Genomic DNA, 56661 nt, shown 5'->3' with positions numbered 1-56661 from the left:
GAAGGTCGCCTTGTCGCTGCCCTGGTAGTCGTCGTAGCGGGTCAGCTTGATCTCCGCGCCGGGCTGCCGGGAGACGAACTTGAACGGCCCGTTGCCGATGGGCGCGGCCTCGAAGGCCGCCCGGTCCTTGAAGAACGCCTCCGGCAGCGGCGCGAACACCTCGTAGCCGACGGTCACCGGGAACACCGAGAACGCCTCGGACAGCGTGATGGTGAAGGTGTGGTCGTCGACGACCACCAGACCGGACATCGCGTCGGTGGTCGGGGTGGGCGCCTTCTCCGGGCCGTCGGGGCCGTCCGGGTCGGCCGGGTGGACGTCCTGGTAGCCCTGGATCTGCGAGAAGAAGGTGGCGCCCTGGGTGGCGTTGGGGCCGTAGGCGGTCCAGTTCCAGGCGTCCACGAAGCTCTTCGCGGTCACCGGGCTGCCGTCGTGGAACTTCCAGCCCTGCTTGAGCTTGACGGTGAACACCTTGGAGTCGGTGGTCTCGATGGACTCGGCCATCGCGTTGGCGGGCTGGGCGTCCTCGCCGCGGTACTCGACCAGGCCGGTGAACAGCGGGTCGAGCACCCGGCTGCCACCGGTCTCGGTGGTGTTGCCGGGCACCAGCGGGTTCTCCGGCTCGGTGTTGAAGATGGTGATGCCCGCGTCGGCGGAACCGGTGGTCTCGGCGGCCCCGCAGCCTGCCGCGACCAGAGCGACCCCCGTGGCGGCGGCGACCAGGCGTGCGCGCATACGTCCTCCCCACTGTCTCGACTCGACCGGCGGTAGCCGAGGAGAGCCGACTGCATCCGCAGCGTGGTGGGGACGCTAACCCCCGTGTGGTCGGTGCCACACGGGGTAGCGATTACAAGCTCGTCACGATCGATCCCAGTTGACATTCACCGTGACAGGGAAAACGCGATGCCGTCGAGGATGTCGTGCTCGCTGGCGACCAGCTCGGTGACGCCCGCGTGCTCGGCCAGGTGCTCGGCGATGGTGCGCACGACCAGCGCGCCGCCGGTGATCACGTCCACCCGGCCGGGGTGCATGGGGCCCAGCGCGGCCCGCTCGTCGTGGCTCATGGTCAGCAGCCGGGAGGTGGTCTCGCGGATCTGGTCGACGCTCAGCCGGGCGAGGTGGATCTCGTCCGGCTCGTACCGGGGCAGGTCCTTGGCCAGCGCCACCAGCGTGGTGACGGTGCCCGCCACGCCGATCCAGGTGCGGGCCTTGGCCACCGGCACGTGCTCGAAGGCGGCCTTGAGGGTGTCCGAGGCCACCGCCACCGCGTGCTCCACCTGCGCGGGCGTGGGCGGGTCGTCGGGCAGGCAGCGCTCGGTGAGCCGGACGCAGCCCACGTCCACCGACTTGGCGGCCTCCACGGCCCCCCGCACCCCGTCCCAGGCGCCCAGCACCAGCTCGGTCGAGCCGCCGCCCACGTCGGAGACCAGGAACGGCCCCTCCTCGGGGGCCAGGTCGGAGACCGCGCCGGTGAACGACAGCCGGGCCTCCTCGTCGCCGGTGATCACCTCGGCCTCGACGCCGAGCACCTCGCGGGTCATGGCGAAGAACTCGTCGCGGTTGGCGGCGTCCCTGGTCGCCGAGGTGGCGACCATGCGCACCCGCTCCGCGCCCCTGCGCCGCAGCACGGCGGTGTAGTCGACCAGGGCCTCCCTGGTGCGCCGCAGCGCCTCCTGGCCGAGCACGCCGGTGGCGTCCACGCCCTGGCCGAGCCGGACCACGCGCATCTCGCGGTGGACGTCGCGCAGCCAGCGCGACCCGTCGTCCGCCGCGGTCACATCGGCCACCAGCAGGCGGATCGAGTTCGTCCCGCAGTCGATCGCCGCCACCCTCGCCATCTCGTCTCCGTCCTCTTGGCGCTGGTGGGAACGGTAGACGACGGCGCGCGCCCGGCTGGACCGGCTAGACCGGCTTCAGCGAGGACACCGCGGCCGGGAACGCGACCTGGGACGTGGCCGCCGGGGTGTCCGCGGCCGTGGTCGTGGTCGTGGTGGTCGTCGTCTCACAACCCGACGGCGTCGTCGTCGTGGTGGTCGTGGTCGACGTGGTGGTCGTGGTGGTGGTCGTAGTCGTCGGCGTGGGCGGGCACGTGTCCGTGGTCGTCGTAGTCGTGGTCGTGGTGCCGTCGGACGACGTCGTGGTGGTGGTCGTGCTGCCGTCGGACGACGTCGTCGTGGTCGTGGTGCTGCCGTCGGGCGACGTCGTGGTGGTCGTGGTCGGCGAACCGGGGTTCGAGCTGCCGGGGTTGCCGGGGGTGCCCTGCTGCGGGTTCGTGCCGGGGTTATTCGTGCCAGGGTTGTTCGTGCCCGAGTTGCCCGGCCGCGACGAGCTGCCGCCGGGGTTGACGTTCAGCGGGGTGAAGTCGTCGTCCGAACCGGGCAGGCTCGGCAGCGGCGTCACGCCGTCCGCGTAGGCGTCCGCCCAGTACAGGACCGTGCGCACGTACTCGTCGGAGTGGTTGTAGCGGAACACCGACCGGGCGCGCTGGGCCGGGTCGCTCAGGTCCGAGTTGTAGGCGCACAGGTAGTTGCCCGCGCCGACGGTCGCGTCGTAGATGTTGTTCGGGTTGCTCTGGCCGTCGTTGTTGCCGTCCGCCGCGTAGCCCGCCCAGGTGGAGGGGATGAACTGCATCGGCCCGACCGCGCGGTCCCACGTCGTGTCGTAGTCGTACCGGCCGTCGTCGGTGTCGGAGATGGCCGCCATGCCGGGACCGCCGTTGAGCACCGGGCCCAGGATCGGGTTGATCGTGTTGCCCCTGGCGTCGACCCGACCGCCGCGCGCGTGGCCGGACTCGATCCGGCCGATGCCCGCCAGCAGCGACCAGTGCAGGTTGCAGTTCGGCGTGGTCCGCTCCAGCCGGTCCGCGGCGCGCATGTAGGCGTCCAGCATCACGCCGGGCAGGCCCAGCGGGCCGCTGGTGGCACCGCCGCGCAGCTGACCGGGCGACAGGTCGTCGCCGAACCCCGACGGGTCGTCCGCCTCGGCCAGCAGCGCGGCGCTGAGCTCGTCGGTCTCCGGCAGCCTGCCGGTCGCGCCCAGCGCGCCGTCCTCCTGCTGCGCCAGCGCGGCCAGCACGTCACCGGGGGTGGGCGGAACCACCTCGATGCCGCTGCGGCCCGCCACGTTGACCCAGTCCGGGCCCGCCGCGCCGTGCAGCAGCGCGGGCACCAGCATCGCGCACGTCGCGGTCGCCGCTATGCCCCACTGCCGTGGCGTCATGGTGCCCGGATTCACTCTCCGCTTGCGTCCCCGTCGCTTCGGCACAGCCGCGAACTCCCCATCGTGTCGCTCCCCGACCACGATCCAGCGTGCCCCATACGACTCACGCTGTCACGGCCGGGGGAGGCATTGTGTCCCGGACACTGCCCTCAGGGGTCAGTTTTTCACCGTTTCAGTTTTTCACCGTTGCCGCGCAGTCGCCGCTGGGCCACCACTCGGCCAGCGCGTCCAGCGCCTCGTCGCCGAAGGGGTTCACGCCCCGCCCCACCGCCAGCGCGTGCGCGACGTGCACGTGCAGGCACTTCACCCTGCCCGGCATCCCCCCGGCGGTGACCTTCGTGCCCAGCGGCTCGATCGCGTCCCGCTCGGCCAGGTACGACTCGTGCGCCCGCAGGTAGGCCGCGGCCAGCTCCTCGTCCACGGCCAGCCGCTCGGTCATCTCCTTCATCAGACCGGCGCTCTCCAGCCTGCTGACCAGGGAGTTCAGCCTGGGGCAGGTCAGGTAGTACAGGGTCGGGAAGGGAGTGCCGTCCTCCAGCCGGGGGCTGGTCTGCACCACCGCCGGGTGGCCGCTGGGGCAGCGCGCCGCCACGGCCCTCATGCCGCGCGGCGGACGCCCCAACTGCCGCGCGACCACCTCCCGGTCGTCCTCGCTCACTTCGCCGCCACCGAGTCCCACAGCTGCTGGTACCACGCCTTGTCCTCGGCCGGCTCGCTGGCCGGCCTCTCCTGTTCCAGTTCGCGCTCCGCGTCTCCGGGGAGCTGCACGACGTACGGGGTCTCGCCGGGCCGCACGTAGTGCAGCCGCCTGCGGGCCTCCGCCTCCACCTGCGCCGGGTCGGTCAGCTGCTGCTTGCGCTGCTCCAGCTCGGCGACCTCGGCCCGCAGCGTCTCCTGCGACGCGGTCACCTCGCGCAGCTCCTCGCGCTGCGCCAGGTAGGTCCGCAGCGGCACCGCGATGCTCAGCGCCAGCGCGCACACCACCATGGCCAGCAGCGCCGCCCGGCGGGTGCCGCTCATCCCGAACGCGCCGCCGGTGCCCGCGCCCGCCCTGGTCCGCGCCCTGCTCTGGGGCCTGGACTGGGGCCTGGACCGAGGTCTGCCCTGGGGCCCGGCCTGGGCACGCGCCCTGGCCTGGCCCTTGGCCTCCGGCTTCGGCGGCGGTTTGGGCTGCGACTTGGACTGCGACTTCGCCTGGGCCTTCGGCGGCGGTGCGGGCTGGGTGGCCTTCTGCGACTTCGGCTGGGCTTTCGGTTGAGCCTTCGGCTGGGCCTTGGCAGAACGGCGGTCCCGGCGCGCGTCGCTGGACGCGCGCCGGGACCGCCGTTCCCGTGGAGCCATCAGCTCTCCGGCGTGTACCGCGGGAAGGCCAGGTCGCCCGCGTAGCGCGCGGCGTCGCCCAGGGCCTCCTCGATGCGCAGGAGCTGGTTGTACTTCGCGGTGCGCTCACCGCGGGCGGGCGCGCCGGTCTTGATCTGGCCCGCGCCGGTGGCCACGGCCAGGTCGGCGATCGTGGTGTCCTCGGTCTCGCCGGAGCGGTGGGACATCATCGACTTGTAGCCGTAGGAGGTGGCCAGCGCGACCGCGTCCAGCGTCTCCGACAGCGTGCCGATCTGGTTGACCTTCACCAGCAGCGCGTTGGCCGCCCGGCGGGAGATGCCCTCCTCCAGCCGCTCCGGGTTGGTGACGAACAGGTCGTCGCCGACGATCTGGACCTTCTCGCCCAGCTCGGCGGTCAGCTGCACCCAGCCGTCCCAGTCGTCCTCCGACAGCGGGTCCTCGATGGAGACCAGCGGGTAGGAGTTGACCAGCTCGGTGTAGTAGCCGGTCATCTGCTCGGCGCTGCGCTTGGTCTTCTCGAAGGTGTAGGCGCCGTCGCCGAAGAACTCGGTCGCCGCCACGTCCAGCGCCAGCGCGATGTCGCGGCCCGGCGTGTACCCGGCCTTCTCGATCGCCTGCAGGATCAGGTCCAGCGCGTCCCGGTTGCTCGACAACGCGGGCGCGAAACCGCCCTCGTCGCCGAGGCCGGTGGCCAGGCCCTTGCTCTTGAGCACCGACTTCAGCGCGTGGTAGACCTCCGCGCCCCAGCGCAGCGCCTCGCGGAAGGACTCCGCGCCGATCGGCGCGATCATGAACTCCTGGATGTCCACGTCGGTGTCGGCGTGCGCGCCACCGTTGAGGATGTTCAGCATCGGCACCGGCAGCACGTGCGCGTTCGGGCCGCCCACGTAGCGGAACAGCTCAAGGCCGCTGGAGGCCGCGGCGGCCTTGGCCACCGCCAGCGACACGCCCAGGATGGCGTTGGCGCCCAGCCGCGACTTGTCCGGCGTGCCGTCCAGGTCGACCAGCTTCTGGTCCACCACGCGCTGCTCGACCGCCTCGATGCCGACCAGCTCGGGGCCGATCTCGTCGAGCACCGCGGTCACCGCGCGCTCCACACCCTTGCCCAGGTAGCGCTTGGCGTCGCCGTCGCGCAGCTCGACCGCCTCGTGCTCACCGGTCGAAGCCCCGGAGGGGACCGCGGCGCGCTCCAGCGTGCCGTCGTCCAGCGCCACCTCCACCTCGACGGTGGGGTTGCCTCGCGAGTCCAGGATCTCGCGGGCGCCAACCTGCTCGATGACCGCCACGTGCGCTCCCTCGTCAGACCATCTCTGTATCGGTGACGAGACTAGTTGGTGACTTCTGCGCTCCGCCGCCGCACTGGCAGACTTCCGGTGTGTCGGTCCACGTGCGAACGGGTGGCGAAGGTCCCGCGCTGGTGCTGCTGCACGGGCTGGGGGCGACCGGCGAGGTGTGGCGGGAGGTGGTGCCCCGCTGGCCCGGTTCCTGGATCGTTCCCGATCTCCCAGGTCACGGCCGGTCCGACCCGTTGACCAGGTACTCGTTCGGCGCGCTCGCGGCGGCCGTGGCCCCGGCGATCCCGGCCGGACCGGTGGCGGTGCTGGGGCACTCGCTGGGCGGGGTGGTCGCGCTGGCGCTGGCCAGCGGGTGGTTCGGGGTGGAGGTGCGCGCGGTCGCCGGGCTGGGCGTCAAGCTGCTGTGGACGCCCGAGGAGCTGGCCAAGGCCGCCGAGGTCGCGCGCAGGCCCCCGAAGGTGTTCGACTCCCGCGAGGACGCCGAGGCGTGGGCGTCCCGACTGGCCGGGGTGCCGCTGTCCGAAGGCGTCACCGGCGCTGACGGCGGGCTCGGCGGCGGGCCCGGCGGGTGGCGGGCCGCGCTGGACCCGGCGGCGTTCGCGGTCGGCGCGCCGGACGTGCCGGGGCTGCTGGCGGTCAGCAAGGCCGACCCGACGGTGCTGGCGGCGGGAGCCGACGACCACATGTGCCCACCCGCTGATCTGCTCGCCGCCGACCCGAACGGGCTGGTGCTGCCCGGTGTCGGGCACAACGCGCACGTGGAAGCGCCTTCGGCGCTCGACCCGGTGCTGGAGCTGCTGAGGTGAACATCCCGTCATCCGGTCGGCAGTCGAAGGTGGGCCGGTCGCGCGGGTAGCGTTGATCGGACCATGAGCGACAGCACCTTCGACGCCTTCCGCCGAGCGGAGGCCCTGCTGGCGGACCGCCGTCCGCTGGAGGCCCTGCGCGAGCTGAAGGCCGTGCTCGACGCGGCGCCGGACCAGCGCAGCGTGCAGCTGCTGGCCGGGCGGGCCTACCTGGGCTCCGCCCAGCTCAAGCGCGCCGAGGAGGCGTTCCGCAAGGTGCTGGAGCTGGACCCCAGCGACTACTACGCGCGGTTCGCGCTGGGCCGGACGCTGCAGCGGCAGAGCAGGCTGCCGGAGGCGCTGGCGCAACTGCGGATGGCCGCGGCGATGAACCCGACCCCGGAGTACCAGGAAGCCCTGGGCGAGGTCAGCGCCCGCCTCGCCGTGGAACGCGACCGCTGACCCCACGAGCCGCGCGGCAGGTCGCCGAGGATGGCGGGTCGCGCCGCTGCGCGCGCCCCTCTGGTGCGTGGGCAAGTACTACCCGACGGGGTTAAGTGGGCCGGTAACTACTACCCGAGGGGCGCGGAAGCGGGCGCGGGCTGGGGCGCGAGAAGCGCGTGTCAGGGCGCGAAAGCGCGGGTCGGGGTGCGCGAATGTTGAATTCGGGGGTTCTGAGCGTTCGACTCGCGGGGGGCGACACGCCCAACACGCCCATAGGTGGGTGACACCGGGAGCGGGCGTGTGCGGTCTGAAGGTTGAACTCGCGGGGTCAGGGGGTGCTGGCTCGGGCGTAGGCGTCGGCACCGCTGAAGACGTTCTGGCCGTACTCGACGGACTGGTTGTAGGTCAGCACGGCCGCCCACCAGCCTTCGCCGGTGGCCAGGTCGCGGTTGCCCGAGCACAGGTAGCGGGCGGCGGCCAGGGCGGCGTCGTCGATGTTCTGCGGGTCCGGGGAGTTGCCGTCGCCGTTGGCGCGCACCGCGTACCTGGCCCACGTGGTGGGGATGAACTGCATCGGCCCCACAGCGCGGTCCCACTGCGTGTCGCCGTCCAGGGTGCCGCCGTCGCTGTCGGGGATGGCCTTGACGCCCGGTCTGCCGTCCAGCGGGATGCCGATGATCGGATCGGACGGCCTGCCGTCCTCGCCCAGCCGGAGACCGCCGATGGTGCCGTGGTGCGACTCGACGCGGCCGATGCCCGCCAGGGTGGCCCACGAGATCCGGCACGCCGGGCTCTGCGCCCTCATCAGCAGGTCCGCCATGGCGTACGCGCGCAGCGCCCGCACCGGGATGTCCGTCTTCTCCGCCATCTGCCGCGCCCACGCCTCCAGGGGTTCGACGCCCGCGCTCTGCTGGGCGGGCGAGGCCTGGGGCTGCTGGGAGGTGGGCACCTGGCCGCCCTGCTCCGGCGCCTGGGAGCCGGGCTCGACCTGTTGGAACGGCACCGGGAACGGCGGGTCGGCGAACTGCGGGGACCTGCGGTCGAACCTGCTCAGGGCCCATGCCCCGCCCGCGACCACGGCGAGCAGGAGCAGCACGAGCAGCAGGCGGCCCAGGAGGTTGCCGACGCGACCCCTGGCCGGACGGCGGGTTTCGACCTCGGACGGCGGCGAGACGACCACCATCCCAGGCTACGTCGTAGTTGAAGCTTTTTCGGGTGGTGCGGTTACGGCGAAGGCCGGAAAACGGCGTGCTCCACCAGGTCGTCGTCCTGGTCGAACCGGGCGAACCCGGCGGTGCGGAACCGGCCGCGCAACCACTCCAGCAACGTCGTGACCAGGCCGTGCGGCAGCGGCGGACCCTGCTCGGCGTGCCGGGGCCAGACCACCAGCGGCCAGCTCTCCGGGTCGTCACCCCCGGTCAGGTACGCCAGCACGTCGCCGTCGATCGAGTGCGCGATCGGCAGGAACGCGCCCAGCGGGTAGAACTCCGGGTGCGCGTCGCGCAGTTCGCGGTAGGTGCGGCGGACGCCCGCCACGTGCGCGAGCAGGCCGTCCTCGGCCAGCGGGGCCGGGAACAGCCAGTGCCCCGCCCACGAACCCGCCCCGTAGCGCCGCATCAGCGCCACGAATTCGGCGGGCAGCGCGGTGCCCAGTTCGGCCGCCAGCCAGTCCCACGTGCCACCGCCCAGGTTCGGCCGCTCCGGCGGCACGACCAGGGCGCACAGCGCCGCCAGGCCGCTGCCCCGCACCAGCGCGGCCCGGCGGGCCTCGGGCACCTCGGGCTCGGGCGGGGGCGGAGTCCACGGCGAGGCGCCGACCAGGAACGCGGTGCGCCGGGCGGTCGCGGGCAGCGGGCCGAGGTCGCGTCCGCTGGGCAGCGGCAGCCCCTCGGCCACGGCCAGGGTCAGCGCGGCGGTCACCGGCAGACCGTAGTCGTACCAGGGGTCGACGCCGCGCTCGGCGGCATCCATCTCGAACACCACCACCGGCCACCGGTCCGGGTCCGCCGAGGCCGTGGTGTCCCAGAACAGGTAGCTCGACGCGCGGGTGACGCCCCACGCCAGCAGGCCGTCCGGCACGGCGAACCCCGCGTCGCGGGAGCTGACCCGGCACACCCGGTGCGCCTCGCCCAGCCACACCCCGTAGTCGAACCGGCCTGCGCGCGAGCACGGCACGTGCAGCCACAGGAAGTCGCCGACGTCCAGCGGGCCGAAGGTGCCCGCCAACTCCTTGTAGTCGCCGGGCAGGCGCAGGCCCAGCCACGCCTCCACGGCCGCCCAGTCCACCGGGACCGGCGCGGACGCGGGTCCGACCAGGGCGGAGAAGGAGTCCACGCCCGCATGGTGGCACGCGGATCAGGTCGTCGTGGGCGGGATCGGGGACTCGGTGCCCGAGGGCTCCACGGCCGCGCGCCCCAGGGGCACTTCGGCGGCCTCGGTGGTGGACGGCGGTGGCAGCACCGGGCTCAGCAGCCGCCGCGAGGGCGTGGTCGTCGGCGTCTCCGCCCGCACCAACTGCCGCTGCTCCAGGTGAGCGGGCGGCTCCGCCGGCGGTGTGTCCACCGCGGCGACGGGCGGCGGCGCGTCCCGCGTCGGCACCACTCCCCTGGCCGGAGTCCATCGGGGAGGCGGTGGTGGCGGCGGTGGCTCGACGTGAGCCACTTCGCGCAGCGCCACGGGCTGCTCGACGTGGGTGAGCGTGACGGCGGGCGGGCTGGGCCGCGTGCTGACCACTGCCGGCAGGTCGGCCACCTCGACCTCGCCGCGCGGCACGCGGGCTCGCTCGCCCCACCCGAACAGCACCAGCAGCGCCACACCACCGCCCAGCAGCACCAGCGGCAGCACCAGCACGGCCGAGAAGCAGCCGCGCCCGGTTCGCGGCGACTCCCGGTGACTCACACCCCCACCCCCGAACCGATCTTGACCACATCTTGGTGATCGGTTCGGGAGCGGCTCCGGGACACTGCCCGATGGGGTGGACTCGATCAGGTGAGCGGGGGCAGTTGCGGCGGCCTCGCGGCGGGCCTCGCCTCCAGCGCCTCCAGGGCCAGCCGGACCGCGGTGTCCAGCTGCGGGTCGCGCCCGGCCACCCGGTCCTGCGGGGTGATCACCACCTCGACGTCCGGGTCGACGCCGTGGTTCTCCACGCCCCAGCCGTGGCCTGCGAACCACGACGCGTACCGGGGCTGGGTGACCAGGGTGCCGTCCACGAGCGTGTACCGCATGTCGATGCCGATCACACCGCCCCACGTCCGGGTGCCCACGACCGGGCCTATGCCCATCTCCTTGATCGCCACGTTGACGATGTCGCCGTCGGACCCGGCGAACTCGTCGGCGATGGCCACCACCGGGCCGCGCGGCGCGTCGCCGGGGTAGCTCTCGGAAGTGGTGTAGCCGCGGGCCACCGACCAGCCGATGACCTTGCGCCCCAGCTTCTCCACCACCAGCTGGGAGGTGTGCCCGCCCGCGTTCTCCCGCACGTCCAGCACCACCGCGTCACGGGCGACCTCCACCCGCAGATCGCGGTGCAGCTGCGCCCAGCCCGCGCCCATCATGTCCGGCACGTGCAGGTAGCCCACCCGCCCGTCGGACAGCTCGTGCACGCGCGCGCGCCGGTCGGCCACCCAGGCGTGGTAGCGCAGCGCCCCCTCGTCGGCCAGCGGCACCACCACGACGCGGCGCGGCTCGCCCCCGCCGCCGGGCCGGATGGTCAGCTCCACCGGCTTGCCCGCCGTGCCGACCAGCAGCGGCGCGGGGCCGGTGAGCGGGTCGACCTGGCGGCCGTCCACGGCCACCACCGCGTCGCCGGGCCGCACCGCGACCCCCGGCGCGGCCAGCGGCGAGCGAGCGGCCGGGTCGGAGGTCTCGCCGGGGATCACCCGCACCACCCGCCACGCGCCGGACTCGTCGCGCTCCAGGTCCGCGCCGAGCAGGCCGACCCCGCGCCCCCGGGAGCGCCGCGCCGGGATGACGTAGGCGTGCGAGGTGCCCAGCTCGCCCTGCACCTCCCACAGCAGGTCCACCAGGTCGTCGTAGCTGCCCAGCCGGTCCACCAGCGGCCGGTACCTGGCCAGCACGCCCGCCCAGTCCACGCCGCCCATGTCGGTGCGCCAGAAGTGGTCGCGCATCAGCCGACCGGTCTCGGCGTAGGACTGCCGCCACTCCGCGGCGGGGTCGACCACCACCCGAACGCGGGACAGGTCCACCTCGACCGAGTCGGGTTCGTCGGTGTCGACCTTGCGGTCGGTGGGCACCACGCGCAGGTCGTCGCCGTCGAAGACCACCATGCGCTGCCCGTCGCCGGTCACCGCGAACCCGTCCACGCCGTCCACCAGCACGTCGGTGCGCGTCTTGGCCAGGTCGAACCGCTCCAGCACGGCGCGCGGCGGGCGGGCGTCCGGACTGGCCAGGTTGTCGCCGAGCACGCCGCGCAGCGGGCTGCGCAGCCACAGCAGGCCGCCCTTGGCGGCGGTCAGCGCGGAGTACCGCGCGGCGGGCACCGGCACCGTCACCACCCGGTCGGCCAGGCCGTCCAGGTCCACGACGGTGATCGGGTTCTCCTCGTCCTTGTCCTTGTCCTTGTCGCCGGAGTCGTCGCCGACCGGGCGGCCCAGCCGCATCGGGTCGAACGGCGAGGGCGTGGTGGCGGCCAGCGGCAGCAGGTACGGGCGGCAGCCGGTGGGGAAGGACAGGTCGAACACGTGCGCGTCGTAGACCGGGTCGAAGCTGCGCACGGACAGGAAGGCCAGGTAGCGGCCGTCCTCGGTGAACGCGGGCGAGAAGTCGGAGAACCGCAGCGGCGTCACGTCCACCACGGACAGGTCGGTGGTGTTGGTCATCCGGATGTGCCGCAGCGGGTCGGGGCCGGGGTGCGACCAGGCCAGCCAGTTCGAGTCCGGCGAGAAGGCCAGGTCGCTGACGTGCGGGTTGGCCCCGCGCAGCACCTCGCGGACCTCGCCGGACTCCACCTCCACCAGCAGCAGCCGCCCGTCGTGGGTGGCCACCGCGAGCCTGCGCCCGTCCGGGGACACCTCCAGCTCCAGCACCCGGCCCAGCCTGCCCACGGCCACCCGGCGCGGCGCGTTGCCCGGCTCGACCCCGCTCGCGGGCGCGAACTCCAGGCCCTCCTCGCCCTCGGCGTCGGTCACCCACACCACGCCGTCGCCGACCACCCTGGGCAGCCGGGCCCGCACGCCCGGCTGCTCGGCCAGCGCCCGCACCGGCCCGTCCCGGTGGGTCACCCAGTGCACCGTGCCGCGCACCTCGACCGCGCTGGCCCGGCCGGTCCGGTCCGGGTGCACGTCGTCGGGGCTGGGCGTGATCGGCCGGGGCGCGCGGGCCGTGCGGGGGCCGCCGAGCACCACGTCCAGCCTGCGCGGCTCGGCGTCCAGGCCGTCCAGCAGGTACAGCTCCCCCGCGCACTGGTAGACGACGCGGGTGCCGTCGGTGGTCGCGGCGCGGGCGTAGAACTCCTGCTCGGTGTGCCTGCGCAGGTCGGTGCCGTCGGGGCGGACCGAGTACACGCTGCCCACGCCCTCGTGGTCGGACAGGAAGGCGATGCGCTCGCCCACCCACATGGGCGCGGTCAGCGAGGAGGTCAGCTCGGACAGGACGCGGCGGAACTCGCCGCCCCCGGCGGTGTCCACCCACAGCTTGCCCGCCGCGCCACCCCGGTAGCGCTTCCACCACGCCGGGTCGTGGCCGTAGACGCTGGTCGCCACGACCTGCCCGGACGGCCCGAAGGCCACGTCGCCGACCCAGCCGAACGGCAGCCTGCGCGGCGGGCCGCCGTCGACCGGCAGGGCGTGCGCCCACTGCCGGTTCGAGGTGGCCTGCCCGGCGGTGGTGACCGCGACGACCTCGCCGTCCGGGGTCCACGTGCACACGCTCGTCCCGTGGTCGCCCCAGTGCGTGAGGCGGGTGGCGGGTCCTCCCGCGACGGGCGCGAGGTGCACCTCAGGGGCCCCGTCGCGGGTGCTGGTCCAGGCCAGCAGCGAGCCGTCCGGGGAGAAGCGGGGATTCGACACCGGCACCTGGTCGGCGGAGGCGCGCCAGGCCCGGCCGCCGTCGATCGGAGCCAGCCACACGTCGTCCTCGGCCACGAAGGTGACGAGGTCGCCGTGCAGGTGCGGGAAGCGGAGGTAGGCGGGTTCGGTCACCTCATCGACGTTAGCGGCGATCACCGGTCCGCCGCCGGGTCATCGCTCGAACGCCGCCGCCATGCGGTCCAGGTCGGCGAGCAGGTCGGCGAGGCGCTCCGGCGGGACCGCGTCGGTCATCCGCTGGTCGACGGCGTAGACGGCGGAGCGCGCCGCGTCGAGGCGGCGGCGGCCCTGCTCGGTGAGGTGGGCAGGCAGCGCGCGACCGTGGTCGGCGGCGGCCGGTCGGGTGATCAGGCCGCTGTCCTGCAAGCCGCGCAGGACGGTGTTCATGGACTGCCGGGTGACGAAGGTGCCGCGGGCCAGCTCGGCGTTGGACAGGCCGGGCCGCTGGTCGAGCAGTTCCAGGCAGGCGTACTGCGGCACGGTCAGGTCGTGCTCGCGCAGCGCTCTGTCCAGGGCTCCGCGCAGCGCGGCGGCGGCGCGCTTGACGCGGTAGCCGAGGCGTTGGGTGGCATCCTCCATGTCAGGAGTTTGACATACCCGCGCCCGGCGTTCTACGGTCCGTCATGTCAAAGTCCTGACATCGAGCTGAGGAGCACACCACCATGACGGTCACCGGACCGGACTTCATCGCCCTGCAGGTGCGCGACGTCGAGGGGGCCGCGCGCTTCTACGAGGACCACCTGGGCCTGCGCCGCGCGCCCCAGTCACCGCCCGGCGCGGTCGTGTTCACCACCGAACCGGTCCCGTTCGCCGTCCGCGAGCCGCTGCCGGGCGTGGACCTCGACGCGGTCGAGCGCCCCGGCACCGGCGTCGCCCTCTGGTTCCGCACCGACGACGCGCAAGCCCTGCACGACCGGCTCGCGGACGCGGGCGTCCCCATCGCCAAGGGCATCGGCGACAGCCCCTTCGGCAAGACCTTCACCTTCATCGGCCCCGAGGGCTACGCCATCACCGCCCACGGCTGACCCCGCCCCGCGAGTCCGGATCAGACCCGCTTCAGCCGTGCCAGGAAACTCGCCGCCGAGCGGGCCGGGAAAGCCAGCACCGGCCCGCTCCGGTTCTTCGAATCACGCACCGCCACGCCGCCAGGCAGATGCGCGATCTCCACGCAGGCGGTCTCGGTCGCGCTCCGACTGGACTTCCGCCACACGGTCATCTGTGCCGTCCCTCCGCGTACGTGGAGATCAACTCCGCCGAGTCCTCGACGCTCGCGGCGGCGGCCAGCAACGTCGGCTTGATGTCAAGGTATGCCTGAACGTCCTCGGGCTTGTCCAGGAACAAGTTCGACCGCAAGTGCTCCAGGTGCACCACCGGGGTGGTGCGCGCTGTCTCCAGCAACGAGAAGGGTCCGTACAGACCGGGGTACCAGCTTCGCTGGGCAGGCACCACGCGGATGGTCACGTTGTCACGCTCGACCATCGCCAGCAGGTGGCGTGCTTGCTCGACCATCACGGACCGCCCTCCCAGAGGGCGGCGCAGCACCGACTCATCGACAACCGCCAGGTAGGGAACCGGCTTCTCGCGCGTGAGCACCTGCTGGCGATCGAGCCGCACCTCCACCCGCGCCTCGGCGTGAGCGTGCGGCAGTCCGCTCTCGACCATGATCGCGCGGGCGTAATCGGGCGTCTGGAGCAAGCCGGGCACGAGCAGCGGTCCGACTTCGGTGATCGCGGTCGCCACGCGCTCGTACTCGATCAGGGCCTTGAGCTGCTGGGGCAGTTCCGCTCCGGTGCCCAGCCAGTTGGAGCCGGCCGCCTCGCGGGCCAGCTTGAGCAGTTCGCGCCGCTTGGCGCCGACCACGCCCATCGCGCCGAGGATCGACGCCACCTCGGTCTCGGTCGGCACCCGCTCGCCGCGCTCGACGCGGCTGACCGTGCTCTTGCTCAGCCCGACCCGCTGTCCCAGCTCGACGATGCCCAGACCCTTGCCCCTGCGCAGGTCCCGCAGTTCCGCGCCCAGGGTCCGGGCCCGCGCGTTGCTCTCCATGCGGACCACCCTAGGGATTCACCCAAACGAGAAGCGCGGGAATTCCCAGGAACTGCCACACTCTTCCCGAAACCAAGGGAGGCGACGTGGACATCCACGGGTGGGCGCGCATCAGCCGGGAAACGCGCATCGACTGGACCGTCGACCCGCACGAAGTCGTGCTCACCTTCGACGGGCCGCAGGGCTTCGAGCTGCTGGCCGACGCCGAAGCCCTGCGCCACCTGATCCGCGAGTGCGGCGCGGCCCTCGCCGAGTTCGAGCGCGAGAACGCGCCTCAGGCGGGCCAGTGAGCGCGCCAGTCGCGCGCCGTCATCGCCGTCACGCCCGCCGCGCGCGCGGACTTCTCCGCCGCCCGCACCCTGGCCTCGAAGGCCCGCGCCACGGCCCGCAGCTCGGTCTCCGGGTCCTCCCCCGCCAGCTTGGCCAGCGCCGCCGTGGCGAACAGCCGCTCGCCGGTGCCCTCGCCGCCGGGCAGCAGGTCGGCGGGCAGCCCGGCCCGCGAGGCGCGCTGGGCCAGCTTGCCCGCCAGCGCCACCGCGGGCTGGCCGGAGGCGACGCCGTCCAGGCTGGACTCGCGCCGCTTCTCCACCTGCTTGAGCTCTTCCCACCGGTGCTGCTGCGAGGTGGCGTCGTGCACCGCCGGGTCACCGCCCTGGAACACGTGCGGGTGCCTGCCGACCAGCTTGGCCACCAGGTCGGCGGCCACCTCGTCGATGCCGAACGGCTCGGCGTGCTCGGCGGCGATGCGGGCGTGGAACAGGACCTGCAGCAGCACGTCCCCCAGCTCCTCGCGCATCGCCGCCCGGTCGCCGTCCTCGATGGCCTCCAGCAGCTCGTAGGTCTCCTCGACCAGGTACTGCCGCAGCGACTTGTGGTCCTGCTCGGCGTCCCACGGGCAGCCGCCGGGCGAGCGCAGCCGGTCCATCACCGACACCACCTCCAGCAGCTCCGCGCCCTCCGGTTCGGGGCCGCGCACGACCCGCGCGCCCGCTTCGACCAGCCGGGCGGCCCGCGGTTCGGACAGGTCGGTGGTCAGCAGCACCGACCCCGGCGGCAGGACCTCCGGCGCGGGGTCGACGCCCTCGGACAGCGGCACGCCCTCCCCCGCGTACACCGCCGTCGCGGCCCGCAGGACGGGCAGCGCGGCGGCGGGCAGCAGGTCGGGCAGCCGGTCGTCGAGCAGGACGACCGCGGGCGTGGCGACAGCGGTCACGACGCGCGCTGCGGGCGCACGGCCACCTGGTAGCCCGCCCGCTGCCCCTCGGAGGGGGCGACGGCCATCTGCGAGGAGTCCCACACGCCGTAGCGCGGGTTGACCCGGATGTCCTGCCGGTCGGCGTGGAACTGCACCAGGCGCAGCCCCACCTTGGCCAGCGCGTCGGGGGTGGCGGGCTCGGCACCGGTGTCGCCCTCGGGCGCCTCGGCGTCGGTCTCGCGCTCCTTGACCAGCGCCACCATCCACAGGCCGGAGTCCGGGTCCGGCGGGAACGCGACCACGGTGTTCGCGGGCACGCCGAACAGCGGGGTGGCGGCCAGGCCGGGCGACTGCACCGCGTGCACGGACTCGCCGGTGCCGCCCGCCTGCCGGTCCTCCTGCTGGGCGGCGCGGATGAACTCGGCCATCTTCGCCGGGTCCTTGGCGACCTCGTCGGCCTTGTCCCTGGCCTCCTCGGTGGACTTGGTGAAGAAGTAGTCGAAGGTGACCGACAGCTTCTCGAAGTACTTGCGGCCCAGCTCAAGCTGCAGGTACTGGTCGCGGGCGCGCTCGTCGCGGATGGTGGTCGCGTCGAACAGGGTGCCCGCGCTGGCCGCCTCGCCGCCGCCGAGCCGCTCCATGGCCTCGGTGAGCGTCTCGTCGCTGACGCTCACGCCCTCCTGCTGCGCCAGCTGGAGGGTCAGCTCGTGCTGGATCTTGTACGTCAGGATGTTGCGGGCCGCGTCGGCCAGCCCCATCTCCGGCTGGCCCTGCAGCGCGGGGCCTTCCGCCCGGCGGTCCAGGTAGTCGTCGAGTCGTTGCTGGACGAACTCCAGCGGGATCGCGGTGTCGCCGATGATGGCGGCCGAGCCCACCTGGCTCGGGCCGGACCCGCAGCCCGCCACGAGCAGTGCGACGGCCACGCCGACCAGGGTGAAGCGCCTCTGCACAGTCCTCACGCGAAATACCTTCTCACGAACCCGTGACGGGGCTCACGGGAGTACCCGACAAAGATTCCAGGAAGTGCGCGCACCACTGGAGCAGTTCCTGGTCGCGCAGCTGCGGTGCGCCCATCCGGCCGCCCGCCGCTCCCTCGGTCGGCCGAGGCACCGACACGGTGGCGGTGGCCTGCTTGTAGACCGCCTTCGGGTGCAGCCGCTGCAACCGCACCAGCTGCGAGTCCTTCAGCTTCAGCGGCGCGAACCGGATCGAGCTGCCCTGGGTGGCCACCTCGGTCACGCCGTGGGCGCGGCAGGTGTGCCGGAACCTGGCCACCGCGAGCAGCCGCTCGACCGGCAGCGGCGGGGTGCCGTAGCGGTCCTTGAGCTCGTCCCACACCGCCTGCAGGGCGGCCTCGTCGCCCGCCGCCGCGATCTTGCGGTACGCCTCCAGCCGCAGCCGCTCGCCCGGCACGTAGTCGTGCGGGATGTGCGCGTCGACCGGCAGCTCCACCCGGACCTCGGCCAGCTCCTCCTCGCCGTCCACGGCCGCGCCCGCGTGCCTGCGGAACGCCTCGACCGCCTCGCCGACCAGCCGCACGTACAGGTCGAAGCCGACGCCCGCGATGTGGCCGGACTGCTCGGCGCCCAGGATGTTGCCCGCGCCGCGGATCTCCAGGTCCTTCATGGCCACCGCCATGCCCGCGCCCAGCTCGGTGTTCTGCGCGATGGTGGCCAGCCGGTCGTGCGCGGTCTCGGTCAGCGGCGCCTCCGGCGGGTACAGGAAGTAGGCGTACCCGCGATCCCGGCCGCGGCCCACCCGCCCGCGCAGCTGGTGCAGCTGGGACAGGCCCAGCAGGTCGCCGCGCTCGACGATGAGGGTGTTGGCGTTGGAGATGTCCAGGCCGGTCTCCACGATCGTCGTGCACACCAGCACGTCGTACTCGCGCTCCCAGAACCCCTGGATGATCTTCTCCAGCTTGTCCTCGTTCATCTGGCCGTGCGCGGTCACCACCCGCGCCTCGGGCACCAGCTCGCGGATGCGCCGGGCGGCCTTCTCGATCGTGGACACCCGGTTGTGCACGTAGAACACCTGGCCGTCGCGCAGCAGCTCGCGCCGGATGGCCGCGGCGACCTGCTTGTCGTCGTAGGCGCCGACGTAGGTCAGGATCGGGTGCCGCTCCTCGGGCGGGGTGAGGATGGTGGACATCTCGCGGATGCCCGCCAGCGACATCTCCAGCGTGCGCGGGATCGGCGTGGCGGACATGGTGAGCACGTCCACGTGCGTGCGCAGCGCCTTGATGTGCTCCTTGTGCTCGACGCCGAAGCGCTGCTCCTCGTCCACGATGACCAGGCCGAGGTCCTTGTAGCGCAGGCCCTTCTGCAGCAGTCGGTGGGTGCCGATGACGATGTCCACCTCACCCGCCGCCAGCCCGGCGACGACCTGCTCGGCTTCGGCGGGGTCGGTGAAGCGGGACAGTCCCTTGACCGTCACCGGGAACGCGCGCATCCGCTCGGTGAAGGTGTTCAGGTGCTGCTGCGCCAGCAGGGTCGTGGGCACCAGGACGACGACCTGCTTGCCGTCCTGCACCGCCTTGAACGCCGCGCGCACCGCGATCTCGGTCTTGCCGTAGCCGACGTCGCCGCAGATCACCCGGTCCATCGGGACCGAGCGCTCCATGTCGGCCTTGACCTCGTCGATGGCCGCCATCTGGTCCACCGTCTCGGTGAACGGGAACGCGTCCTCCAGCTCCCGCTGCCACGGCGTGTCCGGGGCGAAGGCGTGGCCGGGCGCGGCCTGCCGGGCGGCGTAGAGCTGCACCAGCTCGGCGGCGATCTGCTTGACCGCCTTGCGCGCCTTGGCCTTGGTGTTCTTCCAGTCCGAGCCGCCCAGCTTGTTCAGCGTGGGCAGCTCGCCGCCGACGTAGCGGGAGACCTCGTCGAGCTGGTCGGTGGGCACGAACAGCCGGTCGCCGGGCTGGCCGCGCTTGCTGGAGGCGTACTCCAGCACCAGGTACTCGCGGGTCGCGCCCGCCACGGTGCGCTGCACCATCTCCACGTAGCGGCCGATGCCGTGCTGCTCGTGCACCACGTAGTCGCCCGCCTTGAGCGCCAGCGGGTCCACCGCGTTGCGCCGCCGCGACGGCATCCGCCGCATGTCCTTGGTGGACGTGCCGCCGCGCCCGCCGGTCAGGTCGGTCTCGGTGAGCACCACCAGCGCCAGCTCGGGCAGCGCGAACCCGTCCTCCAGCGCGCCGCGCACCACGGTGACCTTGCCCGCCTCGGGCACCTCGGTCAGCGCGTCCACGCACCCGGCGGGCACCTCGGCGTCGCGCAGCTGCTCGGCGGCGCGCTGGGCGGTGCCCGCGCCGGGCACGACGAGCACGGCCGTGCCGCCGGAGGAGGTGTGCGCGCGCAGGTCGGCGAAGGCCCGGTCGATGTCGCCCTGGTACGCCTCGACGTGCTTGAACTCCAGCCGCAGCACGTCCGCGCCCTCGGTGGTGAGCTGGCTCAGCGTCCACCACGGCCTGCCCGCGGCGCGCGCGGCGTCGGCGACCTCGTCCAGCCCCCGGTAGGCGGACGCGCCAAGGTCGATCGGGGCCTTGCCGCCGCCCGCGGCGGCCATCCAGGACGCCTCCAGGAACTCCTGGCCGGTGCGGACCAGGTCGTGCGCGCGGGCCCGGATCTTCTCCGGGTCGTTGAGCACCACGTGGGTGCCCTCGGGCACCACGTCGGTGAGCAGCTGCAGCTCCCCCTCGCACAGCGCGGGGATCAGCGCCTCCATGCCCTCGGACGGGATGCCGCTGGCGATCTTGTCCAGCATCTCGGCCAGCTGCGCGTCGGCCTGGTGCTGGGCGGCCAGCTCGGCGGCCCTGGCCCGGACGTCGTCGGTGAGCAGCAGCTCCCGGCACGGCGGCGCGGTGAACCCGGCGACCTCCTGCGGCAGCGACCGCTGGTCGGCCACGGCGAACGGCCGGATCTCGCTGACCTCGTCGCCCCAGAACTCCACCCGCAGCGGGTGCTCGGCGGTCGGCGGGAACACGTCCAGGATGCCGCCGCGCACCGCGAACTCGCCGCGCTTCTCCACCATGTCCACGCGCGTGTAGGCCAGTTCGGCCAGGCGGACCAGCAGCTGCTCGAAGTCGTGCTCGGAGCCCACCGCCAGCTCCACCGGGGCCAGCTCGCCCAGTCCGGGGGCCATCGGCTGGATGAGGCTGCGGACCGTGGCGACGACGACCTTGAGCGGGTTGCCCTCGGGGTGGGCCAGCCTGCGCAGCACCTGCAACCGGGCGCCCACGGTGTCCGCGCGGGGCGAGAGCCGCTCGTGCGGCAGCGTCTCCCACGACGGGAAGATCGCCACCGCGTCGTGGCCGATCAGGTCGCACAGCACCGAGGTCAGCTCCTCGGCCTCGCGGCCGGTCGCGGTGACCGCGAGCACGGGCGCGCGCTGGGCCAGCGCGGCGGCCACCACCGGCCGCGCGGCGGGCGCGCCCTCCAGTTCCAGCGCGGGCGCGCCGACCGAGTCGATCAGCGCGCGCAGCGGCTTGTCGGGCAGGACGGCGGTCAGCAGACCGGACAGCGGACCGGGCTGGGGCATGTGCGGCAGCTCCCGTGCGGTGAAACGCGGACAGACCCCTGCCCGGGACGAGTCGGCCTCAGCAGGGGTGCTCGCCCCCAGCCTACGGGGACGGCGCGGTCGTCCGCCCGCTGACACCAGGATCGCGGGGCGGGCGGCGAGGCGCGGGTCGCAGACGGGGACCCCACACCGGATGGGGCATCCTGGTCGGCATGGCCCGACTCGCCGGTTTCGCCGCGGCAGCGCTCATGATCACCGCGGGTAGCGCCGCGGGGTGCACCGCCGAGCAGTCCACGGGCGGCAGCGCCCCGACGGTGAGCGCGCCCGGCGCGAGCACCGGCTCGGATTCGGGTTCGGGCAAGGGTCTGGCGGTGGAGACCGTCGCCTCCGGGCTGACCCACCCGTGGGAGGTCGGCTTCCTGCCCGACGGGCGGATGCTGGTCACCCAGCGGCCGGGGAAGATCAGCCTGGTCGCCGACGGGCGGGTGACCGACCTGGACGCCGACCTCACCGACGTGGTGGCGCGCGGCGAAGGCGGGCTGATGGGGCTGGTGGTGCAGGGCGAGAACCGGTTCACCACCTGCCACAACACCGCCCAGGACGTCCGGCTGGTCACCTGGGAGCTGACCGGGACCACCGCGAAGCGGGTCGAGGACCCGCTGCTGGCCGGGCTGCCGACCAACCCCAGCGGCAGGCACTCCGGTTGCAGGCTGGCCCTGGACCGGGACGGCACGATCCTGGCGGGCACCGGCGACACGGCCAGGGCCGCGGTGTCGCAGGACCGGTCCAGCCTCGGCGGCAAGGTGCTGCGGATCGACCCCGAGAGCGGTCAGGCGACGGTCTACACGTACGGGCACCGCAACGTGCAGGGCGTGGCCGTGCGCGAGGACGGGATGATCTTCACCGCCGAGCACGGCCCGGACGTGGACGACGAGGTCAACGTGCTGCGCGAGGGGGCGAACTACGGGTGGGACCCGTCGCGGGGCGGGACCGTGGGCGGGTACAACGAGGAAGTGCCCATGACCGACCTGGAGCGGTTCCCGGACGCGGTGCGGGCGGTCTGGTCCAGCGGCAGGCCCACCGAGGCGCTCTCCGACGCCGTGTTCCTGTCCGGCGACCGGTGGGGGGACCTGGACGGGGTGCTGGCGGTGACCGCGTTGAAGGGGTCGAAGCTGCTGCTGTTCACCGTGACGCCGGAGGGCGGGGTGCACTCGGTGGCGGTCCCGCCCGAGCTGGACGACACGTTCGGCAGGCTGCGGGGCGCGGAGCTGGGGCCCGACGGGGCGCTCTACGTGACCACGTCCAACGGCACCGACGACAAGGTCCTCAAACTCACCCCCCGCTGACCCCCGCGAGTCGAACGCTCAGGTACCGCGAGTCGAACGCTCAGGTACCGCGAGTCGAACGCTCAGGTACCGCGAGTCGAACGCTCAGGTACCGCGAGTCGAACGCTCAGGACCCCTGAGTTCGTCGCTCAGGTCGCGCGAACTGAGCGTTCGGGTCGTGTGAGTTGAGCGTTGGGGTTGGGTGGCGGTGAAAAGCGGCGCTCGCGGGGTCCGCTGCGCGCTCCGCGCGCGCCCCTGATGCGTGGGCAAGTACTACCCGGCGGAGTTGGGAGGGCCGGTAAGTACTACCCGAGGTGCGGCGGAAGCGCGGCGCAGGGCGCGAAAGTGCGGGTTGAGGTGCGCGAACGCTCGGTTCGTGGTGTCTGGACGCGCGACTCGCAGGGGCGACACGCCCGACACGCCCATGAGTGGGTGACACCGGGAGCGGGCGTGGTCGTCCTGAGCGTTGAACTCGGGGGTCCTGAGGGTTCGACTCGCGGATCAGCGGATGCGGAGCTTGGGTTTGTGGTCCATGTGGGACAGGCCCTTCCAGGCCAGGTTCACCAAGTGCGCGGCCACCTCGTCCTTCTTCGGCTTGCGCACCTCCAGCCACCACTGGCCGGTCAGCGCGACCATGCCGACCAGGGCCTGGCTGTAGAGGGCGGCCAGCCTGCGGTCGTAGCCCTGCCGGGAGAAGTGCAGCCCGAGGATGCTCTCCACCTGGGAGGCGATGTCGTTGAGCAACGAGGAGAACGTGCCGGTCGACGAGGCCACGGGGGAGTCGCGCACCAGGATGCGGAACCCGTCGGTGGAGCCCTCGATGTAGTCCAGCAGCGCGCAGGCGGCCTGCTCCAGCAGCTCGCGGGGGTGCCCGCCGGACAGGGCGTTGACGATCTGGTCCATCAGCGACTGCATCTCGCGGTCGACCACGACCGCGTAGATGCCCTCCTTGCCGCCGAAGTGCTCGTAGACCACGGGCTTGCTCACGCCCGCCCGGTGCGCGATCTCCTCGACGGAGGTGACCTCGAAGCCCTTCTCGGCGAACAGGGCGCGGGCCACGTCGAGCAACTGCTCGCGCCGCTCCTTGCCGGTCATCCGCACGCGCGGTACCGGCGTCGCGTCGTCCTGCTTCCTGGCCGCCATTTCAGCCAGCCTAAACGCCCGCCCCCGCGCCGGGCGCGAGGGGCGGGCGGTGGAGGTCACTTCTTGGCGGAGATGCGGGTCAGCCGCTGCTGGTTGGGCCAGCGCACGTTGGTCGCCCAGCCGAACTTCTCGAACGCCCAGATCATCCGCGCCGAGATGTCGATCTGGCCGCGCTTGACGCCGTGCCTGGCGCAGGTCGGGTCGGCGTGGTGCAGGTTGTGCCAGGACTCGCCGAAGCTCAGGATCGCCAGCGGCCAGAAGTTGGCCGACTTGTCGCGGGCCGCGAAGGGGCGGTCGCCGATCATGTGGCAGATCGAGTTCACCGACCAGGTCACGTGGTGCAGGAACGCCACCCGCACGAAGCCCGCCCAGAAGAACGCGGTGAACGCGCCCCACCAGGACAGCGTGGCCAGGCCGCCGATGAGGGCCGGGAGCAGCAGGCTGGCCGCGGTCCACAGCGGGAACAGCTTGTCGACCTTGACCAGGTCCTTGTCGGCCAGCAGGTCGGGGGCGAAGCGCTGCTTGTTGGTCTTGTCGCGCTCGAACAGCCAGCCCATGTGGGCGTGCCAGAAGCCCTTGGCCAGGGCCACCGGGCCGCTGCCGAACAGCCACGGCGAGTGCGGGTCGCCCTCGCGGTCGGAGAAGGCGTGGTGGCGGCGGTGGTCGGCGACCCAGTCGATGACCGGGCCCTGCAGCGCCATGCTGCCCGCGATGGCCAGCGCGACCTTCAGCGCCCGGTTGGCCTTGAAGGAGCCGTGGGTGAAGTAGCGGTGGTAGCCGACCGTCACACCGAGGCCGGAGATGCAGTAGAACAGCGCGAACAGAGCGACGTCGACCCAGCCCAGCCCCCAACCCCAGGCGAACGGGACGGCCGCGAGCAGTGCCAGGAACGGCACGATGACGAAGACGTAGACGCCGGCCTGCTCGGCGTTGCTGCGCTGCCCGTCCGTCAACGGCTTCGGCCCCCTGTTCGGGGGACCCGGCGGCGTGGACCTGTTCTCCAGGGTGCTGGTCATACAACTACCTCTTGTTGTAGTCCGGTCGAGTGCTACTTACGGCACCGTAACTTACGGCAGCGTAAGTTAGCTGGACTCCGCCCGCCAGAGCTGCGCGCGTTTTCACGGCGTGTTCTCAGGAACTCCGGCGTGTCACGTCGCAACTGGGCACATGCGGAGGTGGGATCGCCACGGAGCTGGGCCCGGCCCCGGCGTTCTCCCGGTGTCGCATGACCTCGGAGTACCCGTTCTGGCGGCGATCTACCGCGAACGACGCCGTGCCGTGCGCGTGACCGATGGGCCAGGCGGTCGCGGACGGGCCGGCCCGATACATCGAGGTGTCCGGCGCGGAGCGCACCGCGTCCCGCAACACCGACCGGGAGGGTACGAAAGGGCACTGACCGGGTTTGTCAGTTCGCTCAAGCAACCGAGTTGACCAGCCATAACACGCTAGGTAACGGTCCAGTCACGAAAAGCAGACGGCCAGTTGAGTGGTGCTGCTGACCTGGGGACCGCACTCGTGACAACATGTGTGCGCGCGAGCGGACCACCTCGCGGCGATCCGCCATGGTGTAAAGGCAGCACCTCGGATTTTGGTTCCGATGGTCCAGGTTCGAATCCTGGTGGCGGAGCGAGAGACCGGGCCGGCCATCCGGCCCGGTCGCCCTGCGCGCGCATGGGGGGTGGGGGCCGCTGCACGAGGACACGGTCGACGAGCAGGAGAACGGGGCGCCCTCGCTCCACGAGATGTCCGACGCCTGGCTGGTCGGCCGCGCGAGCGAACTGGTGGCCGTGGCCCAGAGCAGCCACCTGTCCGATCAGCTCGAAGCGGCCCACGAGGTGGACGACATCCTGGCCGAGGCGCAGGGCCGGGGCGAGCCGCGCATCGTCGCCCAGCTGCTGCGCGCCTCGGCCATCGTCCGGCTGGTCACCCCCGGCCTGGTCGACATGGTCGACGAGATGCTCGACGAGATGCTGGCGCACACCCGCAGGCACGGCCTGGTGGTGCTGGAGGCCGAGGCGCGGGCCCTGCGCGGACGTCGCTACCTGCTGGGCGGGTACGAGGACAAGGCGCTGTCCGAGGTCGCCTGCGGCCTGGCCATGCTGGAGGAGGACCTCACCCCGGACCCGATGCTGGACAAGCGCACCTGGGACCGGCTGCTGGCCTCGGCGCTGCAGAGCACCGGCCTGGTGCTCACCCAGCTGGGCGTCTACGAGATGGCCGACCAGGTGCTGGCGCGGGCGCACAACGCCATCCGGCAGAGCGCCGGGCCGCACCAGATCTACGTGCACCTGATGAACCGGGCCCGGATGCTGATCGGCTGGGGCCTGCGCCTGGAGCGGGTGAACAACTTCGAGGAGGCCGCGGACCGGTTCACCACCGCCTCCCGCATCGCCGAGGCGGTCGAGGGCCCCTTCCGGGAGTCGCTGCACCCCGGCAGGCGCGACCGCTCGGCCGCCGAGCAGGTGCCGGTGATCGGCGCGGCGCACGCGCTGGCCAAGCCCGGCCCGGAGCACATCGCCCGGCTGTGGAGGCTGCGCGAGCTGTCGATGTACGCCCGCGAGCTGATCATCGTCTCCATCGCGCTGTCCCGCTGCCTGGAGCTGGAGGAGCTGCCCCAGCAGGCGCTGCAGGTGCTCAACGACGCGCGCACCAGCCTGGAGCACGACACCTCCGAGCCCACCCTGATGCTGTGCCTGGTGCGCGAGTACGCCCGGCTGTCCGGCCCGCACGGCGAGCACACCCCGTCGGCGCTGCAGGACTACGCCAACGCGCTGGAGGTGGAGCTGTGGCTGATGCAGGAGGCGCGCACCGCGACCCTGATCACCCGGCGCGACCACGAGCGGCTGGCCAGGGCGCACGGCGCGATCGCCCAGCAGGCGCTGCAGGACCCGCTCACCGGCCTGCCCAACCGGCGCGCGCTGGACGACCGGCTGGCCGCGCTGATCAGCGCCCAGACCAACCCGATGGCCATCGCGCTGGTCGACCTCGACGGCTTCAAGGTGGTCAACGACAAGCACTCGCACGCCGAGGGTGACGACGTCCTGCGGGTGATTGCCAGCACACTCCGGCAGGCCCTGCGGGGGGACGACCTGGTCGCCCGCTACGGCGGTGACGAGTTCGTCGTGCTGCTGCCCGGAGCGCCGCTGCACGCCGCCGAAGCGGCGCTGGGCCGCGCCGTGGAAGCCGTTGCCAGCTTGCCATCCGACCTGTCCAGGGGTGTCACGCTGTCGGTCGGCGTGATCTCCGTGCGCCCCCGCGAAAGCGCCCACGACGCCCTCGCCAGGGCCGACTCGGCGATGTACGCGGCCAAGCGCCGGGGCGGCTGCCAGGTCGCCGCGGTAACCGGCGACCTGCCGCCGGAGGCTTAGTATCGACACCTGGCGGGAGCCAGGCTTTCCCGCTGCAGGCACGCACTCAGCTAGGGAGAGCGCTGATGCTCGAGGGTGTCCCCACCCCAGTCAGCACGATCGTCCTCGCAGCGGGGGAAGGCACCCGCATGCGCTCAGCCACCCCCAAGGTGCTGCACCGCCTCGCCGGCCGCGCGCTGGTGGAGCACGCGGTGCGGGCCGCGGCGGGTCTCGACCCGACCCACCTGGCCGTCGTGGTCGGCCACGGCCGCGCCGCGGTCACCGAGCACCTCGACACCCTGGCCGCCGACCTGGACCGCAAGGTCGTGGTGGCGGTGCAGGAGGAGCAGAAGGGCACCGGGCACGCGGTCGGCTGCGGCCTGGCCGAACTGCCCCCCGACCTGACCGGCACGGTCGTGGTCACCTACGGCGACGTGCCGCTGCTGGACACCGACGCGCTGCGCGGGCTGCTGGTCGAGCACGGCGAGCGGGGCAACGCGGTCACCGTGCTGACCGCCGTGGTGGCCGACCCGACCGGCTACGGGCGCATCCTGCGCGACGCCGACGGCTCGGTGCGCGGCATCGTCGAGCAGAAGGACGCCACCGAGGCCGAGCGGGCCATCACCGAGATCAACTCGGGCGTGTACGCCTTCGACGCGGCGGTGCTGCGCGACGCGCTGTCCCGGCTGTCCACCGACAACGCCCAGGGCGAGCTGTACCTGACCGACGTGCTGGCCATCGCGCGCGGCGACGGCGGCCGGGTGGGCGCGCTGGTCACCGCCGACCCGTGGCTGGTGGAGGGCGTCAACGACCGGGTGCAGCTGGCCAGGCTGGGCGCGGAGCTCAACCGCCGGATCGTCGAGCGCTGGATGCGCGAGGGCGTCACCGTGGTGGACCCGGCCACCACCTGGCTGGACGCGGACGTGCGGCTGGCGCGGGACGTGCTCGTCGAGCCCGGCGTGCAGCTGCGCGCGGGCACCACCGTGGACGAGGGCGCGACCATCGGCCCGGACACCACGCTCAGCGGCTGCGCGGTCGGCGCGGGCGCGTCGGTGGTGCGCACGCACGGCAGCGGGGCCGAGATCGGGCCCGGCGCCTCCGTCGGCCCCTTCGCCTACCTGCGGCCGGGCACCCGGCTGGGCGAGGCGGGCAAGATCGGCACCTTCGTCGAGGTGAAGAACTCCGAGATCGGCACGGGCAGCAAGGTGCCGCACCTGAGCTACATCGGCGACGCCACGATCGGCGAGCACAGCAACATCGGCGCGGCCAGCGTCACGGTGAACTACGACGGCGTGAACAAGCACCGCACCGTCGTCGGGTCGCACTGCCGCACCGGCTCGGACAACATGTTCGTCGCCCCGGTCACCGTCGGCGACGGCGCCTACACCGGCGCGGGCACCGTGCTGCGGCGCGACGTGCCGCCCGGCGCGCTGGCCGTGTCCGGGGGTCCCCAGCGCAACCTGGAGGGCTGGGTCCTCACCCGCAGGTCCGGAACGCCCGCCGCCGCCGCGGCGGAACGCGCGCTGGCGTCGCAGAACGAGAAGACAGAAGAAGGGCGCTGACCGTGAACCCCACGATGTCCGGGACACCCAAGAAGAACCTGATGCTCTTCGGCGGGCGCGCCTACCCCGAGCTGACCGAGCAGGTCGCCAAGCACCTGAACGTGTCGGTCACCCCCCAGTCGGCCTACGACTTCGCCAACGGCGAGATCTTCGTGCGGTTCGAGGAGTCGGTGCGCGGGTGCGACGCGTTCGTCGTGCAGAGCCACTGCGCGCCGATCAACCAGTGGCTGATGGAGCAGCTGATCATGGTGGACGCGCTCAAGCGCGCCTCCGCCAAGCGGATCACCGTGATCATGCCGTTCTACCCCTACGCGCGGCAGGACAAGAAGCACCGCGGCCGGGAGCCGATCTCCGCCCGGCTGGTGGCCGACCTGTTCAAGACCGCGGGCGCGGACCGGCTGGTGGCCGTCGACCTGCACACCGCGCAGATCCAGGGCTTCTTCGACGGCCCGGTGGACCACCTGTGGGCCATGCCGCTGCTGGCCGAGCACATCCGCGCCAAGTACGCGGGCCGCGAGATCACCGTGGTCTCGCCGGACGCGGGCCGGACCAAGCTGGCGGAGAAGTGGGCGGACACCCTCGGCGGCACGCCGATCGCGTTCATCCACAAGACCCGCGACCCGCTGCGGCCCAACGAGGTGGTCGCCAACCGGGTGGTCGGCCAGGTCAAGGACCGGCTGTGCGTGGTGATCGACGACATGATCGACACCGGCGGCACGATCACCAAGGCGGTCGACCAGCTGCTCGCCGAGGGCGCCTCGGACGTGGTCATCGCGGCCACCCACCCGGTGCTGTCCGGCCCGGCCGTGCAGCGGCTGCGCGACTGCGGTGCCCGCGAGGTGGTGTTCACCGACACCCTGCCGATCCCTGCGGAGAAGCGGTTCGACGCGATGACCGTGCTGCCGATCGCCCCGCTGCTGGCGCGGGTGATCCAGGAGGTCTTCGAGGACGGCTCGGTGACGAGCCTGTTCGACGGCAACGCCTGAGCCCGGTGGTGCCCCGCCGGTGCCGCTGAGCACCCGCGGGGCACCCCGATTAGGGCTCCTCCCCGCGGTCGGCCTACACTGTTCAGGTTGCCTCGGCGAGGGCGAGCACCACGCTCGGCGTGATCGACGCGGCGGTTGTGGTGCCGCGCGTGTGTACCCTCCGCGCCACCCCTCCGTCGCAGGCCGCCACCCGCTCAGCCCCGCCCGACGTACAAAAGGCCATATCGTAAGGAGAGCCCCACCGTGTCCGAGGTCCGTCTCGCCGCCGAGCAGCGCACCGAGTTCGGCAAGGGCGCTGCCCGCCGCACCCGTCGCGCCGGCAAGATCCCCGCGGTGCTCTACGGGCACGGCTCCGACCCGAAGCACCTGGCTCTGCCGGCGCTGGAGTTCGCCCGTGTCGTCCGCGAGCACGGTCAGAACGCGGTGCTCACGCTGGACATCGACAGCTCCAGCGAGCTCGCCCTGACCAAGACCGTCACCACCCACCCCATCAAGAACTACATCGAGCACGTCGACCTGCTGCTGGTGCAGCGGGGCGAGAAGGTCACCGTCGAGGTGCCCGTGGTCGTCACCGGCGAGCCCGCCCCCGGCACCCTGGTCACCCAGGACCTGACCACGCTCCAGGTCGAGGCCGACGCGCTGAACATCCCCGAGCAGGTCGAGCTGTCCATCGCGGGCGTCGCGGCGGGCACCCAGATCCACGCCTCGGAGCTGGCCCTGCCGCAGGGCGCCACCCTGGTCACCGACCCGGAGGCCCTGGTGCTGGTCGTCGGCGCCGCCCCCACCGCCGCCGAGATGGACGGCGACACCGCGGCCGGCGAGTCCGAGGCCACCGAAGAGAGCTGAGCCCACCACGTCGGGCTGGTCGAACGGCACGCCTCCCCCACCGGCTGGTGGGGGTGGCGTGCCGTTGCCGCACCTGACCCCGGCGCTGGTGCGGCGCACCACGTTCCCCCGCAAGCGCGGCAGGGGCTACGACCCGGCCCAGGTGGACGCCTTCCTGCGGCACGTCGCGAACGCGCTGGCCCAGCACGCCGGGCCGCACCCCGACCAGGTGCGCTCGGTGGTCTTCCACGAGGTGCCCGGCGGGTACGACCAGCAGCCGGTGGACGAGTTCCTGGCCAGGCTGGAGTGGCAGCTGCGCAGCGGCCACGTGCCGCCGACCGCGCTGCGCAGCGGCGCGGACCTGCTGGCGGTGAAGCTGCCCCGCGCGTCGAGCGGATACGATCGCACCGAGGTCGACGCCTTCCTCACCCGAGCCGCCGCCGCTCTGGAGGGCCAGGGCAGGATGAGCGCGAACGAGGTCCGCCACACCAGGTTCAGCACCACGTCGGGTCTGCGGCGGGGCTACCAGGTGCGCGCGGTCGACGCGCTGTTGGACGAGCTGGAGCAGGAGTTGCGGTCCCGTGGTCGATGAGCTGGCCCTGGTAGTCGGCCTTGGCAACCCCGGCCCGAAGTACGAGGGCAACCGGCACAACGCGGGCTTCCTGGTCCTCGACGTGCTGGCCGACCGGGTGGGCGGCAGGTTCAAGGCGCACCGGGGTGGGGCGGACGTGCTGGAGGGCCGTTTGGCGGGCCGCCGGGTGGTGCTGGCCAAGCCGCGCGGCTACATGAACACCTCAGGCGGGCCGGTGGCCGGGACGGCGAAGTTCTACAAGGTGCCGCCCGCGTCGATCGTCGTCGTGCACGACGAGCTGGACCTGCCCTTCGGCACGGTGCGGCTGAAGCTGGGCGGCGGCGAGAACGGGCACAACGGCCTGCGGTCGATCACCAAGTCGCTGGGCACCAAGGACTACCACCGGGTGCGGTTCGGGGTGGACCGGCCGCCGGGCCGGATGGACCCGGCGGACTACGTGCTGCGCGACTTCTCCGCGACGGAGCGCAAGGAGCTGGGCTTCGAGCTGGACCGCACGGCGGACGCCGTCGAGGCCCTGCTGTCGCTGGGCTTGGAAGCCGCCCAGAACAAGTTCCACTGACCCCACTCCCGCGCGCGATTTCCGCGCCCCCCTGGTGCGTCGGCAAGTACTACCAGAGGGGTGTGAGAGGGCCGGTAACTACTACCCGAGGTGGGTGAGAGCGGGCGTCAGGGTGCGCGAACGTTGAATTCAGGGTGTCTGAGGGTTCGACTCGCGCGGGCGACACGCCCAACACGCCCATGGGTGGGTGACACCGGGAACGGGCGTGGTGGGCGTGTCGGTGGGGTCAGGAGGCGGGGACGAGGGTGGTGGCGGCGGAGCGGCGGAGCTTGCCGGACGGGGTCTTGGGCAGGCTGCCCGGCGGGAGCACCACGATCGAGAACGGGCGCAGGCCGACCGCGTCGACCACCTTCGCGCTGATCTGCTTCTGCAGGTCCCGCACCGCGTCCTCCTGGTCGGCCAGGCGGGACTCGACCACCACGGCGAACCGCTCCCGCCGCGTGCCCGCGTCCAGCCGCACGGCCACCGCGTTGCCCGCGCGCACGCCCTCGACCGAGGTGGCGGCCCGCTCGATGTCGGTGGGGTAGATGTTGCGCCCGCCCATGATGATCACGTCCTTGCGCCGCCCGCACACGACGACCTGGCCGTCCACCACGTAGCCCTCGTCGCCGGTGTCCAGCCAGCCCTCGGCGTCCTGGGTGGCCAGCGGGCCGTCCACGGTCAGGTAGCCCGGTGTCACCGCCTCGCCGCGCACCCGCAGCTGCCCCACCTCGCGCTCGCCGCGCACCGCCCCCGACTCGTCGACGACCTGCACCTCCAGCCCCGGCAGGGGCGGTCCGAGCAGCGGGAACACCCTGGCGTCGGGCGCGTCGGAGGGCACCGCGCGCCGTCCGGCGGCCAGCTCCTCCTGGTCGACCGAGTCCACCGCCATGCCGGTGAACACCGGCGCGAACGCCACGCCCAGCGTCGTCTCGGCCATGCCGTAGGCGCACAGCACGCACTCGGGCCGCAGCCCGAAGCGCTCCCCCGCCGACACGAAGGCGCGCACCGCGGCCGGGTCGATCGGTTCTGCGCCGTTGAGCGCGATGCGCAGCGAGGAGAGGTCGAACGCGTCATCGGCCTCCACGCCCGCCATCCGCCGGGCCACGATGGCGTAGGCGAAGTTGGGCGCGGCGGTGATGGTGCCGCGGTACCGGCTGATCAGGTCCGGCCACAGGGTCGGCCTGCCGAGGAAGTCCGCGGGCGTGACCTTCACCAGGTCGATGCCCAGCAGCATCGGCACGGTCAGGAAGCCGACCATCCCCATGTCGTGGAACAGCGGAAGCCAGGAGACCATCCGGTCGTTCTCCGGGTCCAGCTGGGCCGCCACGCGCATCCCCTGCGCGTTGGACCACAGGTTGCCGTGGGTGATCCGGACCGCCTTCGGGTCGGCGGTGGAGCCGCTGGTCAGCTGCAGCAGCGCCGGGCTGGACTCGGGCACCTCGACCGGTTCGGCCAGCGGCTCGCCGTCCAGCGCCTCCAGCAGCCGGTAGCGGATGCCGCGCTCGTCCAGCACCGGGGCCAGCGCGTCGAACGGGGCGCCCAGCAGCACCAGCTCCGCGCCGATCATGCGCAGCACGCGGACCGTGTCGGCGGCCCACTCGCCCAGGTCGGTGCGCGGGGTCGGCTGGTGCAGCATGGTGGTGCTGCCGCCCGCCAGCCACACGGCCTGCACGGCGGGCGCGATGGCCGCCGGGTCGCCCGCCAGCACGGCGACCGCCGCGCCGGGCGCGACCCCGTCCGCGACCAGCGCGCCCGCCGCCCGCCGCGCGTGCTCGTGCACCTGCGCCCACGTCCGGTGCGTCGGGGAGTTCGGTTCCCCCGTCGTCATGCCCCGGACGCGGCCGCCTGCGCTCGCCGCGGTCGCCACCATCGTGTCCACGAACCGACTCATGCGCGCCAGCCTAGAACGCGTCGTCTCATTAACCCGATAGGACGAAACAAGTCCACCCCCTTAACGCGATACTCCCCGGTACAGACGTGAAGGAGGTTCGGGTGGATCGGGCGGGGTACGACGCGCGCCAGCTGCGCAGGCCGGCTCATCCTGCGCCGTTGCTGACGGCGCAGGACTTGCGCCAGGTCACCTTCCACCGGCCGCCCCCCGGCCTGCCGGGCTACGACGAGTCCCAGGTCGACGCCTTCCTCGACCGCGTCGAGGAGACGCTGCGCGGTCGCGACGACGTGACCGAGCAGGACGTGCGCCGGATGCGCTTCCGCCCCGCCCGCCCCGGCTACCACGCGGCGGAGGTGGACGCCTTCCTGGAGCTGGTGGCCGAGACGCTCAGGTCGACCCCGCAGCGCAGGCAGGCCGTGGCCCCGGCCACCGGCGCGCACGCCACGTCCACCGGGATGCGCCCCGCGCCCCGGCTGACCCCGCAGGACGTCCGAGGCGTGCGCTTCCACAAGCCCAGACCGGGCAACCGCGGCTACGAGGAGGGCGAGATCGACGCGTTCCTCGAACGCATCGAGGCCACCCTGCGCGGCCAGGACGACCTGACCGCGCTGGAGGTGCAGGAGGCCGAGTTCGGCTACGCCCCGGCGGGCCAGGTCGGCTACGACGAGGACGACGTGGACACCTTCCTGGACCTGGTGGTGGTGACCCTGGAGCGCACGCCGCCGCGCCCGGCGCCCCCCGCCCGGCCCGTCCCGCCGCCGCCGGTGCGGCCCCGCCCCGGCCCCGGCACCCGCCCGCTGACCGCCAGGGACGTGCGCACGGTCGCGTTCGGCAAGCCCGCCAGGGGCAGCCGCGGCTACCAGGAGTCGCAGGTGGACAAGTTCCTGGACCGCATCGAGAAGACGCTGCTGGGCCAGGACGACCTGACCGCGCAGGAGGTCCGCGAGGCCCGGTTCAGCCGCCCGATCTTCGGCAGGCGCGGCTACGACGAGACCGAGGTCGACGCGTTCCTGGCCAGGGTGGAGAAGCAGCTGGGCGAAGGCCCACCCCGGCCCGCCGCGCTGCCGCCGATCAGCTCGTGGAAGCAGCTGCGCCTGATCAAGATCCCGCTGGCCGCTCCCAACCAGCGCGGTTATCGCACCTCGCAGGTGGACCGGGTGCTGGAGGAGGTCGGCATCGCGCTGGACGGCATGATCGGGGCCACCTCGGCGGAGGTGGCCAAGGCCAGGTTCGCGCTGTCGCTGATGGCGGGCCAGGGCTACGACTGCGACTACGTGGACGAGCTGATGCCGCTGCTGGCCGAAGAGCTGCGCCGCCGGGGCCGCTGAACCAGCGACCACCCCGCGACCGCTTCGCGACCACGAGGAGCCCGGTGACCGAGCCGTCCTACCTGACCACCACGCGCGCGTCCTACGACGCCGTCGCCGCCCACTACGGGGCCCAGTACGAGCGGGAGCTCGCGCGCAGGCCGCTGGACCGGGCCATGCTGGCCGCCTTCGCCGAGCTGGCGGGCCCCGGACCGGTGGCCGACGTCGGCTGCGGCCCCGGCCACGTGACGGCCCACCTGCGCGCCTCGGGCGTCGAGGCGTTCGGCGTTGACCTCTCGCCGGGGATGGTCGCCCGCGCCCGCGAGCTGCACCCCGGCCTGCGCTTCGAGGAGGGCAGCATGACCGCCCTCGGACACGCCGACGGCTCGCTGACCGGTGTGCTGGCCTGGTACTCGCTGTTCCACCTGCCGCCCGAGGAGGTGCCCACCGCGCTGGCCGAGTTCCACCGCGTGCTGGCCCCCGGCGGGCACCTGCTGCTGGCGTTCCAGCTGCGCGACGACCACGTGGACCTGGACCGGTGGTTCGACCAGGAGATCACCCTGCGCTTCCACCGGCTGGTGCCCGACGAGGTCGAGGAGCTGCTGCGCGGGGCGGGGTTCTCCCCGCTGGCGCGGATGACCCGCGAGCCCGTGGAGGGCGAGAAGCCGCCGCGGGCCTACCTGCTGGCCCGCAAGTAGCGTCTGCAAGTACTACCCGTGCCGCTTCTGCGGGCCGGTAACTACTACCCGCGCCGAAGTCGGGTAGTAGTTACCGGCCCACGGCGACGGGCCGGGTAGTACTTGCAGGCGCGGCTCAGCCTTCGGCGGTCTCGACGGCCAGCAGCCACTGGGCCTCGACGTCCTCGGCCTCGGCGAGCACCGCCTTCAACTCGGCGTCCAGCGCCATCAGCCGCTCCGGGTCGGTGGCCGCCTCCGCCAGCTTGGCGTGCAGCTGGGCCTCCTTCTTCTGCAGCGCCTCCAGCCGCCGCTCCAGCCGGGCCAGCTCCTTGCGGGCGGCCCGCTGGTCGGCGGCCGAGGAGGACGACGGCGACGCGGCGCGCGGCGCGGGGGCGGCCACCGCCTCCCGCTGGGCGTCGCGGCGGCGCAGGTACTCCTCGATCCCGCCGGGCAGGTCGGTCAGCCCGCCGTCGCCGAACAGCGCCACGACCTTGTCGCACACCCGCTCCACCAGGTACCGGTCGTGCGAGATGACCACCAGCGTGCCCGGCCACGAGTCGAGCAGGTCCTCCAGCTGCTGGAGGGTGTCGATGTCCAGGTCGTTGGTCGGCTCGTCGAGCAGCAGCACGTTCGGCTCCGCCATCAGCAGCCTGGCCAGCTGCAACCGCCGCCGCTCACCGCCGGACAGGTCGCCCACCGGCGTCCACTGCCGCTGCGAGGAGAACCCGAACCGCTCGGCCAGCTGCGAGGCGGACAGCTCCTGCTTGCCCAGCACGACCCGCCTGGCCACCTCCTCCACGGCCTCCAGCACCCGCATCGAGCCGTCCAGGTCGTGCAGCTCCTGGCTCAGGTGCGCCAGCTTCACCGTCTGCCCCTGCACGCGCCTGCCCGCGTCCAGCTCGCGCTCACCGGCCAGCGCGCGCAGCAGGGTCGTCTTGCCCGACCCGTTCACACCCACGATGCCGACCCGGTCGCCGGGGCCGATGCGCCAGGTCAGGTCGCGCACCAGCGTCCGCTCGCCGACCTTGAGCGTGGCGTCCTCCAGCTCCACCACCGTGCGCCCGAGGCGGCGCTTGGCGAACGCCATCAGCTCCACGCTGTCGCGCGGCGGCGGCACGTCGGAGATCAGCGCCTCGGCGGCCTCGATCCGGTAGCGCGGCTTGGACGTGCGGGCCGGGGCGCCCCGGCGCAGCCAGGCCAGCTCCTTGCGGGCCAGGTTGCGGCGCTTCTCCTCGATCGCGTCGGCCAGCCGGGCGCGCTCGGCGCGGGCGAAGATCCAGTCCGCGTAGCCGCCCTCGTACTGCTCGACGCGCCCGCCGACGACCTCCCAGGTCCGGGTGCACACGGTGTCCAGGAACCACCGGTCGTGGGTGACCACCACCAGCGCGCTGCGCCGCGACAGCAGGTGCTCGGCCAGCCAGCGCACGCCCTCCACGTCAAGGTGGTTGGTCGGCTCGTCCAGCACCACCAGGTCCAGGTCCTGCACCAGCGCGGCGGCCAGCGCGACCCGCCGCCGCTCGCCACCGGACATGGTGGCCACCGGCGAGTCCAGCCCGAGCGCGGTGATGCCCAGCCCGTCCAGGATCGAGCGCACCCTCGGGTCGGCGGCCCACTCGTGCTCGGCGGCGAACCCCAGCGGGTCCAGCACCGCGTTGCGCACGGTCGAGCCGTCGGGCAGCGAGGTCCGCTGGGTCACCACGGCCATCCGCAGGCCGCGGGTCTGGCTGACCCGCCCCTCGTCCGGCTCCTCCAGCCCGGCCAGCACCTCCAGCAGGGTGGTCTTGCCGCCGCCGTTGAGGCCGACGACGCCGATCCGGTCGCCGTCGCCCACCCCGAGGGAGACCCCGTCGAGCAGCGGGCGCACACCGAACGACTTGGAGACCGTCTCCAGGTTGACCAAGTTGGCCATCAACACACCTTCATCGAGATCGTGGGACGCGAGTGGGACACACCGGGCAGTCCCGCCTCTCAAGCCTAGACACGCGGCGGCCCCCGGTTCCGGACACCGGGCGACGCGGTCGAGCGGTCAGGCGTGGACCTCGGGTGGGGTGGGCCTGGGCGCTTCGTCGGTGCCGACCACCCGCGCGCCGTGCACCGGTCCCTGGGCGACGCGGACCGTGCGGCACACGCCCGCGCCCGCCAGCTCGGCGGCCACCCGGACCGCCGAGTCGCCGTCGGCGCACAGGAACGCGCAGGTCGGACCCGAGCCGGACACCATGCCCGCCAGCGCGCCCGCGTTCACCCCGGCGCGCAGCGTGCGGCGCAGGTTGGGGCGCAGGGACACCGCGGCGGCCTGCAGGTCGTTGCCCAGCAGCAGCGCCAGCTGGCGCGGGTCGCCCGAGGACAGGCCCTCCAGCACGGCCTCGGCGGGGCCGACGCGGGGCGGGTCGCCGTCCGCGCGCAGCCGGTCCAGCTCCTGGAAGACCTCCGGTGTGGACAGGCCGCGCCGGTCGAAGGCCAGCACCCAGTGGAACGTGTGCCGCGCCAGCACCGGCACGATCCGGTCGCCGCGGTCGGTGCCCAGCGCCGTGCCGCCGTAGAGGGCGAACGGGACGTCCGCGCCGATCTGCCCGGCCAGCTCGGCCAGCTCGTCGCGGGTGATCTCCACCCGCCACAGCGCGGCCAGCCCGACCAGGGCGGCCGCCGCGTCCGCGCTGCCGCCCGCCATGCCGCCCGCGACCGGGATGCTCTTGCGGATCACCACCCGGACCTTGGGGTCCTCGGGGTCGCGCCCGGTGTGCTCGGCCAGCACCCGCACCGCCCGCCAGGCCAGGTTGGACGGCCCGGTGGGCACCGCGTCGGCGCCCTCGCCGTGCACCTCCACACCGGGGTCGTCGGCGATGGCCACGGTGACCTCGTCGGTCAGCGACAGCGCCTGGAAGATCGTCACGAGGTCGTGGTAGCCGTCAGCGCGCGCGTCGCCCACTGCCAGGTGCAGGTTGACCTTGGCCGGGACGCGGACGGTGACCGGTGGCGGGACTACGGCGAGCACACCCTGAAGCCTACGGCTGTCGCGGGTGCTCGCGCTGCCACCGGTGGCCGAACTCCCGGAACGCGACCGCGCCCGCGAGCGCTGCCCGACGGGGTCGGGCGGTGCTCGCGGGCGCGGTCGGGTGGGGTCAGACGGCCAGGACGGAACCGGCGAAGGTGTCCTTGATGTAGTCCTTGACCTGCTGCGACTGCAGCAGCGCCAGCAGGTCCTTGATCCGCTGGTCGTCCTTGAGCTCGGCGCGGGTGACCAGGCCGTTGGCGTTGGGGTTGCCCTCGGCCTTCTCCAGCGCCAACGCGTCGTCGGCGGGCTTCAACCCGGCGTCGATGGCGTAGTTGCCGTTGACCACCGCCGCGTCGGTGTCCTCCAGCGACCGGGGCAGCTGGGCCGCCTCCAGCTCGACGAACCGCAGGTTCTTCGGGTTCTCCGCGATGTCGCGGATGGTGGCGGTCTTCTCCGCGCCCTCCTTGATCTTGATCAGGCCGTTGTCCTGGAGCAGCTTGAGCCCGCGGGCCTCGTTGGTGGCGTCGTTGGCGACGGCGACCTGGGCGCCGTCGGGCAGGTCGGCCAGCGACTTGTGCTTGTTGGAGTACACGCCCAGCGGCTCGACGTGCACCGGGCCGATCCACTCCAGCTGGGCGCCGCTCTCGCTCTTGAAGGTGTCCAGGTAGGGCACGGTCTGGAAGTAGTTCGCGTCCAGCGAGCCGTCCACCAGCGCGGTGTTGGGCTGCACGTAGTCGGTGAACTCGACGACCTCGATCTTGAGGTTCTTCTCCGCCGCGAGGTTGTCGGCGACGTAGCGCAGGACCTGGGCGTGGGGCACCGGGCTGACGCCCACCTTCAGCGGCGCGTCGGGGTTGCCCGCCGCGCCGTTGTCGCCGCTCCCGCAGCCTGCCGCGAGCAGCAGGGCGCCGAGGAGGGCAGCACGAATACGCATGGTGTTCCTTAACTACGGGGTGGGTCCGGATCAGACGGAGGCGTGCCTGCGGCGGTCGACAGCGCGCGCGGCACGGTTGAAGGCGAACTGGATGAGCGTGGCGATGACCGCCAGCACCGCGACCGTGCTCCACAGCACCCGGTCGTCGAAGCGCTGGTAGCCCAGCCGCACGGCGAGGTCACCGAGACCGCCGCCGCCGAGCACCCCGGCCATCGCGGAGTACCCCAGCAGGGCGATCGCGGTCACGCCGATGGCGTTGATCAGCGCGGGCAGCGACTCGCGCAGCAGCACGCTGCGGACGATGCGCGTGGTCGTGGCGCCGGTCGTGACCGCGGCCTCCACCACCGAGACGTGCACCTCGCTCAGCACGTTCTGCACCAGCCTGCCGACGAACGGGATCGCGCCCACCGACAGCGGCACGATCGCCGCGGTCGGCCCGATGGACTGGCCGATGACCAGCCGGGTGAGCGAGGTCAGCAGGACGAGCAGGACCAGGAACGGCATGGCGCGGCCGAGGTCGACCACGAAGCCGAGCAGCTTGTGCAGCAGCGGCCTGGGCCGCAGCCCACCGGGGGCGGTGAGCTGCAGCCAGACGCCGACGGGGATGCCGAGCAAGGTCGCGATCAGGGTGGAGACGGCCACCATGTACAACGTCTCGCCGGTCGCGGTGACGAGGTAGTCGAACACGGTGGACCAGGGTGTTGCCTTCCTCACGCAGCTACTCCCTGCGGACCCGTCGGCGTGCGGCGCACGGCGCCGCCCGCCTCGGTGATCCACTCCAGCGCCGAGTCGGCGCGCTCGCCGTTGAGGCCGACGCGGAACCGCGCGACCGGGGTCTCGCCGAGCCTGGTCAGGCCGCCGCCGAGCAGGTTCAGCTCCACGCCGAAGCGGCTGGTGGCCTCGGGCAGCAGCGCGCCCACGGCGGCGAAGCCGACCAGCACCACGTCGGCCACCCGGTCGTAGGAGCGCTCGACCGCCGGGTTCTGGTCCACGGCGGGCAGCAGCGAGGCGGCGGTCCGGCTGGCCGCGTCGGAGACCAGGTCGAGCACCTTGCCGTGTTCCACGACCCTGCCGCCCTCCAGCACCGCCACGTCGTCGCAGATGCGGCGGACCACGCCCATGTCGTGGGTCACCACCAGGACGGTCACGCCCAGCTCGGCGCGGGCCCGGTCCAGCACGGTCAGCACGGAGCCGGTGGTCTCGGGGTCCAGCGCGGAGGTCGGCTCGTCGGCCAGCAGCACCGACGGGCTGGCGGCGAGCGCGCGGGCGACCGCGACGCGCTGGCGCTGGCCGCCGGAGAGCTGGTCGGGGTAGGAGCCCGCCTTGTCGGTCAGGCCGACCAGGTCCAGCAGCTCGGCCACGCGGGTGCGGCGCTGCGGCCCCGGCACGCCCGCGGACTCCAGCGGCAGCGCCACGTTGCCCGCGGCGGTGCGCTGGCGCAGCAGCGAATCCCCTTGCGGCACAACGCCGATCTGCCTGCGGGCGGCGCGCAGCGCGGACCCGCCCAGCGACACCAGGTCGGTGCCGTCGACGCGGATCGCGCCGCTGTCGGGGCGCTCCAGCAGCGCGACGCAGCGGGCCAGGGTGGACTTGCCCGCCCCGGAGGGGCCGACGACGCCGAGCACCGTTCCGGCGGCGACGTCCAGGTTCACGCCGTCCAGCGCGCGAACCTGACCGGTACTGCCGGGGAAGGTCTTGGTGAGGTTTTCGACTGTGATCACGTTTTCGCTCCACGACTGCGCGCGGCAGCGCGCGCTCGTGGCGCGCGCGACCGAGATCTGCTGCTGAAGGGGTGTCCGCAGAGGACGGCGAGGATTGCCTGGTGCCGCTGGTGCCGCTAGGCGAGGGAGCCGCGACAGCCCGTGGCAGTGCGACGGCCGTGGTCGACGACTCGCCTGCGTGTGAGCATTCGCGTCCTGGGCACGTGATCCTCCATCGATCCTGGCTGAAGCACCTGCCCCATGGGGGGTGGTTGCTGCGGCGTCGTGGAGCCAGGTCTCTCGGCCGCTCGGGATGGCAGCACGAGTACACCCGACGACCCGAGGTTGACGCAAGCCTGTAAACGGATCGTTCGACAAATCACACAGATGGCCGAAAGATCACCGGCTATCGAGTGACAGCGGCTTCGGCTATCCGGATGAAGTCGTGAACTCCCAGCTGCTCGCCGCGAGCGCCCGGATCGACCCCGGCGGCCAGCAGCAGCCGCTCCGCCTCGGCGGGCGACCCCGCCCAGCTCGCCAGCGCGCCGCGCAGCGTCTTGCGGCGCTGCGCGAAAGCCGCGTCCACCAACGGGAACAGCACGTTCCGGTCCACAGTGGACAGCGGTTCGGGGTGCCGCCGGAAGGCCACCAGCGCGGAGTCCACGTTGGGCACCGGCCAGAACACCGAGCGCGACACCGGCCCGGCCCGGCGCGCGTCGGCGTACCAGGCCAGCTTCACGCTGGGCACCCCGTAGACCTTGCCACCGGGGCCCGCGGCCATCCGGTCGGCCACTTCGGCCTGCACCATCACCAGGCCGGTGCGCAGCGAGGGCAGCTCGGCCAGCAGGTGCAGCACCACGGGCACGGCCACGTTGTAGGGCAGGTTCGCGACCAGGGCGGTCGGCGCGACCGGCAGCTGCCCGGCGGTGACGCGCAGCGCGTCCGCCGGGACCACGGACAGCCGGTCGGCCAGTTCGGGGGCGCGCTCGGCGACGGTGGCGGGCAGGCGGTCGGCGAGCACCGGGTCGATCTCCACCGCGACCAGCGCCCGGCACGAGGGCAGCAGGGCCAGGGTCAGCGAGCCCAGGCCCGGCCCGACCTCCAGCACCACGTCGTCGGCGGTCAGCTCGGCGGAGGCGACGATGCGGCGGACCGTGTTCGGGTCGTGCACGAAGTTCTGCCCCAGCTTCTTGGTGGGGCGGATGTCCAGCTCGGCCGCCAGCCGCCGCACGTCGGCCGGGCCGAGCAGCGCGCTGCCCGCCTGGGGGGTTCCGGTCACCACCGCATTCTCCCCTCCCCTCCCGCGAGCCGAACGCCCCGGCCCCCTCCTGCGCCTGCAAGTACTACCCGACCCGCTCCATCGAGCGCATAACTACTACCCGACGACCGACGGTCACGGAGCCGGGTAGTAGTTACCGGCCCGCTGCGGGGCGTCGGGTAGTACTTGCAGACGCGGGGAAGGCGACCGCCGCGTCCCGGAGGTGGGACGCGGCGGTGGGGGACGCGGTGGTGGTGGGACGCGGCGGTGGGGGAAGCCCAGGGGTTACGGCAGGCCGAGCTTGGCGCGGCAGCCGGGCCAAGCCGAGTAGGTGCCGCCGCGGCCGTCGCGGAGCTTGGTCGCGACGGCGATTTGCTGCTCGCGGGTGGCCTGGTGCGGGTACGCGGCGTACTGGCTGCCGCCGTAGGCGTCCCAGGTGCTCTTGTTGAACTGCAGGCCGCCGTAGTAGCCGTTGCCGGTGTTGATGGCCCAGTTGCCGCCCGCCTCGCACTGCGCGAGCCGGTCCCAGACCGCGCCGTCGGGCGGGACCTTGGTGCCGACCTTGACCTTCTTGGCCTTCGGCTCCTTGGTGACCTTGGTGCCCAGCTGCTCGCGGGCGACTTCCTTGCCGTTCTTCATCGTGACGCGGTAGGTGACGATCTTCTCGCCCGCCTCACCCGCCTCGACGACCTGCTTCTCGCCCTTCATCATCGAGGCGTCGGGCACCTCTTCGACGGGCGGGGCGATGGCCTCGGTCGCGTTGACCACCGAGACGCCGGTGCGGCTGATGTGCACCTCGGCGCCGTTGGTGATGCGCAGGTCCAGCGCCGTCTCGACCTTGTCCTCGGCGCCGAGGTTGAGGTTCTCCTTCTCGACCAGCTCGCGGACGTCCAGCGCGGTGGTCCGGATCTGCCGGGGGGCCTGGCCGCCGTCGAAGAGCGTGATCGTCTTGAGGCTCTTGACCTCCAGCGACATGCCTTCGAGCGGGACGTCCTGGCCGCGGTCGACGGAGACCCACGCGCCCTCGTCGTTGACCTGGAGCTGGTCCAGCGCCTCGCCGACGGTGACCGAGCGGACCCAGCCCTCGCGCTGCTCGCCGTCGACGGTCATCTTGACCTGGCGACCGCGGTCGAGGGTGATCTTGCCGCCGTCGCTGACCTTGGCCTGCGGGGAGGGGCTGAGCGCGTCGTGCTCGCCGACGGTGATGCCCTCGTCGGCCAGCACCTCGCCGACGGTGGACTCGTACGTGCGGACCGTCTTGGCCTCGCCGTCGATGTCCACGGTGACCGACTTGTCCATGGCGATGGCGGTGGCGCCGCCGCCGGAGACGGTCACCAGGATGGTCGCCACGGCGGCCTTGAGGAAGCGCCGCTTCCACTTCCCGGCGGCCTCGACCAGCGCGGCGGGCGGGGCGTCGGGCCGCTCGGCGGCGTCCGCGCTCGCGACCCGGTCCTGGGAGACCTCGTCGGGCAGGATGATCGGCGGCAGGAGCGTGGTCTCGGCGTTGATCAGCCGGATCAGCTCGTCGACGTCGAGGTTGGCGTTGGCCAGCAGCTCGTCGGCCTCGGGGCCCAGCACGTCCATCACGTCGTCGGGCGTGATGGCGAACACCGAGGTGTCCCAGTCCTCGACCGGCCGCTCCATGGTGGCGACCGCACCCGGCTGGACCGGGGTAAACCAATCGGTGTCCTCGTTGAACGAGTTCACGGGGTTCCTTACCTCCTGAAGGCGCGAAGCCGCTCGGTCGCGCGCGTCCGGCTGTCGGTGGTCAGCAAGTGATCCCGGCAGCTCCCGCGCGTTCGCTCGACTTCATCGCTTCTGGTGTCCAGTACCCGCCCCGACTGCGGGTGCGCGCCCGCCGTGGACGGGGAGTCGCACTGTGGGGCACGGTCACGGGACCGTAACGGGTGTACGGGGGTTGTGCAAACACCCCCGCTTTTCTTGTGATCCCAGTCACCTCGTTGGCGGAGCAACCGGGTAGACCATTCGTCGTAACGCGGCTACGACCGCGTCGCGTCACCAAGACCGAAGATCCGTTCGGCGTTCCGGGTGACCGCGACCGCGAGATCAGCCACGTCGACCTGACGCAGCGTGGCGATCTCCCGGAGGGTGTAGTTGGCGCAGTAGGGCTCGTTCGGACGCCCCCGAAACGGGTGAGGCGTGAGGAAGGGCGCGTCGGTCTCCACCAGCAGGCGGTCCTCCGGCACCCACGCCACGGCCTCGCGCAGCGCGTGCGCGTTGCGGAACGTGGCCGTGCCCGCGAACGACAGCACGAACCCGCGCTCCACGCACGCGCGCGCGAAGTCGAGGTCGCCGGAGAAGCAGTGGAAGACCACGTCGGCGGGCGCGCCCTCGTCGTCGAGCACCTTGAGGATGTCGTCGTGGGCGTCCCGGTCGTGGATCATCAGCGGCTTGCCCACCCGCTTGGCCAGGTCGACGTGCCACCGGAACGCCTCGTGCTGGGCCTGCTTGGGCGCGTAGTCCCAGTAGTAGTCCAGCCCGGTCTCGCCGACGGCCACCACGCGCGGCTGCGCGGCCAGGGCGCTCAGCTCGGCCTTGTCCGCGTCGCTGAAGTCCGACGTGCGGGTGGGGTGCAGGGCGACGGCGGCGAACACCCGCTCGTCCCAGGTGGCCGCCTCGGCGGCCCACCGGGCGGCGGCCATGTCGTCGGCGACGGTGACCACCCGGTCCACGCCCGCCGCGACCGCCCGGTCCAGCACCTCCCGCACGCCCTCCGGGGTCCGCGCGCCGCACGCGTCGAGGTGGGTGTGGGCGTCGACCACCGGCGCCGGAAGGCGCTCCGGCACCGGCGGTCGCTCGCCCTTGCGGGGAGTCACCTGACGATCGGGGCCCACTCCGGGCCGGTCTCGGCCAGCTCCGGGTCGAGCTTGGCGAACAGCGGGGTCGGCTTGTCCAGCGGGCGGCCCACCTCGATCGGCGTGGACGCCCACCTGGCCTGCTCGCCCGCGTAGTCACCGGTCAGCACCGGGTACTCGCGCTCGGGCACGTCCAGGTCGGTCACCTCGGTGATCCGCGGCTGGGCCGACCACACGCCGGTGCCGCCCAGCAGCTCGTGCACCTTCTGCGCCGAGTGCGGTAGGAACGGCGTGAGCAGCGTGTTCGCGTCCTGCACCACCTGCAACGCGGTGTGCAGCACGGTGTCCCGGCGGGCCGGGTCGTCCTTGAGCTTCCACGGCTCCTGGTCCGACAGGTACCGGTTGGCCGCGCTCACCACCCGCATCGCCTCCGAGGAGGCCGCCTTGAACCGCGACCGGCGCAGGTGCCCGCCCACGGTGTCGAACGCCTTGCGGGACAGCTCCAGCAGCTCCTGGTCGGCGGCGGTCGGCGCGGTCGGCGCGGGCACCGCGCCCACGTTCTTGTGCGCCATCGAGATCGACCGGTTGACCAGGTTGCCCCACTCGTTGGCCAGCTCGAAGTTCGTCCGCCGGACGAACTCGTCCCAGGTGAAGTCGGTGTCCTGGTTCTCAGGGCCCGCCACGGAGATGAAGTAGCGCAGCGCGTCCGGCCCGAACTGGCGCAGGAAGTCGGTCACGTAGATGACCGTGCCGCGCGAGGTGGAGAACTTCGACCCGCTCATGGTCAGGAACTCGCTGGAGACCACCTCGGTGGGCAGGTTCAGCGTGCCGAACGAGCCCGCCTGGCCGCCCCGGTCGCCCGCGCCGTTCTGGCCCAGCAGCAGCGACGGCCAGATCAGCGAGTGGAAGACGATGTTGTCCTTGCCCATGAAGTAGTAGCCCTGGGCGTCGCCGGTCCAGAACTCCTTCCAGGCGTCGTCGTCGCCGCTGCGCCGCGCCCACTCCACGCTGGCGCTCAAGTAGCCGATCACCGCGTCGAACCACACGTAGAACCGCTTCATCGGCTGCTCGCGCCAGCCGTCCAGCGGGATCGGCACACCCCAGTCCAGGTCGCGCGTGATCGCGCGCGGACGCAGGTCGTCCAGCAGGTTCTGGCTGAACTTGAGCACGTTGGGCCGCCACTCGGTGCGGGTCTGCAACCAGGAGCCCAGCGACTCGGTGAACCGCGACAGGTCCAGGAACAGGTGCTCGGTCTCGACGAACTTCGGCGTCTCGCCGTTGATCCGCGAACGCGGGTTCTTCAGGTCGATCGGGTCGAGCTGGTTGCCGCAGTTGTCGCACTGGTCGCCGCGCGCGCCGTCGTAGCCGCAGATCGGGCAGGTGCCCTCGATGTAGCGGTCGGGCAGGGTGCGGCCGGTGGACGGGCTGATCGCGCCCATCTCGGTCTTGGGCACGACGTAGCCGTTGCGCCACAGCGACAGGAACAGCTCCTGCACCACCTGGTAGTGGTTGCCGGTGGTGGTGCGGGTGAACAGGTCGTAGGACAGGCCAAGGCCCTGCAGGTCCTCGGCGATGACGCGGTTGTACTTGTCGGCCAGCTCGCGGGTGGACAGACCCTCCTTCTCGGCCTGCACCGAGATCGGGGTGCCGTGCTCGTCGGTGCCGCTGACCATGAGCACCCGGTGGCCCGACATTCGCATGTAGCGGGAGAAGACGTCGGAGGGGACACCGAATCCGGAGACGTGACCGATGTGGCGGGGGCCGTTGGCGTAAGGCCAGGCCACCGCGGTCAACACGGGGGCACTCATGGGGCAAGCCTACGGAGGCCCGCCCAACGGGTTCCCACTGGCCGCGAGTCCCGCGCCCGAACACCGCGAACCGAGCGCCCAGACACCGCGAACCGCGCGTTCGCGCACCCGTGCGTTCGCATGGACCGGTTCACATCGGCGTGACCGGCCTCAACTCCACCCACTCGACGGCGTCGGGCAGTTCGGCGCTTTCCAGGAACCGGATGAGCACTTCGGTGAACAGCGGCAACGGCAGCCCGCTGGCAGGCGGGTACTCGTCGTGCGAACCGTGGGTGCCCGGTGAGCGCGGATCGCCCTTCGGGTGTCCGGTGAAGCCGTCCGGGTAGCCGTCGGCGACGCCCGCGTAGACGAAGTAGCCCCACCCGTCGCGGACGGCGAGGTGGACCACGTGGTCCGGCACGGGCTCGTCGCCGGTCAGCGGCAGGACCACGGTGGGACGCCCCAGGTGCGTGACGTAGGCGTCGTCCGCGTTCGGGTCGGCCAGCGCCCGCACCAAGTCCCGCACGTCCTCCGGGGTGGTCACCTCCGCCTGACCGGCATCGTCGGGCAGGGCGCGTCCGCGATACACGCGCCAACGGGCTCGCAGAACTGGCGGGGAAGTCATCGTTCGGCTCTTCCTCTCGGGTAGCTCCAGACCTTGCCATCGGGATCGATGACGGTGAGCTTCAGGGCACGGCCGGTGGAGCGGATCAGGTTGCTCAACTGGGAGTCGCACGTGAAAGGCTGGGCCGCATCCGGTGGTGTGCCGCACGGCGGACGCGACAGCACGAGGGTGACCTCTCCACCGACCTGTCCCGTTCCCATCCGGGCCAGCACCATCTGCACCTCGATGTGGGTGGCCAACCTGGTGAGCGCTCTGCCCTGAGGACCTCCGAGGACACGCAAGCGCTGGTACGTCTCCTCGAACCAGGGAGTCGCTTCCCCGCTCTGAAGCTCTTCGACTGACCCGTCGGACCGCACCCACACCCCTCGCGTCCGCGCGCCGGGAGGTGTTCGACCGATGCGCTGCCGAACCGCCGCGATTGCGACCTGATACGGACCGTCCACCGGCCCTGGAGCGGACGTTGGGGAAGCGTCACCCAACAGCGCGACGACTCGACCGAGCACCCCCTCGACTGCGGCGCGCAAGGCGCTCAACCGGCCGACCAGCTCGCCGCCACCCTGTTGAGCCCGCGAGAAGCAGTCCAGTGCCGTGTGCGCTTCCGGCTGGTTGCTCCCGGCGAGAGCGCCAAGTGACTCGACTGCTTCATCGAGCCTGTCCAAACCTTCACATGCCACTTCTCGGGTGCGATCGACCAGCGCCAGAACAGCGCGCAGGGTCGCGGCAGGCGAAGAGGTCATCCGATTCCTAGCGGGTCGTCAACCGCCCCAATAGTGCTCGCCACGCGGTCGAGGAGAACCGCAGGCTCTCAGTCTGGGGGTTCTTCGAGTCCCGCGCCATCACTCCACCAGGTACGAACGCGACCTCGACGCAGTCGCCGTTGTTGGCGCTGTAGCTGCTCTTGAACCACTGGAGACCGGACACGGAAGCCTCCCGGCTAGCTGCCGTTGATCAGACCTTTGACCAACACGAGGGACTGCTGCGGGGACAACGCGACTGACCGCAGGTTGTCCACGGCCATCTTATAAGTGCCCACGTCACCTGGGTCCTGCACGTAGACGGCACCATCGAGCCGTTCGGCGTAAGCAATCGACTGAGCGCGGTCGAATTCCAACACGACGAACTTCCCGGTCGTCGAGGAGTGCGGACCGTCCTCGGGGCGCAGGACCTGGACGGTCACGTTGGGCCGCTTCGCCAGCGTCATCAGGTGCTCGTACTGCCGCTTCCGCACCTCCGGGGTGCCGACGTTCAGCCTGAGCGCCGATTCGCCGATCACCGCGTGCAGTTCCAGCGGCTCGTCCTCGACCAACCGCTTCGCCCGTGCGACGCGGAAGGACACGAACCGCTCGCTGTGGTCCCGACGCACGAAGCCGGTCGCCTCGGTGATCGCCTGCGCGTACTCCTCGGTCTGGAGCAGGCCGGGCAGCACCATCGGCTCGAACACGAACTCCCTCGCGGCGAGCCCTTCCAGCCCCACGAAGGTCTTGAACCAGTCCGGCACGATGTGCGACCAGGGCGCCCACCAGGTCTTGCCCTCGCCGCGCCCGGTCAGCGACGTCAGCCGGTCGATGTCGTGCCGTGGCACCCCGTAGAACTCCAACAGTGCCACGATGTCGTCGGGCATCTGCTGGTAGCGCCCGTTCTCCATGCTGGAGAGCTTGGCCCGCGCGATACCGGTCGCCTCCTGGACCTGCTGAGGGGTGATCGCGGCCTGCTTGCGGTGGTTCGCCAGTTCCACACCGATGAGCCAACGCAGTGCGGAGGGATCGTTCCGAACGGTCATGCCGACAGTTTGGCACTACGTAGCACAAATCGACGTTCACTCAATTGTGTAATTCTAAGCGCGAAACGTTTCGCACTATGGTTACCCCATGAACCCCTTGGACCTGTTGGTCGACCCGCCCCGCCTGTTCGCCATCTACGGCACGAGCAAGTTCGATCCGGACGAGCCGTTCGTCGGTTGGGGACTCGAATTCCCCGACGAGGCCGTGCTGTGGATCAACGGCGCGCACTGGGTCTCCCGGAGCGCGAACTCCCTGTTGAGGACCCGAAGCCTCATCGCCGACGCGCACTTGGCCTATTTGCGGCCCGCAGGCCGCCCGGCGGGCCCCGAATGACGAATTCGTGGTGCGCGAACGTTGAATTCGGGGGTCCTGGGGGTTCGACTCGCCGGGGATGGGGGTCAGGGGGTGGCGACTACGGCGTCGTAGAGGGCCTTCTTGCTCACGCCCGCGGCCTCGGCCACCTCGGCGGCGGCGGACTTGAGCCGCTCGCCGTCGGCCACCCGCTGCTTCACCTCGGCCACCAGCACGTCCATCGACGGGGCGCCGGTGGGCTCGGCCCCGGCCAGCACCACGGTGATCTCCCCGCGCACGCCCTCCTCGGCCCAGTCGGCCAGCTCGCCGAGGCCGCCGCGCCGGACCTCCTCGTAGGTCTTGGTCAGCTCCCGGCACACCGCCGCCCGCCGGTCCGGCCCGAGCACCTGCGCCGCGTCCGCCAGCGTGGCCGCCAGCCGGTGCGGCGACTCGAAGAACACGCACGTGCGCGGCTCGGCGCGCAACGCGGCGAACCAGCGCTGCCGCTCGCCCTGCTTGCGCGGCGGGAACCCCTCGAAGCAGAACCGGTCCGACGGCAACCCCGACACGGCCAGCGCGGTGGTCACCGCCGAAGGGCCGGGCAGGCAGGTCACCGGCAGGTCCTCCGCCACGCAGGCGGCGACCAGCCGGTAGCCGGGGTCGGACACGCTGGGCATCCCGGCGTCGGTGACCAGCAGCACCGTCGCGCCGCCGCGCAGCGACTCCAGCAGGCCGGGCAGCCTGGCGGTCTCCACCTGGTCGTAGAAGCTGACCACCCGGCCCGAGGGGGTCACCTCCAGCGCGGCGGCCAGGGAGCGCAGGCGGCGGGTGTCCTCGGCGGCCACCACGTCGGCGGAGGCCAGCGCCTCGGCCAGGCGCGGCGAGGCGTCCCGGACGTCGCCGAGCGGAGTAGCCGCCAGCACCAAACGGCCTGATCCAGATACAAGGCTCACGCCACTCACCCTACGATCGGCCCCGTGAGCCTGATCGCACCGCAGTCCGCAGACGACGTGGCCGACGTCGGCCAGGTGCCGCCGACCACTCCCCCGCCTGCCAACACCGCAGAGGAACGGGCGCGCGTGCTCGACCCCGGTCCGCTGGACAACCGCCTGCGGGGCTGGCTGGTCACGCTCACGATCGCGCTGATCGGCGGGGTGGTGCGGTTCTGGAACCTGGGGTTCCCGACCGACAAGGGCACCCCGATCTTCGACGAGAAGCACTACGTGCCGCAGGCCGCGCAGGTGCTGCGCAACGGCGGCTACGAGGACAACGCGGGCTACGAGCTGGTGGTGCACCCGCCGCTGGCCAAGCAGCTGATCGCGATCGGCGAGTGGCTGTTCGGCTACGACGCGGTGGGCTGGCGGTTCGTCCCGGCGCTGGCGGGCACGCTGACGATCGTGGTGCTGGTGCGGGTAGCGCGCAGGCTGACCCGGTCGGACCTGCTGGGCGCGCTGGCCGGTGTGCTGCTGATCGCCGACGGCCTGAGCCACGTGCAGTCCCGGATGGGGATGCTGGACGTCTTCCTGACCACGTTCGTGGTGGTGGCGTTCGCCTGCGTGGTGGCCGACCGCGACCTGGTGCGGCGCAGGCTGGCCGTGGCGGTGCGCGAGGGCTGGGTGAACAACTCGCCTTACGGGCCGTGGCTGGGTTTCCGCTGGTGGCGCTTTGGCGCGGGGGTCGCGCTGGGGCTGGCGTGCGCGGTCAAGTGGTCGGGCCTGTGGTACATCGCGGCGTTCGGCCTGATGACGGTGGTGTGGAGCGCCACGGCGCGGCGCGCGGCGGGGGTGGAGCACCCGTGGCGGGGCGCGATCGCCAAGGACGTGCTGCCGTCGCTGTTCGCGCTGGTGGCCATCCCGCTGCTGGTCTACCTGGGCACGTGGTGGGCGTGGTTCGCCAGCGAGACCGCGATCGACCGGCACGTGGCGGGGGTGAAGATCCCGGCGGACGGCTGGCTGCCGGACCCGCTGCGGGCGCTGTGGTACTACAGCGGCAACGTGCTGGAGTTCCACACCAACCTGGTCACCTCGGAGACCAACCGGCACCCGTGGGAGTCCAAGCCCTGGACGTGGCCGATGGGCCTGCGGCCGATGCTGTACTACTTCGAGGGCTCGGTGGCCGGGTGCGGCGCGGCCACCTGCGTGGGCGCGATCATGCTGATCGGCACGCCCGCGATGTGGTGGCTGGCGTTCCCGGTGCTGGCGTGGGCGCTGTGGAAGGCGATCGGGAAGCTGGACTGGCGCTACGCGGCCGTGCTGGTCGGCTACGCCGCCGGTTACCTGCCTTGGTTCACCAACCTGGACCGGCAGATGTACTACTTCTACGCGATGCCGATGGCCCCGTTCCTGGTGCTGGGGCTGACGCTGGCCATGGGCGAGGTCCTCGGCCGGGCCGGGGCCGGTCAGGAGCGGCGCGGCACGGGGCTGCTGGTGGTGTCGCTGTACGTGGGTCTGGTGGTGGCCAACTTCATCTGGCTGTGGCCCATCCTCAACGGCAACCCGATCACCCAGGAGATGTGGGACGCGCAGCGCTGGCTGCCGTCCTGGCGGTGAGCGGCACGCCGGTCCACGGCCGCAGGTCGCGCACCACGTCGCGGTAGAAGGCCGTCACGGCGGCCAGCACGGAACCGGCGAACGCGTCGCGCCCGGCCTCCAGCGGGGTGGACCGGGCGACGCGGAACCCGCGGACCTCCCGCATCGGGTCGGCCACCAGCAGCGCCGGGTCGCGCCGGACCGCGCCCAGGGATTCGGCCGCGCCGCGCCCCCGGCGGGTGAAGGTCTCCAGCAGCACGGTGTCCGGCGCACCGGAGAGCTGCCGCACCAGCCTGCCCACCTTGGTCGACGACCGGCCTTCGGCGGGCCCGTCGAAGTCGACGTGGCAGGTCACCAGGTCGGCGCGCAGGTCGGCGGTGACCCGCAGCGCCCCGACCGCGCCCGCGATGCGCAGCCCGCCCGCCAGCCGCCCCTCGGCGGTCAGCCGGGCGACCTGCGCGGCCACCCGCGACGTCGGGTCGGCCAGTTCCCGGCGGGTCAGCGCCGGGGTGACCCCCACGCCCGCCTCGCGGCCCAGTTCCAGGGCGGATAACCGGAGCAGGGCCTCGAAGCGCAGCACCGCGTCCGAGGCGGCGGGGGTCGGGGGCGGCGTGCCCGCCCGCACGGCCTCGCGCAGCGGCGCCCAGTCCGGCCCCATGTCGTCGAACCGCAGCGTCCCCGAGTCGGGGTGCACGAGGTAGCGGATCAACTCGCCGAGCACCCACGCCTGGGCCGCCTCGGCGTGCTCGCGCCTGCGCACGGCCTCGCACAGGACCTCGCTCCAGGACCAGTGCTGCCGCAGGACCTCCCCCGGTTCGGGCGCGGGCAGCGGGGGCACCTGGTTGGACAGGGTGATCACCGCGTCGAAGCCCTGCTCGCGCGCCACCCGCAGGCAGTCCGCCAGCCGCTGGGCGGGGGTCTCGTCGGCGCCGGTCCGCACGTCGACCAGCGCCGTCCAGCTCCGCCTGCCGCGCACCACCCGCAGGACGCCGTCGACCACGCCGCCGTTGTCGAAGGGCACTTCGGTGTAGGCGCGCACCGGGGCGTCCGGCGCGCCCAGCGGCCGGAGCAGCGCGCGGCCGAAGCCGTCGGCCGCGGACATGACCGCGAGCAGGGCGGAGGCCGCCCGGCGGCGCTGCTCCCCGGCGCGGTCACCGCCCGAGGTGGGGATCAGCCGCGCCGCGTGCCAGTGCTGCTCCGACGACATCGCCACCTCGCTGCACACGTCGGGCCGGGGTCATCGCCTTTGGTCGGAATGGGCGACACCACCGTTACCGGGCTTGTCCGGTTTCACCCGATCGCATGAAGCCGATTGCTCCGGCCCACCGGCCGGGGAGCGACGCCGCCGCTCAGCGCGCGGGACGGGTGGGCGGCTCCGGCCTGCCGATCAGCTGCGTGACCGGCCCCTCCTTGCTCACCCCGGCCTGCATCAGCCAGCCGCTCAGCTCCGCGCGGATGGCGGTCAGGCTGGGCCTGCGCGCCGGGTCCTGGTCCAGCGCCGAGGTCAGCAGCCGGTGGTGGGCGCTGTGCTGGGGCAGCTTCACGCACGGCTCGCCCTGCGCCGCGGCCATCAGCGAGGAGATCGGGTTCTCCCGCTCGCCGCGCGGCGGGTGGCCGGTCAGGGCGTAGCTGACCGTCGCCGCGAGCTGCCAGGCGTCCGAGGCCGGGCTGGCCGCCTCGCCGCGCGCGGTCTCCGGGGCCAGGAAGTCGGGGGTGCCGACCATCATGCCGGTGGCGGTGAGCGTGGAGTCGCCCTTGGCGCGGGCGATGCCGAAGTCGATCAGGTGCGCGGTGCCCTCGCCGTCGACGATCACGTTGGAGGGCTTCACGTCGCGGTGCAGCACGCCCCGGTCGTGCGCGGCGGCCAGCGCGTCGGCCATGTTGACCCACAGCCGGGCGGCCAGGGTGTCGGCCAGCAGGCCGTTCTTGAGCACCACCTCGGACAGCGACTGGCCGTCGATGTACTCCATGACGATGGCCAGGCCGTCCGGGTCCTGCACGATGTCGAACACGCGCACGCAGTTCGGGTGGCGCACGGCGGCCAGCGCCCGCGCCTCGCGCAGCATCCGCTGCTCGGTGTCGTTGTCCGGGGCGTGCGCCAGCTTCACCGCGACCGTGCGGTCGAGCTGGGTGTCCACGGCCAGCCACACCGTGCCGAACCCGCCCCGGCCCAGCTGCCGGACGCGCCGGAACCGCCCGCCCGCCGGGTTCCACACCTTGCCCGGCTCGGGCGCGGTCGGCACCGGGGCGGAGCCGGAGGCCGCCCCGCCCAGGCCGAACGGCAGGGGGCCGGGCGTGTCGGCCAGCTTGGCGGGCGGCGACGTCGGCTCCACGCGCATCGGCTTCGGCTCGACCGGGCGAGGCTCCACCGGGCGCGAGTCGGCGACTCGCGTCGGCGGGTACTGGTGCGGCGGCTGGTAGGGCGGCACCGGCCGGTACGGCGGGCTCTGCGCGGGCTGGTAGGGCGGCGGCTTCTGCGTGCTGTGCGGCGCGCTGTGGCCCGCGCTCAGGGCTGGGTTCGGGGTTGCGCTGTGGGATGTGCTGGGGGATGTGCTGTGGGGTGCGCTGTGGGGTGCGCTGTGGGGCGCGCTGTGGGGCGCCGAGTGGTGCGTCGCGGCGGCGGGAGGCGGCACCTGCTTGGGCTCCGACTTGGGCGCGGGCCCCTGGGACGGCTGGAGCGGCGCGCGGGACGCCGCCGGTTGGGCGGCGGGGGTGCCGCGGTCGCGGCCGGGGCGGTTCAGCATGGCCGTAGTCAACCCGAAAACCCGCACCACCAGGGAGCCCACCAGCGCGACCGGGAAGAACCCGAGCAGCAGGTGGCCCAGCAGCGTCACGGGCAGCAGCGAGGTCGCCGCGAGCAGCACCAGGAACGGCGGCCAGAACACCCGGCGCGGCCAGTTCGGGCCCAGCCGGAACGCCGAGCCCGCCTGCATCATGACGAAGACCAGGCACAGCAGCGCCAGCCCGGCCGTGCCGCACGCGGCGATCAGGAACAGCACTCTGCCGCCGGTGAAGGCGTCCAGCGCCGAGGGGGCCTCGACCAGGTACTCGGCTTGCGTGATGGGGCCGCACGGACTGCTGTCCAGCGACCTCATCTCCCACAGCGCGCGTCGCGACAACAACTTGTAGGTGTTGGTGAACAGCAGCCAGGGCAGCACGAGCGTGCTGCTCACCCCGAGCACCGCGAAGATCGCGCCGGTGACCGGCCCGTAGGAGTTGCCGACGACGCGCCGCACGGTGATGGCCAGCAGCGCCGCCAGTGTCGGCAGGGTGCCGATCAGGGCGCCGAGCGCGGTGCTGGTCCAAGCCCAGTCACCGGGGCAGAGGGAGATCCCGGACCAGCCGTGCAGCCACTCCAGCAACGACCCGGCCAGCTCCACGAAACTCCACCACCCCTTCTGATCGCCTCTCAGGGTACGGGTGCGGGCCACGCGGACAGGGCCGCCTCGGCGACGTCGGCGAGTTCCGCCTCGGTCGCCCCGTCGCGGGCCAGGTCGGACATGCCGCGCATGACCGCGGAGACCAGCAGCGCCAGCGCGTGCGGGTCGGCGGTGCCGGGCAGCGCGCCGCCGCGCACGTCGTGGCGGATCTTCTCCTCCACCATCGCGGCCGTCGCGCGGCGCTGCTCGGCCAGTTCGGGCGCGTGCAGGACCAGGCAGCCCGGCGGCCTGCCCGGCCGGGTGTACTCGACGGCGGCCTCGCGCAGCAGCCTGCGGATTGCCAGGCGGGAGGTCGGTTCCTCGTGCAGCGCGGCGACGATGAACCCGCCGTAGGCCGCGGTGTAGTGCCGGACGGCCTCGTCGAACAGCGCGCGCTTGTCGCCGAACGCGGCGTAGAGGCTGGGCGGGTTGACGCCGGTGAGCGCGGTCAGGTCGGCCACCGAGGTCGCGGCGAACCCGTCGCGCCAGAAGGCCATGGTGATCCGGTCGAGCACTTCGTCCCGGTCGAACGCCCTCCTGCGACCAGCCATGGCGCGATTTTATAACGACCGCTACAGTGCCAATTTGTAGCGACCACTACAGATTGGGGGATCCCATGCTCACCGGCAGGACAGCGCTGGTCACGGGCGCGAGCAGGGGCATCGGCCGGGCCATCGCGCGACGCCTGGCCCGCGACGGCGCGACCGTCGTGGTGCACTACGCGCGCGACGACGCGGCGGCGAAGGAGGTCGTCGAGTCGATCCGGGCCGACGGCGGCGCGGCCGGCGCGGTGCGCGCCGAGTTGCCCGACGAGCTGGACGACCTGGTGCGGGCGCTGCCCGACGAGCTGGACATCGTGGTCAACAACGCGGGCGTCGTCGCGCGCGGAACGATCGAGCAGATTCACCCGGACGAGTTCGACCGGGTGTTCACCACCAACGTCCGCGCCCCGTTCCTCCTGGTCCAACGCCTGCTGCCCCGGCTGCGCGACGGCGGCCGGATCATCAACATCTCCTCCGGGGTGACACGGGCCGTCAACCCCGAGCTCATCGCCTACGCCATGACCAAGGGCGCGCTGGACACGTTCAGCAAGACCCTGGCCCAGCACCTCGGCCCGCGCGGCATCACGGTGAACACCGTCGCGCCGGGAGCGGTGGACACCGACATGAACGCGGACTGGCTGCGCGACAACCCCGACAGCCAGGCCGCCGTGTCCGCGCAGAACGCCCTCGGCCGCGTCGGCACGCCGACCGACGTCGCCGACGTGGTGGCGTTCCTGGCGTCGGAGGACTCCCGCTGGATCACCGCCAACTGGCTGGACGCCACCGGCGGCGGCAGGCTGTGACGGCCTCGCGGGAGGGCGGACGCCCTCCCGCGCCTAGATCAGGCTCAGCTGCGTGCCCCGCTTCTTCCGCTTCGGCGGCACCTCGCCCACCCGCTCGAACCCCGACTT

At 72.6% G+C, this 56661-nt stretch carries 53 protein-coding genes, 1 tRNA gene and 1 riboswitch (1 of these 55 only partly in view); of the genes, 18 read left to right on the top strand and 36 right to left on the bottom strand.

Going from position 1 to position 56661, the window contains the following annotated elements:
- The 5 genes from IEZ00_RS17640 to IEZ00_RS36725 all read right to left on the bottom strand — a co-directional run.
- On the bottom strand, nt 1-732 hold the 5' portion of the coding sequence (locus IEZ00_RS17640; protein ID WP_189224366.1) for a peptide ABC transporter substrate-binding protein. 882 nt of this gene lie to the left of the window's left edge; 732 of the gene's 1614 nt are visible here — the first part of the coding sequence; it begins with the start codon at nt 730-732; its stop codon lies off the left edge, out of view.
- Nucleotides 733-878: 146 nt separating this feature from the next.
- The gene (locus IEZ00_RS17635) at nt 879-1835 is read right to left on the bottom strand and encodes a Ppx/GppA phosphatase family protein (protein ID WP_189224365.1); all 957 of its coding nucleotides are present in this window, start codon (nt 1833-1835) and stop codon (nt 879-881) included.
- A 64-nt stretch (nt 1836-1899) separates the two neighbouring features.
- Nucleotides 1900-3216 carry a lytic transglycosylase domain-containing protein gene (locus IEZ00_RS17630; RefSeq protein WP_189224364.1) on the bottom strand — a complete coding sequence of 439 codons (1317 nt, stop codon included), beginning with the start codon at nt 3214-3216 and terminating at the stop codon, nt 1900-1902.
- Between the two features lie 172 nt (nt 3217-3388).
- Nucleotides 3389-3817 (bottom strand): DUF501 domain-containing protein, encoded by a 429-nt coding sequence (locus IEZ00_RS17625; RefSeq protein ID WP_189224585.1) that lies wholly within the window; start codon nt 3815-3817, stop codon nt 3389-3391.
- 53 nt (nt 3818-3870) lie between these two features.
- A complete protein-coding gene (locus tag IEZ00_RS36725) occupies nt 3871-4236 on the bottom strand; it encodes an FtsB family cell division protein (RefSeq protein ID WP_209623855.1) in 366 nt (121 codons plus the stop codon).
- On the opposite strand from IEZ00_RS36725, the gene IEZ00_RS36720 reads away from it, so the two are divergent.
- Complete coding sequence (locus IEZ00_RS36720; protein WP_229795852.1) at nt 4226-4474, top strand: hypothetical protein; 249 nt, start codon at nt 4226-4228, stop codon at nt 4472-4474. The two genes, IEZ00_RS36725 and IEZ00_RS36720, sit on opposite strands and share 11 nt — an antisense overlap.
- 82 nt (nt 4475-4556) lie before the next feature.
- Here IEZ00_RS36720 and eno read toward each other — a convergent pair whose 3' ends face one another.
- Nucleotides 4557-5843 carry a phosphopyruvate hydratase gene (gene eno, locus IEZ00_RS17615; RefSeq protein ID WP_189224362.1) on the bottom strand — a complete coding sequence of 429 codons (1287 nt, stop codon included), beginning with the start codon at nt 5841-5843 and terminating at the stop codon, nt 4557-4559.
- A gap of 89 nt (nt 5844-5932) precedes the next feature.
- Here eno and IEZ00_RS17610 point away from each other — a divergent pair, with 89 nt between their 5' ends.
- Both IEZ00_RS17610 and IEZ00_RS17605 read left to right on the top strand, forming a co-directional pair.
- Nucleotides 5933-6658: an alpha/beta fold hydrolase gene (locus tag IEZ00_RS17610; RefSeq protein ID WP_229795851.1), complete on the top strand. Its 726-nt coding sequence runs from the start codon at nt 5933-5935 to the stop codon at nt 6656-6658.
- A 63-nt stretch (nt 6659-6721) separates the two neighbouring features.
- Nucleotides 6722-7099, top strand: a complete 378-nt coding sequence (locus IEZ00_RS17605; RefSeq protein WP_189224361.1) for a tetratricopeptide repeat protein — start codon at nt 6722-6724, stop codon at nt 7097-7099.
- Nucleotides 7100-7409: 310 nt separating this feature from the next.
- Here IEZ00_RS17605 and IEZ00_RS17600 read toward each other — a convergent pair whose 3' ends face one another.
- The 5 genes from IEZ00_RS17600 to IEZ00_RS17580 all read right to left on the bottom strand — a co-directional run bounded on the left by IEZ00_RS17600 (nt 7410) and on the right by IEZ00_RS17580 (nt 13704).
- Nucleotides 7410-8261 carry a lytic transglycosylase domain-containing protein gene (locus IEZ00_RS17600; RefSeq protein WP_229795850.1) on the bottom strand — a complete coding sequence of 284 codons (852 nt, stop codon included), beginning with the start codon at nt 8259-8261 and terminating at the stop codon, nt 7410-7412.
- A gap of 44 nt (nt 8262-8305) precedes the next feature.
- Nucleotides 8306-9415 carry an SMI1/KNR4 family protein gene (locus IEZ00_RS17595; protein ID WP_189224359.1) on the bottom strand — a complete coding sequence of 370 codons (1110 nt, stop codon included), beginning with the start codon at nt 9413-9415 and terminating at the stop codon, nt 8306-8308.
- 21 nt (nt 9416-9436) lie between these two features.
- Nucleotides 9437-9979, bottom strand: a complete 543-nt coding sequence (locus IEZ00_RS17590) for a hypothetical protein (RefSeq protein ID WP_189224358.1) — start codon at nt 9977-9979, stop codon at nt 9437-9439.
- Between the two features lie 86 nt (nt 9980-10065).
- Nucleotides 10066-13239: a S41 family peptidase gene (locus IEZ00_RS17585; RefSeq protein ID WP_189224357.1), complete on the bottom strand. Its 3174-nt coding sequence runs from the start codon at nt 13237-13239 to the stop codon at nt 10066-10068.
- Nucleotides 13240-13278: 39 nt separating this feature from the next.
- A complete protein-coding gene (locus IEZ00_RS17580) occupies nt 13279-13704 on the bottom strand; it encodes a MarR family winged helix-turn-helix transcriptional regulator (RefSeq protein WP_189224356.1) in 426 nt (141 codons plus the stop codon).
- Nucleotides 13705-13787: 83 nt separating this feature from the next.
- Between IEZ00_RS17580 and IEZ00_RS17575 the strand changes: the two genes are divergently transcribed.
- Nucleotides 13788-14150, top strand: coding sequence for a VOC family protein (locus IEZ00_RS17575; RefSeq protein WP_189224355.1), 363 nt, complete (start codon nt 13788-13790; stop codon nt 14148-14150).
- Between the two features lie 20 nt (nt 14151-14170).
- On the opposite strand, the gene IEZ00_RS17570 is transcribed toward IEZ00_RS17575, so the two are convergent.
- Nucleotides 14171-14341 (bottom strand): DUF397 domain-containing protein, encoded by a 171-nt coding sequence (locus IEZ00_RS17570; RefSeq protein WP_189224354.1) that lies wholly within the window; start codon nt 14339-14341, stop codon nt 14171-14173.
- Nucleotides 14338-15171 carry a helix-turn-helix domain-containing protein gene (locus tag IEZ00_RS17565; RefSeq protein ID WP_189224353.1) on the bottom strand — a complete coding sequence of 278 codons (834 nt, stop codon included), beginning with the start codon at nt 15169-15171 and terminating at the stop codon, nt 14338-14340. The genes IEZ00_RS17570 and IEZ00_RS17565 overlap by 4 nt, the downstream gene beginning before the upstream one ends.
- Nucleotides 15172-15257: 86 nt before the next feature.
- Here IEZ00_RS17565 and IEZ00_RS17560 point away from each other — a divergent pair, with 86 nt between their 5' ends.
- Nucleotides 15258-15461, top strand: coding sequence for a hypothetical protein (locus IEZ00_RS17560; protein ID WP_189224352.1), 204 nt, complete (start codon nt 15258-15260; stop codon nt 15459-15461).
- On the opposite strand, the gene IEZ00_RS17555 is transcribed toward IEZ00_RS17560, so the two are convergent.
- From IEZ00_RS17555 to mfd, 3 genes are read right to left on the bottom strand one after another with little or no spacing between them, the layout of a single operon-like run.
- Entirely contained in the window at nt 15446-16384 is a 939-nt protein-coding gene (locus tag IEZ00_RS17555; RefSeq protein ID WP_189224351.1) for a nucleoside triphosphate pyrophosphohydrolase, read from the bottom strand. The two genes, IEZ00_RS17560 and IEZ00_RS17555, sit on opposite strands and share 16 nt — an antisense overlap.
- Complete coding sequence (locus IEZ00_RS17550; protein WP_189224350.1) at nt 16381-17325, bottom strand: SurA N-terminal domain-containing protein; 945 nt, start codon at nt 17323-17325, stop codon at nt 16381-16383. The genes IEZ00_RS17555 and IEZ00_RS17550 overlap by 4 nt, the downstream gene beginning before the upstream one ends.
- A gap of 13 nt (nt 17326-17338) precedes the next feature.
- Nucleotides 17339-20902: a transcription-repair coupling factor gene (gene mfd / locus IEZ00_RS17545; RefSeq protein ID WP_189224349.1), complete on the bottom strand. Its 3564-nt coding sequence runs from the start codon at nt 20900-20902 to the stop codon at nt 17339-17341.
- A 191-nt stretch (nt 20903-21093) separates the two neighbouring features.
- Here mfd and IEZ00_RS17540 point away from each other — a divergent pair, with 191 nt between their 5' ends.
- A complete protein-coding gene (locus IEZ00_RS17540; RefSeq protein WP_189224348.1) occupies nt 21094-22227 on the top strand; it encodes a PQQ-dependent sugar dehydrogenase in 1134 nt (377 codons plus the stop codon).
- A 480-nt stretch (nt 22228-22707) separates the two neighbouring features.
- On the opposite strand, the gene IEZ00_RS17535 is transcribed toward IEZ00_RS17540, so the two are convergent.
- Nucleotides 22708-23301 carry a TetR/AcrR family transcriptional regulator gene (locus tag IEZ00_RS17535; RefSeq protein WP_189224583.1) on the bottom strand — a complete coding sequence of 198 codons (594 nt, stop codon included), beginning with the start codon at nt 23299-23301 and terminating at the stop codon, nt 22708-22710.
- 104 nt (nt 23302-23405) lie between these two features.
- Nucleotides 23406-24365: an acyl-CoA desaturase gene (locus IEZ00_RS17530; RefSeq protein WP_189224347.1), complete on the bottom strand. Its 960-nt coding sequence runs from the start codon at nt 24363-24365 to the stop codon at nt 23406-23408.
- Nucleotides 24366-24905: 540 nt separating this feature from the next.
- On the opposite strand from IEZ00_RS17530, the gene IEZ00_RS17525 reads away from it, so the two are divergent.
- The 7 genes from IEZ00_RS17525 to pth all read left to right on the top strand — a co-directional run bounded on the left by IEZ00_RS17525 (nt 24906) and on the right by pth (nt 31220).
- Nucleotides 24906-24976, top strand: a tRNA-Gln gene (locus IEZ00_RS17525).
- 115 nt (nt 24977-25091) lie between these two features.
- The gene (locus IEZ00_RS17520; protein WP_189224346.1) at nt 25092-26717 is read left to right on the top strand and encodes a GGDEF domain-containing protein; all 1626 of its coding nucleotides are present in this window, start codon (nt 25092-25094) and stop codon (nt 26715-26717) included.
- A 65-nt stretch (nt 26718-26782) separates the two neighbouring features.
- On the top strand, nt 26783-28258 hold the full coding sequence (gene glmU, locus IEZ00_RS17515) for a bifunctional UDP-N-acetylglucosamine diphosphorylase/glucosamine-1-phosphate N-acetyltransferase GlmU (protein WP_189224345.1): 1476 nt from the start codon (nt 26783-26785) through the stop codon (nt 28256-28258).
- Between the two features lie 14 nt (nt 28259-28272).
- Nucleotides 28273-29244: a ribose-phosphate diphosphokinase gene (locus IEZ00_RS17510; RefSeq protein WP_189224344.1), complete on the top strand. Its 972-nt coding sequence runs from the start codon at nt 28273-28275 to the stop codon at nt 29242-29244.
- 243 nt (nt 29245-29487) lie between these two features.
- Nucleotides 29488-30090 (top strand): 50S ribosomal protein L25/general stress protein Ctc, encoded by a 603-nt coding sequence (locus tag IEZ00_RS17505; protein ID WP_189224343.1) that lies wholly within the window; start codon nt 29488-29490, stop codon nt 30088-30090.
- A 58-nt stretch (nt 30091-30148) separates the two neighbouring features.
- Nucleotides 30149-30661, top strand: a complete 513-nt coding sequence (locus tag IEZ00_RS17500; protein ID WP_189224342.1) for a DivIVA domain-containing protein — start codon at nt 30149-30151, stop codon at nt 30659-30661.
- On the top strand, nt 30651-31220 hold the full coding sequence (pth, locus tag IEZ00_RS17495) for an aminoacyl-tRNA hydrolase (protein ID WP_189224341.1): 570 nt from the start codon (nt 30651-30653) through the stop codon (nt 31218-31220). The genes IEZ00_RS17500 and pth overlap by 11 nt, the downstream gene beginning before the upstream one ends.
- A 226-nt stretch (nt 31221-31446) precedes the next feature.
- Here the strand turns inward: pth and IEZ00_RS17490 are convergent, their stop codons facing one another.
- Complete coding sequence (locus IEZ00_RS17490; protein WP_189224340.1) at nt 31447-33093, bottom strand: fatty acyl-AMP ligase; 1647 nt, start codon at nt 33091-33093, stop codon at nt 31447-31449.
- 158 nt (nt 33094-33251) lie between these two features.
- Between IEZ00_RS17490 and IEZ00_RS37940 the strand changes: the two genes are divergently transcribed.
- Nucleotides 33252-34421, top strand: a complete 1170-nt coding sequence (locus IEZ00_RS37940; RefSeq protein WP_276530106.1) for a DivIVA domain-containing protein — start codon at nt 33252-33254, stop codon at nt 34419-34421.
- Nucleotides 34422-34465: 44 nt separating this feature from the next.
- On the top strand, nt 34466-35098 hold the full coding sequence (locus tag IEZ00_RS17470) for a class I SAM-dependent methyltransferase (protein ID WP_189224339.1): 633 nt from the start codon (nt 34466-34468) through the stop codon (nt 35096-35098).
- Between the two features lie 115 nt (nt 35099-35213).
- On the opposite strand, the gene IEZ00_RS17465 is transcribed toward IEZ00_RS17470, so the two are convergent.
- From IEZ00_RS17465 to IEZ00_RS17405, 13 genes are all read right to left on the bottom strand, one after another.
- Entirely contained in the window at nt 35214-36986 is a 1773-nt protein-coding gene (locus IEZ00_RS17465) for an ABC-F family ATP-binding cassette domain-containing protein (protein ID WP_189224338.1), read from the bottom strand.
- Nucleotides 36987-37103: 117 nt separating this feature from the next.
- Complete coding sequence (locus IEZ00_RS17460) at nt 37104-38069, bottom strand: 4-(cytidine 5'-diphospho)-2-C-methyl-D-erythritol kinase (RefSeq protein WP_189224337.1); 966 nt, start codon at nt 38067-38069, stop codon at nt 37104-37106.
- A gap of 127 nt (nt 38070-38196) precedes the next feature.
- Nucleotides 38197-39003, bottom strand: a complete 807-nt coding sequence (locus tag IEZ00_RS17455) for a MetQ/NlpA family ABC transporter substrate-binding protein (RefSeq protein WP_189224336.1) — start codon at nt 39001-39003, stop codon at nt 38197-38199.
- A 30-nt stretch (nt 39004-39033) separates the two neighbouring features.
- Entirely contained in the window at nt 39034-39717 is a 684-nt protein-coding gene (locus IEZ00_RS17450) for a methionine ABC transporter permease (protein WP_189224335.1), read from the bottom strand.
- Nucleotides 39714-40724 carry a methionine ABC transporter ATP-binding protein gene (locus tag IEZ00_RS17445; RefSeq protein WP_189224334.1) on the bottom strand — a complete coding sequence of 337 codons (1011 nt, stop codon included), beginning with the start codon at nt 40722-40724 and terminating at the stop codon, nt 39714-39716. Before IEZ00_RS17445 ends, IEZ00_RS17450 begins: the two co-directional genes overlap by 4 nt.
- Nucleotides 40725-40932: 208 nt before the next feature.
- Nucleotides 40933-41023: riboswitch (SAM riboswitch) on the bottom strand.
- An 86-nt stretch (nt 41024-41109) separates the two neighbouring features.
- Nucleotides 41110-41982, bottom strand: a complete 873-nt coding sequence (gene rsmA / locus IEZ00_RS17440; protein ID WP_229795849.1) for a 16S rRNA (adenine(1518)-N(6)/adenine(1519)-N(6))-dimethyltransferase RsmA — start codon at nt 41980-41982, stop codon at nt 41110-41112.
- Between the two features lie 264 nt (nt 41983-42246).
- The gene (locus IEZ00_RS17435; RefSeq protein ID WP_189224333.1) at nt 42247-43668 is read right to left on the bottom strand and encodes a resuscitation-promoting factor; all 1422 of its coding nucleotides are present in this window, start codon (nt 43666-43668) and stop codon (nt 42247-42249) included.
- Nucleotides 43669-43961: 293 nt separating this feature from the next.
- On the bottom strand, nt 43962-44798 hold the full coding sequence (locus IEZ00_RS17430) for a TatD family hydrolase (protein ID WP_189224332.1): 837 nt from the start codon (nt 44796-44798) through the stop codon (nt 43962-43964).
- The gene (metG, locus tag IEZ00_RS17425; protein ID WP_189224331.1) at nt 44795-46585 is read right to left on the bottom strand and encodes a methionine--tRNA ligase; all 1791 of its coding nucleotides are present in this window, start codon (nt 46583-46585) and stop codon (nt 44795-44797) included. Before metG ends, IEZ00_RS17430 begins: the two co-directional genes overlap by 4 nt.
- Before the next feature lie 130 nt (nt 46586-46715).
- Complete coding sequence (locus IEZ00_RS17420; protein WP_189224330.1) at nt 46716-47153, bottom strand: Imm1 family immunity protein; 438 nt, start codon at nt 47151-47153, stop codon at nt 46716-46718.
- 32 nt (nt 47154-47185) lie between these two features.
- Nucleotides 47186-47926, bottom strand: coding sequence for a DddA-like double-stranded DNA deaminase toxin (locus IEZ00_RS38370; protein WP_506347066.1), 741 nt, complete (start codon nt 47924-47926; stop codon nt 47186-47188).
- A gap of 7 nt (nt 47927-47933) precedes the next feature.
- On the bottom strand, nt 47934-48110 hold the full coding sequence (locus IEZ00_RS17410) for a DUF397 domain-containing protein (protein ID WP_189224328.1): 177 nt from the start codon (nt 48108-48110) through the stop codon (nt 47934-47936).
- 13 nt (nt 48111-48123) lie between these two features.
- Nucleotides 48124-48969: a helix-turn-helix domain-containing protein gene (locus IEZ00_RS17405; RefSeq protein WP_189224327.1), complete on the bottom strand. Its 846-nt coding sequence runs from the start codon at nt 48967-48969 to the stop codon at nt 48124-48126.
- A gap of 88 nt (nt 48970-49057) precedes the next feature.
- Between IEZ00_RS17405 and IEZ00_RS17400 the strand changes: the two genes are divergently transcribed.
- On the top strand, nt 49058-49303 hold the full coding sequence (locus IEZ00_RS17400; protein ID WP_189224326.1) for a hypothetical protein: 246 nt from the start codon (nt 49058-49060) through the stop codon (nt 49301-49303).
- Between the two features lie 65 nt (nt 49304-49368).
- On the opposite strand, the gene rsmI is transcribed toward IEZ00_RS17400, so the two are convergent.
- Entirely contained in the window at nt 49369-50214 is an 846-nt protein-coding gene (rsmI, locus tag IEZ00_RS17395; protein WP_189224325.1) for a 16S rRNA (cytidine(1402)-2'-O)-methyltransferase, read from the bottom strand.
- A gap of 24 nt (nt 50215-50238) precedes the next feature.
- On the opposite strand from rsmI, the gene IEZ00_RS17390 reads away from it, so the two are divergent.
- Entirely contained in the window at nt 50239-51810 is a 1572-nt protein-coding gene (locus IEZ00_RS17390; protein ID WP_189224324.1) for a dolichyl-phosphate-mannose--protein mannosyltransferase, read from the top strand.
- On the opposite strand, the gene IEZ00_RS17385 is transcribed toward IEZ00_RS17390, so the two are convergent.
- The 3 genes from IEZ00_RS17385 to IEZ00_RS17375 form a co-directional block, all read right to left on the bottom strand.
- Nucleotides 51761-52996 carry a stress response protein gene (locus tag IEZ00_RS17385; RefSeq protein WP_189224323.1) on the bottom strand — a complete coding sequence of 412 codons (1236 nt, stop codon included), beginning with the start codon at nt 52994-52996 and terminating at the stop codon, nt 51761-51763. The genes IEZ00_RS17390 and IEZ00_RS17385 overlap by 50 nt on opposite strands.
- A gap of 142 nt (nt 52997-53138) precedes the next feature.
- On the bottom strand, nt 53139-55169 hold the full coding sequence (locus IEZ00_RS17380; RefSeq protein ID WP_189224322.1) for a serine/threonine protein kinase: 2031 nt from the start codon (nt 55167-55169) through the stop codon (nt 53139-53141).
- A 29-nt stretch (nt 55170-55198) separates the two neighbouring features.
- Nucleotides 55199-55759: a TetR/AcrR family transcriptional regulator gene (locus IEZ00_RS17375; RefSeq protein WP_189224321.1), complete on the bottom strand. Its 561-nt coding sequence runs from the start codon at nt 55757-55759 to the stop codon at nt 55199-55201.
- A gap of 65 nt (nt 55760-55824) precedes the next feature.
- Here IEZ00_RS17375 and IEZ00_RS17370 point away from each other — a divergent pair, with 65 nt between their 5' ends.
- Nucleotides 55825-56553: an SDR family oxidoreductase gene (locus tag IEZ00_RS17370; protein ID WP_189224320.1), complete on the top strand. Its 729-nt coding sequence runs from the start codon at nt 55825-55827 to the stop codon at nt 56551-56553.
- Nucleotides 56554-56661: the final 108 nt, after the last annotated feature.

Source organism: Saccharothrix coeruleofusca (assembly GCF_014648515.1).
Taxonomy (GTDB): domain Bacteria; phylum Actinomycetota; class Actinomycetes; order Mycobacteriales; family Pseudonocardiaceae; genus Actinosynnema; species Actinosynnema coeruleofuscum.
The sequence above is the reverse complement of the archived record's forward strand: the minus strand, read 5'-3'. Positions and strand labels throughout refer to the sequence as shown.

Coding starts and splice junctions, on each gene's coding strand:
- IEZ00_RS17510 (WP_189224344.1), top strand. CDS start 28,273: ATGTCCGGGACACCCAAGAAGAACCTGATGCTCTTCGGCGGGCGCGCC.
- IEZ00_RS17520 (WP_189224346.1), top strand. CDS start 25,092: ATGTCCGACGCCTGGCTGGTCGGCCGCGCGAGCGAACTGGTGGCCGTG.
- IEZ00_RS17535 (WP_189224583.1), bottom strand. CDS start 23,301: ATGACCGGCAAGGAGCGGCGCGAGCAGTTGCTCGACGTGGCCCGCGCC.
- IEZ00_RS17530 (WP_189224347.1), bottom strand. CDS start 24,365: ATGACCAGCACCCTGGAGAACAGGTCCACGCCGCCGGGTCCCCCGAAC.
- IEZ00_RS17465 (WP_189224338.1), bottom strand. CDS start 36,986: ATGGCCAACTTGGTCAACCTGGAGACGGTCTCCAAGTCGTTCGGTGTG.
- IEZ00_RS17490 (WP_189224340.1), bottom strand. CDS start 33,093: ATGAGTCGGTTCGTGGACACGATGGTGGCGACCGCGGCGAGCGCAGGC.
- IEZ00_RS17565 (WP_189224353.1), bottom strand. CDS start 15,171: ATGGAGAGCAACGCGCGGGCCCGGACCCTGGGCGCGGAACTGCGGGAC.
- IEZ00_RS17540 (WP_189224348.1), top strand. CDS start 21,094: ATGGCCCGACTCGCCGGTTTCGCCGCGGCAGCGCTCATGATCACCGCG.
- IEZ00_RS17575 (WP_189224355.1), top strand. CDS start 13,788: ATGACGGTCACCGGACCGGACTTCATCGCCCTGCAGGTGCGCGACGTC.
- IEZ00_RS38370 (WP_506347066.1), bottom strand. CDS start 47,926: ATGACCTCTTCGCCTGCCGCGACCCTGCGCGCTGTTCTGGCGCTGGTC.
- mfd (WP_189224349.1), bottom strand. CDS start 20,902: ATGCCCCAGCCCGGTCCGCTGTCCGGTCTGCTGACCGCCGTCCTGCCC.
- IEZ00_RS17605 (WP_189224361.1), top strand. CDS start 6,722: ATGAGCGACAGCACCTTCGACGCCTTCCGCCGAGCGGAGGCCCTGCTG.
- IEZ00_RS17400 (WP_189224326.1), top strand. CDS start 49,058: ATGAACCCCTTGGACCTGTTGGTCGACCCGCCCCGCCTGTTCGCCATC.
- IEZ00_RS36725 (WP_209623855.1), bottom strand. CDS start 4,236: ATGAGCGGCACCCGCCGGGCGGCGCTGCTGGCCATGGTGGTGTGCGCG.
- IEZ00_RS17570 (WP_189224354.1), bottom strand. CDS start 14,341: ATGACCGTGTGGCGGAAGTCCAGTCGGAGCGCGACCGAGACCGCCTGC.
- metG (WP_189224331.1), bottom strand. CDS start 46,585: ATGAGTGCCCCCGTGTTGACCGCGGTGGCCTGGCCTTACGCCAACGGC.
- IEZ00_RS17625 (WP_189224585.1), bottom strand. CDS start 3,817: ATGAGGGCCGTGGCGGCGCGCTGCCCCAGCGGCCACCCGGCGGTGGTG.
- glmU (WP_189224345.1), top strand. CDS start 26,783: ATGCTCGAGGGTGTCCCCACCCCAGTCAGCACGATCGTCCTCGCAGCG.
- IEZ00_RS17375 (WP_189224321.1), bottom strand. CDS start 55,759: ATGGCTGGTCGCAGGAGGGCGTTCGACCGGGACGAAGTGCTCGACCGG.
- IEZ00_RS17370 (WP_189224320.1), top strand. CDS start 55,825: ATGCTCACCGGCAGGACAGCGCTGGTCACGGGCGCGAGCAGGGGCATC.
- IEZ00_RS17405 (WP_189224327.1), bottom strand. CDS start 48,969: ATGACCGTTCGGAACGATCCCTCCGCACTGCGTTGGCTCATCGGTGTG.
- IEZ00_RS17385 (WP_189224323.1), bottom strand. CDS start 52,996: ATGTCGTCGGAGCAGCACTGGCACGCGGCGCGGCTGATCCCCACCTCG.
- IEZ00_RS17630 (WP_189224364.1), bottom strand. CDS start 3,216: ATGACGCCACGGCAGTGGGGCATAGCGGCGACCGCGACGTGCGCGATG.
- IEZ00_RS17635 (WP_189224365.1), bottom strand. CDS start 1,835: ATGGCGAGGGTGGCGGCGATCGACTGCGGGACGAACTCGATCCGCCTG.
- IEZ00_RS17580 (WP_189224356.1), bottom strand. CDS start 13,704: ATGGAGGATGCCACCCAACGCCTCGGCTACCGCGTCAAGCGCGCCGCC.
- IEZ00_RS17455 (WP_189224336.1), bottom strand. CDS start 39,003: ATGCGTATTCGTGCTGCCCTCCTCGGCGCCCTGCTGCTCGCGGCAGGC.